We start from the raw sequence: 41,718 nt of genomic DNA on the forward strand, positions 1-41,718 counted from the left end.
CACCCTACACCCCACACCCCACACCCTACTTTAATTGGGTTAATAATTCTTGTGTCACCACATCGGGGTGCTGCGCTTCCATGATGGCCCGGACTACAGCCACCCGCTGCGCTCCTGCCTCTAAAACCTCTTTAATGTTACTACTATCAATACCACCGATCGCAAACCAGGGTAAAGGGCAATTTTCCCGCGCATAACGGACATATTCCAATCCTGCGGGGGTTTTTCCCGCTTTAGTGGGGGTGGCATAAACTGGACCAACTCCCACATAATCGGCCTTTTCTTGGATTGCTTTGGCCATCTCTTGGGGATTAGTGGTGGACCGGCCGATAATTGCCGTCGGGCCGAGAAATTGCCGCGCGAGGGAAATCGGTACATCCTGTTGACCGAGATGAACACCATCGGCATGAACGGCCTTAGCAATATCGACGCGATCGTTCATAATAAATAAAGCATCGTAACGGTGGCATAACTCACACAGTTTAGCGGCCTCTTCTAAACGAATCGTATCAGCGGCGGTTTTATGGCGGTACTGCACCAATTTTAAACCTCCTTTTAGGGCTAATTCAACGATTTCTAAGAGATTTTCGGCGGGAGAAGTGACTAGATAGAGGGGAGATGCTTTTAGTTTTTCCAGAGGTGGCGAGATTAATAGTTTACTCTCTAGCTGATAAACCCGATAGCGCAGCTGTTTACAGGCTATCCCTAGCTCTAGATCATAGAGTTTACCGTATTCTTCTAAAACCCTAAAAGCCTCCTGTACGCGAGCGAGATTTGCCTGCAGCAGTCCCTCGACAGTCTCCCGGATTTCTTCCCTGGGATGGCTTAAATCCCTGCCGATATCGCCGGCTGTGTCCCGATGTCGTTTAAGATCGATCGAGTGCCAACTAGCTAATTGATGGCGCATTTCTTTACATTCTTGGGCTAAATTGGGATTATCTAAGCCAAAACGACACCATTCTTCGATAATTCGCAGTCCTTCTCTAGCGCGGTCAAGGTTAGCATCGAGAATCCGTTTAATCGCCGTGGTTTCTAGTTTCATTTGCCGTCAATGTAGAGTTATGATAGCCGTTAGTCGTCAGCTAAAATATTACTATTCTTGGTCTTTGTTCGGGGAATAGCCGAGTCGGCATCAGACAGGCAACAAAGAGGGAGGAGAAACCCAGTCCAAGGATAATTTTAAGCCGAGGGGAGATTCTTAAGCGCCCCTAGGTATTCCACCAATTGCCGATGATCCGGGTTATGTAGCGGGTAGAGACGATTGTAACAGATGGTGACGAGGGCTTGCAGATCGTCCACTAAATCCTCAGCTGCAATGGATTTCTGGGGTTGATTGAGGAGAATGACTTGGATTTTAAAGAAACTGCACAAACCCAAAATAAAATCATGACAAAAGCGGCCAACACTTTCTGGATGGGTTAAAACTAGACATTCCAATCCACCGTCACAAATCATCTCCACTACACGCGTAAGATTAGGGTGATTATAGCTGACTCCGTTGCCGATATCGGTGAGAATTTCAAAGGGTTGACCCTGCTGACTACAAAATTCTTGTAACGCTTTTATCTGGTGGTCTAATTGTGGTTTTTGTTCAGGTCGATTAACACGAGCATAACCAATGATAAATGGGGTTGATTGAACAGATTGTAATACCAATTCTCCAAAGTCTGACTACAGAAGTTTAATCCCCCCAAATCCCCCTTAAAAAGGGTGACATTCGATGTGTAGTTTTCATTTAGAGAAATGGTATAATATATCTTGCCGTCGGTAGCGCCGATGACCACCGGGGGTACGAATTGAGGAAATTTTCCCCTGTTGTTCCCAGCGCCGGAGGGTTTTAATGCTAACTCCAAGCAAGCCCGAGGCTTCTCTAATCGTGATTAGGTTATCCATACATAGTAACTTGGTTTTAAATTAGAAAAATTTATTGTAGGAGAATCGTTCAAGCTGAGACAGTGTAGTTGTCCACCTTCACCCTGTGATTACCTCGAGTAGGAATAATAGTCATTTCAGATAGGTTTAATATAGTCTAGATCAACAAAACTCTTAGGAAATCTGGTATTGACATTCTCAAGCTTAATTGAAATTACTATATACATAACTCTATCGACAGGACTCGGTTTTAAATCAAAGAAATTCCTGAGGGTAGAATTGTCTAACTTAAGACAGGTGTTTGTCCACTTTCATACTGTGATTAGCTCCCAATGCTGATTGAAGAAGATTTATGATGGCTCATAATACATCTTTCCACAGAGATTTGGAAAAAAATTCTTTGTTCTCCTAAAACCTGAGTTTCCCCGATCATCGCACGGGATAACTTGTTATAGGTGCCAATCCAAAAGACTCTGCTGTAGGGATTAGTTGTATTCTTAACCTTATCCCCATTTTAACGCAGCTGCCTGGTTAGGGAATTGATTGGCTTTGAACTGAAGTTTTGACGTTAAACAATGTTAAGTTTTGTATATGATCCCTCTCTTGATTAAGTTTTATAACAGTTTGAGATATTTCTTAAAACTAGAGCCTGTTTATTTATCCAGCTTTCACCAAAAAGCTTGGGTATAGATCATATTATTGTGGTGGATTCCTTTAGTAATGATCGCACTGTGGAAATTGCCCAACGTTAAGGCTATATAATTAAGCTTTGGGCAATTTGTCCCACCATATTTCTTGACCGCGAAAAACTGATGTCCTCTTTACTCTCCGCTATTCCCCTCGACGCGATCGCTTATAATTCCCAGGGTTTAGTACCAGCGATCGCTCAAGACTATCTTGATGCTACAGTGTTAATGATGGCCTGGATGAATCGGGAATCCCTCGAAAAAACCCTCACCACCGGGGAAGCGTGGTATTGGAGTCGTTCTCGTCAAGAATTATGGCACAAAGGAGCCACCTCGGGCCATATCCAAAAAGTGCGTCAAATTCGCTACGATTGCGATAGTGATGCTATCTTGCTGACTATTGAGCAAATCGGTGATATCGCCTGTCATACCGGCGAAAGAAGCTGTTTTCATCAAGTAAATTGGCAAAAATCACCGCCAGCGGCCGACACCCTCTCGGAATTGTTTAAGGTAATTTGCGATCGCAGAGACGATCCTCATCCGGAATCCTACACCTGTAAACTTTTGGCCGGGGGAAATAACAAAATTCTCAAGAAAATCGGCGAAGAATCGGCAGAAGTGGTCATGGCCTGCAAAGATAATGATGGCGATGCTATTGCTGCAGAAGTGGCCGATCTTTTTTATCATACTCTCGTCGCTCTCGCCTATCATCAAGTTCCTCTGCGAGATGTCTATAAAAAATTGCAAGACCGGCGCCGGTAATCAGTTATCAGTTATCAGTTATCAGATTTGAGTTTTAAGTGTTAAGTTTCGGACTCCTGAATACTGTCTCCTGACTCCTGAATACTGAATACTGTCTCCTGACTCCTGAATACTGACTCCTGATTCCTACTTTATATTTGTGGTTTACGACTTAGTAATTATCGGTGCCACTCCTGCGGGGATAGAAGCGGCTTTGTTGGCTGTTCACCTCAAAAAAAGGGTGGCTTTAGTGCAACAGCCTTCTAGCGACAATTTAGAGGCATCTAAGGACATTTTTAGCAAGGGGTACAGCCAAATTATCCATCTCTATAAACTGCTGAATCATTGGCAAGAAACGGCCATTTATCCCCAATGGCAACGGTTGCGGCAATGGTTAGAGGAAGTGGATAAAACTATTAATAAATATCATTCTTTGGCAAGATTAGCCACGGAAGGAATAGATGTGATCCCGGGTGGGGGGGAATTTGTCCGGCTGCCCCATTTAGGATTCGTGGTTAACGGTCGGCAATTGTTGGCTAAACACTATCTTATCGCCCCGGGTTTTTATCCGCAAGTCCCGAAAATTTTCGGCTTGGATGAAGTTAATTATTTTACCGCTCAAACCCTTTGGCAAGAGCCAAATTTAGACAAGTTGGGACAACATTTAGCGATTATTGGTAACAGCAGCATGGCTGTGAGTTTAGCGCAAATTCTCCGACGTTTGGGGAAAGAAATTAGCTTAATTATCGAGGATAATTATCTACTGCCGGATATTGATCGGGAAATCTGCCATTTAGTTACTGCCATTTTAGAAGCGGAAGGAATTAAGATTTTACCCAGCTATTGTCCTAGTCAAGTGAAAGCGATCGAGGGTCAAAAATGGCTACAATTAGGCAATCGCGTCATCGAAGTTGATGATCTGATTTTTGCTGGTAATTATCAAGTCAATGAACAGGGATTAAATTTGGCCGGGGTGGGAGTTAAACTAGAACAAGGATTAATCAAGGTTAATCAGCAATTACAAACCGATAATTCCCGCATTTATGCCCTAAATTTGCTCAAAAATAATTATCCCGATCCTACTTTAAATCACCGGGCTGCTTTTGGGTTAGTCAAGCATCTGCTCACGGGAGAAAAATTTAACTTTAATCCCCAGCAAATTCCCTCATTTATTGCTTTTGATCCGGCTATTGCTTGGGTGGGTTTAACTGGAAAAGCAGCCCGGGAGAGCTATGGTGAGGAGGTAAAGATGATTAACTATCCCATCAAAAATATAGTGGCACAGCAAATCTGGGGAGAAACCACCGGATTTTGTCAATTAATCTACCGACAAGATGGTAAAATACTGGGAGCGCAAATAGTCGGTAATCAATCGGCAGAAATGATCGGTATCATCAGTTTAGCTTTACAAGAAAATTTAACCATACAATCCCTCAATAAAAATATTTATATTTGGGGAAGTATGGGAGAGATGCTCGGAGAAATGACCCAATTAATCCCCCCCAAAAAATCTTGGTTAACTTGGCTAAAAAAATTATTTAGATAATTAGATATAAAAAAAGAAGATTAAATTATGAAACCGAAATTTATTGTCTTTGAAGGTATTGACGGATCTGGAACAAGTACCCAAGCAAAACTCCTACAAGAATATTTTTTCAAGCGAGGGGAAAAAGCAGTTTTAAGTCCGGAACCTTCCGAGGGAGTCATCGGTCGTTTGATTCGAGAAATAATGCAAACTAATCTTATTTCTATCCAAGAGCAAAATCAATTTGACCGACAAATGGCTTATTTATTTGCAGCCGATCGCCATTATCACTTATATAATGATCACGATGGCGTTTTTAAACTTATTCACCAAGAACAAACCCACGTTATCACTACTCGTTATTATTTTTCTTCCCTGGCCTACAATTGCAATAATCCCGAAGAATTTGCTTTTGTTCGGCAGTTAAATCAACATTTTCCCAATCCAGATATAGTTATTTATATCGATGTTATTCCCGATATTTCTCTAGCGAGAATTAAAAACAGAGCCATCACAGAAGTGTACGAAAAACAAGAAAAATTAATGAAAGTTCGTCAGATGTTTATCGAGATATTTAAAGAATATAAAGATAATTATTTACAACTGGATGGCAATGATACAATAGAACACCTTCACCGAAATATTATTAATTATCTTGAACAATTAATTTAAATCCATGCTCAGTACAGAAACCACCCCTAAATTCATCTACCAACCCCACTATAAACCTAATCAATTAATCTGCGGTCACGGACAAACGGCAATTATCACGGGATGGACAGTAAAACAGTCCCTTGCTAAACATTTAAATCCCGACCAATACGCAGTAATTGGCAATCTTTATAGTCCCACCAGAGGAATTAGTCCCCTGCTGAGAAACTTAATAGCAAATCCCCACGTTAGATATTTAGTTATTCTCAACGCAACTAAGGAAGATAAGAACTCTGGTAGCTGTCAGTGTTTGCTAGATTTTTTTAGTCAAGGATTCCAGTTAGGAAAAAGTGACACAGGTAGAGAATGTTGGCTAATTAATTCTCCTATCACGGGATATATTGACAAGGAAATTGACCGAGAAACTCTCGAAAAATTACGTCAATCAATTCAATATCAACTGGTTAAATCCATCCCAGAAGCGATTGAAATCGTCAAAAGTTATGCAGAACAATCTCCCTTACCAACTTGGGGAGAACCATTAATCTTTCCCCTCTTAGAAAATCTTCCTTCTCTGCTACCCGGGACAAGATACGGTCATCGCATTGAAGGAAAAACGATTGCCGAAACCTGGGTAAAAATTCTCCAAAAGATTAAAACCACCGGCACAATTAGACCCACAGGATATGATGGTAAATGGCAAGAATTAATTGACCTAATGGCCGTCGTCACCGATGAACCTCCAGACTTTTACTTTCCCGAACCTAATTATTTGCCTATAGATAGAGCTTTTCTCACCGAATATATCGGACAAATTCTCGATGATTCCCCTATACACCAAGGAGTTAAATACACCTACGGTCAAAGATTGCGTTCTTGGTTTGGCCGAGACCAAATTGCACAGGTTATCAATAAATTAATCTCAGAAATTGACGCAGCTAGTGCAGTTATGTCCCTCTGGGATGTGAAAGACCACGAAAAAGGAGGTAGTCCCTGTTTAAATCATATTTGGGTGCGAGTGGTAGAAAATGAATTATCTCTCACCGCAATATTTAGAAGTAATGATATGTTTGCCGCTTGGCCAGCAAATGCCATGGGATTGCGTGCTTTACAGCAACATATTAGGGATGAGATTAGCAAGCGCTCCGAATACAATTTATCAATGGGTCCATTAATTACTATTAGTCAATCGGCCCATATATACGATGATACTTGGGAGAATGTCGAACGATTAATCGCTACCCAGTACGATAAAATTGTCAATCAGCGCGATTTTTTTGACCCTAGCGGTAACTTTTTGATTTCCGTGGAAAAAGAACAAATTCTCGTCCAACAAACTACCCCCGGCAGTGGGGAAATTGTCGCCTGTTATCAAGGCAAAAATCCTCTGAAATTAATCCGCGAGCTTGCCGCTACCAATCCCGCAATTATTCCCGAACATATCGGTTATCTAGGAATCGAATTACAAAAGGCATACAACTGTCTCAAGAATAATCAACCGTATATTCAAGACCAGTAGGAAGTGGGAAGTAGGAAGTGGGGCATCTCAATAATATTATTGTAGGGGCGAATTGCATTCGCCCTCTTTTAATAACTTCTGCTGCTCACCAAAATCACAAATATAAGATGCACCCAATCAGTGAACTTAAAACTCAAATCTGATAACTCGACCGAATCTAAGACCTAATTGGTTAAGCCAAAAGCTTTGATGTGCTTAGTTTCTAACCTTCTTTTTAGGTAAGAGAATTGCCAGATTCTTTCTTTTGCCTTTTGCCTTTTGCCTTCAGAAGCTGATAACTGATAACTGATAACTGATTACTGGTCTTTGTTTGCTGAACCAGCACCGCGATATTTGAGAGATGAGGAGCGAATTGGGTTAGCCACCGTGGTATTATTGGTGATTTTAACCTCCGCACCGCGATATTTACCCCCTCGCTCCTTGACAGGAGCCTCGGCGACTGTTGGCTCCATATAGGTGGCCCCACGGTACTTTTTCTCGCCGGCGGTTTCTGGAGTGGGGACGGGGATATTCTTCTGTTCTTCTCGTCCTTGCCATAAAAAGGTGACGACAATCACAACTGTCAAGAGAATTAATAGCTGAATCTGCCAAGGAGCTAAAACCAGACTCAACACTAAACTAATTACCGTGGTGGCACTGGCGAGATAAGCAATTTCATCGCTGGACTTCTGCCAGAAATAGGCAGCCAGAGCAGCGGTGAATAGTGGCAACAAAAACAAATAGGACATTCTGGGTACACCTTGTCATGCTAGTGAACCAATCTCCCTATATATTACCTCCCTAGCTTCGATCGGCGAAAAATATTAACTTAGCTTATACATCCTATAAGTTTTATTTTGTCAATCCTTCTTTACAATTCGTAAAAATATTGTTACATTTATTTACATGAACTAAAAGTTAAAGCAAAACAGCCAAGACAGCAAGCCGGTTTAGATTGTCTCGAAGAGTATAGGACAGAAGATGATTCCTTGAGTCCGAGACAACGGCAAAAAACTTGGCCTACTAGCTTAAAAAAGTTTTCGGGGTTTGGGTTTACCCCATTGACAGATTTGCTTGAGTTCTCCTACATAACTTAGCGCTACCTCGGCTGGACACCGAGGTTTTTTATTTTGTGACAGCGTTTTCGACCATGTAAAACGTAGGCTCTCTTATTCTTTGTGTGATAAGTTTAGATTATCTAGAAGCGATCAATCTTTGTGTTCTTTGTGTCTTTGTGGTTCGTTCCAGTTGATTGCCAGCAAGAATGTATCCTATAATACATTTTACCCACCAAACCCAAGAGAGCCAAACGTAGATAAATTAATTGAGATTACCTACTTAATTAAAAATTAACTTCATTTTGATGCACGGAATCCAAATAAAACTTGATTACATCTTCTGGTGTACCCTGACATTGCAACTGTCCTTTATTTAGCCAAATTGCTTGGTCACAGGACTCTTGAATTAAAGTCAAATCGTGGGAAACTACTAAAATAGTAGCGCTAGAATTCCAGAATTTTTTTAAACGTCGTTTACACTTATTTTTAAAACTTTCATCCCCGACGGAAAGGACTTCATCAAGAATAAGAATATCGGGGTGAACCTCTGTTGCGATCGCAAATCCTAAACGAGCCACCATCCCAGAAGAAAGAGACTTTACCGGCGCTCCCATATATTCTTCTAACTCAGCAAAGTCAAGGATATCTTTGGTTTTTTCCTTCATTTCCTGACGCGAAAATCCCAGCATTACCCCATAGAGAATAATATTATCTTTTACTGGTAAATCTGGATCAAAACCAGCTCCTAATTCAATTAGAGAGGCAATTTGTCCCCTGACTCTCACCTGTCCCTTTGTCGGTTCTAGAATACCACAAATGACTTTTAAAAGAGTAGATTTTCCTGCGCCATTAGCTCCAATGATACCTAATTTTTCTCCAGAATTAATGACTAAATCTATATCATCTAGAACTAATTTTTTGGCTGGTTGACGATATTTACCTTCAAGAAGAGAGAAGATTGTCCTTTTTAGATCGTAGGAAAATTCTTCTTGAGTGCGTCTTTCGAGAGACACTTGATCGAGTCGAATTACTTCTGTCATTTATAATAAATCCATAAATAAATGTCGCCATAGTCGGAAGCAAGTCCAACCAATTCCTAAGATAATGATCCCACCGAGTAGAGATTGAAAAATCAAACTAAAATCCGGTAATCCGGGGGAAAGGGACAATTGGCGAATACTTTCAATTACTGGTAGTAATGGGTTTAATATCAGGAATGGTTGTACGGAGGGAGGAATAATTTCTGGAGGATAGAAAATCGGGCTGCTAATCCAAGCGACAAAACAAACAATTTCGTAAAAATAGGGTAGGTCTCTGAAAAAAACGTAGAGGGTACTAACAAGGAAACCCACTCCCGTACAGACCAGAGAAAGACCGATCACGGGAAAAATCAAAGCAATTACATTAAGTAAACTTTGAGACTTCCAGAGAGTTACTATAGCCAAAAGTGGAAAGATACTAATAGCAAATTGAAAAATATTTGCCACTACCATGGAAACGGGAAAAATGCTAACTGGTAGCCGAATTTTATTTAAAATACTGCCATTACCAACAATACTAGGTAAAGCTTGGTTAGTGGAAGCATTAAAGAAATTTATTACGACTAAACCAGTGAAAGCAGCTAGGACATAGTTAACTAGAGAATTATCAAAATAAGAGGCGAAAACCGTGCCGAAAATTGCCGTGTATAGTGCAGTCATAATCACGGGATTTAACAAGGACCAGTAAACCCCCAGAAAAGAACCCCGATAGCGTCCCTTGAGATTACGTTCCACTAAAACACTAAGCAATTCGTAATATCGCCGCGCTGTTGACCATCTAGTTTTTGCTTGGAGATCGGTCATAGGGATAATTGTCATTTCTTCAGTGTTCAGTGCTTTATTCTAAACGATTACCGTCAATCTTGTCTATCGATCGAGGGAGGACTCTAGTTTTTATCCAGTCCCCGAAGACTCTCCCTCTTCGGAAAAAGTTCCCTTCCAGATTCATTTATCTAGCTCAAAAAGCTTAAAAATTGCTAAAAGCCTCTTTTTTTAGGGTTGAATTCGGTTTTTAGGGACAGCCTCAGCTAATTGACCTAGACTCTAGCAGGTTGACCCATAAAATTGACACCAGATCAAAGCCAAGAAATGCCAATTTAAACAGAGCTAATCTCAGAAAAACTGGAGTCAAAAACCGATAACTTAACAATTTCCTAAGGGCTAAACCAAGAATTTAATCTAATTGATGTCCCGTCAGTTCCACAAAGATATCTTCGAGGTTGGAAGGGCGACACATTACTCCAGTTTTATCGCTCAAAGTGTCGAGATAGGCATTAGCATCAGCCACGGTGGGGAAGAATTTATAATCGATTTTATCGCCAACTTGTTTGATAAATAAACCCTCGCCATACTTACTACGAAAATCCGTTAGAGTTCCTAATTCGATTAATTTGCCCGCATCCATAATGCCAATTCTGCCCGGTTTTCCTGCGGCGTTATCCTGACAGAGAAATTCCACTTCTTCCATGTAGTGAGTGGTTAACAAAATTGTCATTCCTTGCTGGTTTAAATCGCGAATTACTTCCCACAAACGACGACGATTTTGGGGGTCTAAACCGACAGTCGGTTCATCGAGAAAGAGGATTTTTGGTTCGTGAAGAAGAGCGCGAGCAATCTGTAAACGTCGTTTCATCCCACCGGAAAGAGTTTTGGCCAGGGCAGATTTTCGATCGCTTAAACTGACATAATCTAAATAGCGATCAATTAATTCCTGTCTCTGGGGATTGGGGATATGGTGCATCCGGCCGTGAAATTCCATATTTTCCCAGACGGTTAATTCCCCATCAACGCTAATCTGTTGTAAGACTACCCCAATATTTTTCTTCACCTGATCGCGGTATTTTTTCACATCATACCCCGCCACTTCGATTTCTCCCTGACTTGCTTCGGTTAGAGTGATAATCATGCGGATTGTCGTCGATTTTCCCGCACCGTTGGGACCGAGTAAACCAAAGATTTCCCCTTTTTCGATAGCAAAGGAAAGCTCGTTAACTACCGGGAGATTATTATAGATTTTAGAAACGCGATCGAGAGCAATAGCGGCGGTCATAGTTACAAAAGTTAATATTCTAGCTATGGATTAGTGTAACCGAATTAGCCCAACTCGACGGCGATTTTATCCTTCCCCCTCGGGATCGTCCTATCGACTTTGGTTTTATCTCATCACAATCAGATTAGAATGCAGATAAAAAATCTTGACTTTGCTGCTATCAGATGCGAGTTTTTCTGCCAATTCTCTGTTTATGTCTAGGAATAGGGGAATTTTTCCTCAATCCCCCCATTAGTCCCGTCAATTCCTTTCCCGCAACCACGGTAACTCGAACGGAAACCCGTTTGCTGCTGAATTTAAAAAAAAGACGAGTTTTTGTTTACCAAGGACAGAAAATAATCGCTTCTTACCCAGTGGCGATCGGTCGTCCGGGTTGGGAAACCCCGACGGGACAATTTAGGGTGATTCAGATGGTGCGGGAACCAGTCTGGGAACATCCTTTCACTGGTCAACTGGTGCCATCGGGAAAAAACAACCCCTTAGGGGCTCGTTGGATTGGATTTTGGACCGATGGCGCGAATTTTATCGGTTTTCACGGTACACCCCAAGAAAATCTCATCGGCCGGGCCGTCTCCCACGGTTGCGTCAGGATGCGCGATCGAGATATAAAAGCTTTATTTGAAAAGGTAAAAATCGGCACTTCGGTGATAGTAATCGCTCAATAAGTAGGGTCTGCTGAAAAAGTTTCTTGGTCAGGTTAGGAGTCGGTCGTCGGTGGTCAGTCCCGATGAAAAAATTTTCACCCCCACAGATGAAAGAGGTTTCCTTCCCTACACCCTACACCCCACACCCTCTTTCAAGTCGGGAGTAATTTAGATAGTCAACAGTTTAAAATGAGAGAAACTAAGCCAAGAGGATAAGCGGTGAATATTATTGAACTAATCGGGATCGTGGCGGGAATATTAACCACTGTCTCCTTTTTACCCCAAGTGATTAAAACTTGGCGTTATCGTTCGGCTAAGGACTTGTCCCTCACTATGTTTATTTGCTTTTGTCTGGGGGTTTTTCTTTGGCTTATCTACGGGATTTATATGAGCAGTAAACCGATTATTGTCGCTAATTTTGTTACTTTTATCTTAGCGGGGACAATTCTCTATTTTAAGATTAAATATGATTAAAATAACTGACAATCCCTTGCGGCCCTATTGGCTCACGTCATGACAATTCTACAATTTATTGCGCCATCTAGGGGCGCGGATAGGATTTTTAGGTTAATTTATTGTTAAGATGATTATCTTTGACCATTGAGACCAAATTTGGGGTCAAGAAACATGAGCGATCGCATCGAGTGGATTAATGCCCTGTCAACCCGTCCCTCCCTAGAAGCGGCGGTGACGGAAGTAGTGGAAAAAGTGCAAGATAAGTTAGTTGGATCGGCAGATATAGCCATAATTTTTATTTCTTCTGCCTATGCCAGCGACTATCCCCGTTTAGTTCCCTTAATCTTGGATAAACTCCCTGTTCCTGTGCTGATCGGCTGCGGTGGGGCGGGGATTGTCGGTATGGGTGACAGGGAAAAAGCGCGAGAAATCGAAGCGAGTCCGGCTTTAAGTCTCACCGTCGCCCATTTGCCCGATGTGGAAGTGCAGCCCTTCTATATCGAAGCGGCGGAAATGCCCGATCTCGACAGTTCCCCCTCTAGTTGGACAGAATTATTAGGGGTAGAAGCGGCCAAAAATCCCCAATTTATCCTTTTAGCCGATCCTTTTTCCAGTCGCATCAATGATCTGTTAGAGGGTTTGGATTTTGCCTACCCCGGTTCGGCCAAAATCGGCGGTTTAGTCAGTGGTGGCATGATCGAACGTTCTGGGGGTCTATTCTACCACGATCAACAAAAACCGCGTAATAGCTATCTCTATCGTCAGGGAACCGTAGGAATCGCCCTTTCTGGCAATATTATCGTCGAAACTATCGTCGCCCAGGGTTGTCGTCCCATCGGACCGATTTATCAGGTAAGTGAGGGAGAACGCAATATTATCATCTCCATGACCGGTAAAGGGGCCGATGGGACTCCGCAACCACCTTTAAATCTACTGCGGGATTTAATCCCCTCCTTAAGGGAAAAAGACCGGGAATTAGTGCAAAACTCCCTTTTTATCGGTATTGCTAGGGATGAGTTTAAAATGCAGTTGCGGGCCGGGGATTTCTTAATTCGCAGTGTTTTGGGAGTAGATCCTCGTCAAGGTGCGATCGCAATTGGCGATCGAGTTCGTCCGGGGCAGCGGGTACAATTTCACCTGCGCGATGCCGACACTTCCGCCCTAGATTTAGAATTACTTTTGCAAGCTTTTCCCCAAGAAAGACCTAATAGTTCGGAGGTACTAGGGGCTTTAATCTTTTCCTGTCTCGGTCGCGGGGAAAATCTCTACGAAAAACCGGACTTTGATTCGGGTCTTTTTCAGCGTTATTTCGCCAATGTTCCCCTCGCTGGTTTCTTTTGCAACGGAGAAATCGGTCCAGTGGCTGGTCGCACTTTTTTACACGGTTATACCTCGGCCTTTGCCCTCTTTCGTCAGGGAATTTAATGTTATACTAAATAGTTAGTACGCTAGGGAGTAGAACGATGGTAAAAGCCCAATCTTTCTCTGAGTCGGAGATTATCTATCCCGATAGTGATGGTAAACCGATGGCCGATAATACCAAACAATTTCGCTGGATTGTGACGATTAAGGAAAATCTCGAATGTTTATTCGCAGACAATGACCATGTGTTTATCGCCGGCGATCTGTTGTGGTATCCGGTCGAGGGGGATAATAAAACCTGTCAAGCGCCGGATGCTATGGTGGTGTTTGGCAGACCCAAGGGCGATCGAGGTTCCTATAAGCAATGGTTAGAAAACCAGATTGCGCCGCAGGTAGTCTTTGAAATTCTCTCTCCGGGCAACACTAAAACAGAAATGCGCCGAAAATGGCAATTTTATCAGCGTTTTGGCGTAGAAGAATATTATCTCTACGATCCCGATGCTAATGATCTACAGGGTTGGTGGCGCAGGGGTGATCAATTGGAGATGATTGCCGCGATCGATAATTGGCAGAGTCCGCTTCTACAGATTCGTTTTCAACTGGAGAGTCCCCAGTTAGCTATTTTTTATCCCGATGGCTCCCGGTTTTTGACCACCCTAGAAATCAAGCAAAAAGCGGAATTAGCCGAACAAAGGGCCAGGACTGCCGAACAGCAAGCCCAACAGGAACGACAACGGGCCCAGGAAGCTGAGGCAAAATTAGCCCGCTTAGAGGCGCAATTACAGGCCCTGGGGATTAATCTAGGGGAAAGCTAACGAGAGGCGGGAAGGACGGGATTTAACCACTGGAGAATCTCATCTTTGAGACGGGAATTATCCCGGGCAAGTCCCTGTTTTAACCATTGGCCGATCGCATCGAGGGGAGTAAATACTTCTCCGGTTTGCCAACTGACATCTTGACCCAAGGGAGTGAGATGATTACCCGGGAGAGTTCGCAGGGCAATTAGATCATTAAAGCGTTTTTTTAGCAGGGGATTTAATACCAGAGATTGATCGATCGTGTCGTCTTGAAAACGGATTAAAAGATTGCGACGAATGGCATAATCTTGGAAAATTAACTCGTTTGTTTCTTCGGGGGAAGGGGTAAATTCGAGGTTAAAAGTGGTGTCAATTTGCAAAGGTTCGATGAAGGGAATAGCCCGACGAATCGGATAATTATTAAAGGAAATGAGGATATTTCCCTCCCGTTCCACTTCGTAGAGACTACCGATTAATAAGTGTAGTTTACACCCCATACTGTGACCCAATCCGTAGATGGGGAGATAACCTTGGCGCAGACTATGATTCCAGCGCAGACGTTCAATAATATTATCAAAACGGTTTAAAACTGTGCGGGCGATCGATTTGTGATCGAGGGTATTAACAAAGGGAGTAGCGACAATAGCGTATCCTGAATTCCCAATACTTTCTAATAACCAACGATAGGTAATATTCGGTGCCGCCGCCACAAATGCCCCACCTAAAAAGTGAATGATACCCCGGGGACGACGGGGGAGAAAAACCCAATTACCTGCTATTTCTTGCCAATTCATAATTAGTTATCAGTGAATTAATAACTTCTTAGTCACTCACTAAATAAATACCACTTCCTATTATACTAAATCCTGTTGAAAAGGGATAGGAGATTAGCCAGAGATTAGCGACACCGGATAAGGATAACTGCTTACCCAAATCATCAAAGATCGGGATGAATAGTTCTAGGCTAGTTTTTTCTTAATAAAAGCCACTAATTGAGACATTTGTTTTTTGATAGTTTCCATTTCTGTTTGCATTTGGGCAATTTGGCCATGGAGATTCTGAATATCAGTGCTATAATCCCCGGAGAGTTCCTCTAGTTTCGGGTTAGAAACTGTTGGTTTGGCAGAATACTGTTTTGCCTTGGCCATCGCTTCTTTAATCGCCTGTAGCAATTGTTTTTGGTCGAAAGGCTTTTCAATAAAGGCAAAATATTGGAAAGGTTCGGGTATTTTCTCTACTACCTCCTCTTTCCTTCCTGACATTAACACTAGGGGAATACTTTTGAGATTATCTTCGCTTTGGATTCGCTGAAACACCTCCCAACCGCTCATTTTTGGGAGAAGGAAGTCCAAAATAATCAAATTTGGGTTTTCGGTACGAATGAGATTATAGCCCTCTAATCCGTCTTTAGCTTCGAGGAATTCAAAGTTACCCTCCGGTAACATATCGCGAACGCGCATCCTAATCACTTTACTGTCATCGATAACGAGAATTTTATGATTTGACACGATAGACACCTGAGAAAAGAGACAATGGATAAACTCGATGATTCGAGGGGATATTGGCGAAAACTTTCGGCATAGGCATTGAGAATTCCCAAAAAACCCTTAGAAACTAAGATACACCATAAAGAAAAAACCTCGGTTAATGTCCGAGGCTGCTGTTGTAGGAGAACTCAATGCAAAACAAAAGGAAGATACCAAAACCAAAAAGGTTTTGAACGGTAAATCACCTTTGTTGTCCCATTGTAACCCCTGTTTAAGCGTATCGGGATGAACTAGCACTTTTCAGGGCTAAATAACCTAAACCGAGACATAAAAGCGCATTTATGCCCAAAAATGCCTGAGCGATCCTACCAGAACCTAACCAGACCAGAGTAGGATCGATAACGGCACTGATACCTAAACTCACCGCCATGGCTAAAGATACCCCCACCGCTAACCATTTTGCCTGGGGATGACCCAAAAGTAGAGCAATCAGGACAAAGGGCAGGATAAAACTGGCAAAAAGCGGATTAAGGGCAGAACTTCCCTGAATAACGCCTCCTAGGTCGGAAAGAGAACTCCCCATCACTCGGAAAGGCCATTGGGGTAAATCGAAGATATAAAGACCTCTGAGGAAAAATAAGCCAGAACTGCCAAAAATTAGACCAGCATTCAAAAATCCGTTCCAGGGGAAGGGAAAATAATTTCTCAGCCACCAAGCGAGGAGATAAGAACCCAAAACCATAGCCATTTTGGGCAAAACCGCCACCGCACCGCCGTCAATCCAGAAACGGGGATTGAGATAACCGTTATCGCGCAACCAACGCCAAAAATCTTGGAAAGTAATCTGTCCTTTCAGGGCCAATTGTACGGCACTGCCCGCGTCTAATTGTCCGGCCCCAAAATGATTAAAGGGATCATCATTGATCTTACGGGCCGACTGTTGCAAAACCTCTAAAACTGCATTGGGTTCTTTAGTTCCCGCAGCCTTGATTAAAGCTACCACCCCAGCAACGTGAGGGGCTGCCATGCTGGTTCCCTGAAAACCGAGGAACGCCGGTTCCCCTCCCTTAGCCGGATCGATGGTTTCTTGGATAATTTTACCCGTATCGGAGCCGCCGGGGGCAGCAATATCGATTCCAGCCCCGAAATTAGAATAGGGGGCCTTATTTCCGGAGGCATCTAACGCAGAAACGCCGATAACGTGGGGAAAACGGGCAGGATAGGCGGCGGAATTATCATCGGCATTACCGGCAGCGGCGACAATTACCACACCTTTACTATAGGCATATTCGATCGCCTCTTTCATTACTTGGGTTTCGCCTCCACCCCCTAAACTCATATTGATGACATCGGCTTTATTATCGACGGCAAAACGGATCGCTTCGGCAATATCGCCCACGGTTCCCCCACCCGTCCCGGAAAGCACCTTGAGGGGCATAATTTTGGCTTTGTAGGCGATGCCGGCCACCCCGTAGTTATTATTGGTCGATTGGGCAATTGTTCCCGCTACATGGGTTCCGTGACCGTTATCGTCCTCGGCATTGCTGCGATCGTTGACGAAGTCGTAGCCTTCCACAAACTCGGTTTCTCGCAGATCGGGGACTTTTGATACGCCTGTATCAATAACGGCGACGGTTATCCCCTCACCGTGATTTTCTTCCCAAGCGCGTTCGATGTTAATTCCTCGCAGGTTCCACTGTTTGCTATAGTCGGGGTCGTTGGGAGCGACAAAAGCATGATATATATAATCTGGTTCGATCGATTCGGTGTATTTTTTTAGGTCGGAATTGCGGAGAGTTTTAAGAAGTTTGCTATCTCCTGCCACGGTGTAAAGATGTTCATCAATGGAAAAAATACTATTTAAACTGGTGGTTTTTCCCGCTTTTTTATTGACAGTATTTAACTGCTCATCGAGGACGCTGACCGGTATATCGTCGTTAAAGTCGATTAAAATTGATTGATATTCGCCCCGATTTGCTAATCCAGTAAAGTGAAAGAGCGCAAATCCTAGACCGATAATAAATAGGGTTAACAATAAGAGTTTTTTCATAGATTTCCTAAGAATTGATCATTGCCAGCCAAGGTTCTTTTAGTTTCGATGAGAGAATCCGAGGGAAGTTCCCCTATTTTTGTCGCAGTTAAAGATAGGACTAACCAGTTACAAAAAAGTCACCTGTTGTTTATTTTAAGCTCGATCGCCGATCGCTGTTAATTGCCGACTGGCAAAAATAGCTTCGTAGTGGCGATAATGTTTAAATTCGAGGAGATTATAGAAAGGATCCTCTAGAAAAAAGGTTTTATGTTCGGTTATCTCCCCATTAAAGCGAGTTTTTGGTTCTAGATAAAATTTTAGTTGATTGACTCGTGCTTTTTCGAGAAGATTGTCCCAATCGCTGGCATCCGGCAGAATTAGACCAAAATGGCGAGGATAAATGCTATTTTGGGGAGTAAGAGGCATTTCGGTGACGTGAGCGACTACCTGATGACCATAGAAATTTAAGATTATCGCTTTCTCGGTTTCCCTTCCTGCTAAACAACCTAAACCATCACAGTAAAAGCTTTTAGCTGTGGACACATCGGTAATCGGAATAGCGAGATGAAAAATTGCAGGTTGATTCATGGCGATCGAGTTTATCCGCATTCTACTAGGTTCTATTGTAGCGATCGAGGGGCGACCCTTCCGGGAATTTTTTTTGAATTGGCAATTACCTAGAATTGGCCCGATAAATCTCAAGATATCAAAAAGTGCTGGCCTTTGCAGTAATCGGGGGAGAAAATTAGGCACTTTTTCCCTGAAAATTAGGTAATTGACCCCCTGAAAATGGGTAAAACCCCACACCCCACACCCCACCTAAAGACTTTGTGCGATTCTAAAACCAGCGTGTTGATAAAAATTCCGGCGAAACCAATTGCGATAGTAGGGTAGGATTTCTGTGCCGTTAGTCACCCAAGCTCCTCCTAACATCATTTTATGTTGACTATTAAAGAAAGGAGTGGAATTGTCAGCATAGAGGTAATGGGGTTGAAAGTCAGTTAAGGGATTAAAATCATCTTCTAGCCATTCCCAGACGTTACCGCGTAAGTCATAAATTTCTGAGTTATTACCAGCATTTTTTAACATTCCTACGGGAGTGGGAGAACAGAATTTTAAATTGAGGTTATAGTCCTCAAAGTTATCGTTTTCTAGTGTATAACATCGATTTTTTTGACTGCCATAGGTGACTAAATTCCACTCAGCTTCCGTCATTAAACGTATTCCTTGACCTTGAAAACGACAGTAAGCGATCGCTTCATAATAGTTCACTTCTACTGGCCAATCAAGAGGTAAATCGAAAACATCAAACATGGCTCGATATTGATAATTTCCTCCCTCATCTACCAGCCAAAATTTAGGATATTTGACTTGATAGTGATTTTTCCATTGCCAAGCTTCTTCATCCCAATAACTGGGATTTTCGTAGCCACCATTATGGACAAATTCTTTAAATTCTCCGTTGGTAATCATATATTTACTCACTAGAAAATTGTTAACTTGAACTTGCCGATAACCATACTCATTATCCCAACCATAAATAGGAGAATCTTGGGGTTTACCAATTTCTACTATTCCCCCAGAAACCTCCACCATTTGATTAGGACTAGCTTGACCAAAAGAAGGGGCATAATGCCAACCTTGAGGACGTTGCAGACAGTCTAACGGCAGTTGTCTGAGTAACATTGAAGATGTTTCAAAGTGAACACGCTGATGCTCAATTCCCATCATTAATGACCAGAGAGAATGCTGCGGATGAATAGGAAGATTGAGGGGGATATTTTTAATTATTTCGACCACAATTTCATAGACTTGTTGCCGATATTCCCAAACTTTATCCACCCTAGGCCACTGAATCTGAGCGATAGCAGAGTTTAATTCTGCGGGAGTTGCCGGATCTACTCCCACTCCAAACAATGATTCGTAGTCAGAATTAGGGCTTTTTTTTAATAGGTTAACCATCTGCAATTTATTCAGATAAAAAGCGGCAGCATGACCTAAATAAAAGATGAGGGGATTTCTTAAATCGTCAGGGTTACAATAAAAAGCTTCTTCTTTGATGATGCTTTTTAACAGCATATCTTCTAATTGCCAAGCATTTTCAAAATAGTCCAGTATATTTTCTCGACTACAGTTACTTAGAGAGATAGGAGCCTGTGCTTGAATCTTTTCCATGTTTTTGTGCCTCTATTACTGATGATAATGTTTTCGTTAATTACAGGGATAACTGACAGAGAATTAACCCAAATAAATTTTCAGGATCGGTGAAAACCTTGAGCGGGTTTAATCCCTTTGATTCTAGGTCTTTTTGCATAGTTTCTAGGTTGAATTTACGCGAGATTTCTGTTAAAATACTCTCCGATGCTTGAAAATTAACTGTTAAATCGAGTTTTTTGAGATGAACAGGGTGAGTTTTTTGACAAATTAAATACATTTCAATTTGAGATTTATCTTGATTATAGATAGCTTGATGACTAAATAAATCAAGGTTAAAATCAGCTTGAAAACGCCAATTTAAATGGGAAAGCATATTTAAATTAAAAGCGGCTGTCACCCCTTGAGCATCATTATAAGCGGCTTCTAATATTGCCGACGGTTTTTGGAGATCAATCCCCAATAAAAAATAATCTCCAGCTTTTAAGACAGTGCCAATTTTTCCTAAAAATTTATCACATTCAGCCGCAGAAAAATTACCGATCGAACTTCCCAAGAAAAAAATCATTCTAGTATTATCGGAAGCATTTTGATAATAAGCTAAGGCCTGTTCATAGGTTCCAATTAACCCCTGAATAGGTAAATTAGGATATTCTTTTTGTAATTCTATGGCACTAGCTTGGAGAATAGTTTCACTAACATCGATAGGTACATATTTAGAGGATTTTTGTTGCCGATAATAAGCGTCCAATAACAGACGAGTTTTAGTGGAACTACCACTACCTAATTCTATCAATTCGCAGGGACCTGTATAGGCGACAATTTCTTGAGCATATTCTTGGAGAATAGCGGCTTCTGTCCTAGTGGGATAGTATTCTGGCAATTGACAGATTGCTTCAAAAAGTTGGGAACCTTGCCGATCATAAAAATATTTAGATGGTAAACTTTTGGGGGTTTTAGTTAATCCTTCAATCACATCTTTTCCCTGATCTTTAACTATATTTTTACCGGTGGCAGCGGTGGCTAAATACTCAATTTGTAATAGTTCTTGTTTAGATGGTTTAAGCTGCATAGATTCTCCAGATTATTCTCCAGTTTTTTGATTGTTCTCGATCGATGCCGGGGACGAAATCCACTTTGACAGCTTGAATGCTGGCAGAGATTATCGTTCCCCAGTAATTTTACCATAAAACGCCGCAAAATTTACCTCTTGTCTAGATAGACAAGGTTTGTGGAAGGTAAATAAAAGCTGTTAAATCCATCGAGATGGGTGCTGATATTATCCAAGCAAAATTACCCGTTCAATTAATCAGTAAAAATTGCATTTCCTCTAAGCTAAGATTTTCTTGGATATAGCGAGGATTAAGGGGATGATAAGGACTAGCAAGACGATCTATCTTAATAATTGTCGCCGTTTCAGGAATGATCGGAATATCGGGATCGTAGGGGGTGCTGCGAGTAAGAGAACTAGAAAAACCCTTAAAAATAGAGATTTCTTCCTCCTCCCCATCCACAGCAATAGTCACTAATAAAACCTCTTGGGGATTTTTGAGGGTGTATTGTTCGAGTTGTTGACCAATATTCATAGAAAAATGGCTAATCATCGATAGCTAAAAACTTACTGTTGTAAAGCTGAACGTCCCTGTTTGCCAAGACGAATAAGAAGAAAATGGGCAAAATAGAGAGTATAAAAAGAGAAACCAACTAAACCAAAAAAGCCCAAAACATTAGCAGTAGCTTCTGAATGAAAAATCTCGCGAAACTGCCAGGGTGCTTCCTGCCAAACCTGACAATAGGGAGAATTTAGCAATTCCCCTGACATAGCACAGGAGAGAAAAGGTAAGGTAGAAATCGCACCCAAAGGACAATAAATCGTTACTGCCCAACGCCAAGCAGTGGTGACAAATTTAATCGAACTAGCGGGTAAATCTTTAATTTCATCGTTAATATCCACCCAAAACCAGAGGGAAATCGGGATTAAAATCTTAGCTAAAAAACTGGTAACAAAACCAATTGGCCAGGAAGCGATCATTAAATATACAGTAATTAATAAAAGACTAGCCACTCGCCAATAGATAATCAACAATTTCTGTAATGATTCGATTTTTGCAAATAAAGACCAAATCAACAAAATTGCTGGAATAATCACCGTAAATAGGACGGCTAAACGATAATCTATCCAAACGAGAGGACGAAACCAAAGTTGATTCATAAACTATTCAGACATAATTACACTGTCAACATTTTACTGTCTTCCGACGCGGGAGCCAAAATCGGTCACAGCTTGACCAACAAACAAAAAAAACGAGAGGCGATCTCTTTATAGTTGAGATCGCCCTAAAGCTAGGATTCTACTGTGAGGAGAGAAAAAACCGCTGCCCGACTCCATTAATCGTCATAAACGCGACACTCGGCCGCATCGGGATTATCATCACAATACTTTTCGAAGTAGGTTTTTTGGGGGTGGTCTTGACGTTGGTGAGCTGCTTCTGCTTGTAATTCTTCCACCGCATCCCAAGCGGCGGCGCATTCGCCAGAGGCGGCACCTTCCGTACTACAGACGGCTCTGGCATTTTCTAGCTCTTCTTGAATTTTATCTTGGATATTGCTCATGATTCCTCTGGAATTGATCTATTGACACTCTAACAATTATACAGCCACGTTCTCAAACCACAGGATCGGTTATCCCACTCGATCGCCCTTCCTGTGCTATGAAGCCGATCCTAGCGCAATTGTTGGGGAATTTAAGATCAAGATTTCCTGACTAGGCCAATTTTTAGCCCAGATTTCGCACTGGAGAAACGCCACAGGGATTTCTCCCCAGGATAGACAGCGAGCAGAAGCATATACTGACTTATTTAGGCCGTCTTACCAGTCTCGATGCTCCCTTAGACAGGGTGGCGCAGATCGAATAAGTTATTCTAGGGACTAGGGGAAAAAGACTGTTTTGCTGGCAATAGTCAGCATTCCTGTCACCAAAATGCCGACAATGCTAAGGAATCCAATGGTGGTAATGTTGACTCGTGCGTTGAGATCGTCAACCCGCTTTTCTAGTCGCGTAACTTTGGCATCTAAGGCCTTAATATCCCCTTTAATTTCTCCTAAACTGTTTTCGATCGCTTTCTGTCCATTTTCTAGGTTTGTCAGTCGGGATTTGATCGCTGTTAGTCGGGATTCGATCGCTTTCTGTCCGCTAACGATTAAATCTTCTAACCTTTTCAGATCATTCTCGGTAACTGCTGTCATCAGTGACAATCCTCTTAAAGTTGAATTTTTCCCCAGTCTCCTATCAATACTCTATCAATATTTTCTCGGTCGAGCATTTCTACTCTAGAATAAAAGATATTGCAATCCCTGTTAGGGAATTTATTAGAAACTTGAGGTATGTAAATGTGACATAATCACAGTTTCGCATTTAACCTTCATAAGATGGAATATGAATATCATTGACGCTTTAAATCTCAAAAACCCCCAAGATTACCCTTCTAGAGAAGCCTATCAGCAAGACGTTGTCAAAGCGGTACAGGTCTTAATGCGTTTAGGTATTATGGATAGTCCCTCGGCCGATTTAACCGGTTCCCTAGACTCTATCCTTGAGAAATTACAAGAGGATGAACTGGCTATCTACGGTAGAAAACGCAGTAAACAAGAAATTATCGCCGATTTAAAGCAAGTTAATAGTGAAATTGTTGAACTCGATCGAGAAATAGCTGACTTAGAATGGCAAATTGCCCTCAAAAAAGCTGAAATAGCCGTTAATGAAGCATCTTAGGGTTTTTTATCTTGATTCTGGTTCGTTTTCTCCAAACTGAGCGCAATAATCATCAAGACGGTTTTCCAGAAGCATCCTTAAGAGTTTAATAATAATTAGGGCTACGATCGCTAAGGGGGTATTGCTGCCAAAGGTAATTCCGATTACCCCTTCCACTATATCTGCTGTCGTTCTCGTCGCTCTTCGATGATAAAAATGACAAAATTTTGCCTTAAAAGTCGGTGATTCAGTGGCTGTCTCGGCAATTTCTGCCAGTCCTTTCAGTTTTTCTGGTGTATCGTAGGAAGTATATTCATTCTCCAGTTGTCTGCGCTGCTCTTCCAACTGACGACGACGCAGACGAGCAGACTCTAAACGGCGCTGAAAAGCTTCCAGTTCTTCTAATTCATTAAAAGTGTTCATGGGTGATAACATTTTTGGGTAAGAGCAGGGCTTTCGTTGTGTAGCAATTCATTCTTCATATTCTGATTTGACAACGCCTGGTTTTAGTTAATTCGCATAATTCCGCCGTTTGTTGAGCATTGAGGGGAAGGGGAGAGATACCTAATTTCGCTCGGTCGGCAACGTGCTGATGATACGCTTCTAACATAGGTCTATTGTCTCCTAGTCTTCACTTGTGACGGTTTCTTCCTAGGTTACTGGATTTTTGCTAGTCTCTGAATTTCTAGGTTAACGAGACATGACTTTGCTGTGCGATTTCCATAAAATGAGAAAATAGCGATCGATTGACTATATTAAGGCGTAGATAATGGCTATCACCGATTCTGATCTAGATTTAGCACAATATATCGACCATGGTTCCCAATAAGCTAACCGCACCCTGGGGGGAGATAACGATCGAACCTATAATGGAGAGAAGTATTCTCCAGAGTCAACAATATGTCACTCAGTCAACTGTTGCCCACAGTTAATCAGTTATCTCACCAAGATAAGCTTCGACTCATTCACTTTCTGCTCCTAGCAGTCGCCAAAGAAGAGGGATGCAGCCTAGAACCAACTAGAGAACCTGATCGAGAAAATGTACTGCTTGAGCAACTTGCATCCACTGAAGCCGTGCTATGGTCGCCTCAAACCGATAGCGCAGCAGTGCAAGCATTGTCGGAGCTTCTGATTGCGGCAAAGGGAACATCCAATGCTTGATGGACAACGCTATTCATTTACTGAACGAAGAGACAATCTAGGGCGATCGGTAATCATGCCATATATCCCTTTAATGCTCACACTGGGCGATCGTTCTCTAGAAGTGACAGCATTGCTGGACACTGGTGCCAGTGTCAATGTTCTACCCTACGAGATTGGCCTACAGCTAGGAGCAGTCTGGGAAAATCAAACAGTATCCATTCCCTTGAGCGGAAACTTGGCTCAAAGCAATTCACGAGGTTTGGTTGTATCTGGTGCAATTGCACAATTCCCTTCTGTTCTGCTTGGATTCGCTTGGACTGAGATGAGAGATATACCTGTAATTCTTGGACACATGAACTTCTTTGCAGAGTTCAATGTGTGTTTTTATCGACACGAGTTGGCTTTTGAGGTTTGCCCGAAAGACGGATGAAGTTGATAGCCGCCGCTCATCTTAGCCGTTACAATGCTTGAAGATAATCGGCTTTGCAGCGATCCAGATATGAATGCTAATTGTGCAAAGTATCCACAAATTAACTTGGTTCGGAGTTTTAAGAATTGCCTAGGAGACAATTCATACTAAATCCGTTGAGTATAGGCTATATATCAGGACGGGCAAAAGGCAAGAGGCAAGGGGCAAAAGGGGGAATAAATAATCAGTTTTTAATAACCGGATTTAGTATCATACTCTTTCAAGTCAGGAGATAGGAGATGGGGGAATGGGGAGATAGGGAAGTGGGGAAATTTCAACTAATACTCCAAAACCCCAAAACCCCAAAACCTCAACTATCTGTTTTTGGCTCTTCGGTTTGTGTTATGCAATGGACTGGGTTTATAGGGGATGGAATCCTTATGTAGAAAGGCATTTGGCGATTTTTGTCAATTGTTTTTAACCTAAAGCGAACTCATCAATTAAGTCTCTTGCCAGATAAGGATTTAGTCAATTTATGCCCCCCTATCGAACCATACCAAGTAACGAAGAGCCCTGTTTTTTTACTTTATTACTTCCCTCAAATGTCCTTGTTCAATTTTCCAGTGACGGTCAGCAATAGGCAATAATTCCCCAGCATCGTGACTAACTACTAATAAAGTCCAGTGTTGTTTGAGACTAGCGAGAAGTTTAGCCAATTGACGACGCATAGACCAATCTAAACCGGCCGTAGGTTCATCGAGAAGTAACAGATTAGGCTGCCGGATTAACTGGACAGCGAGGGATAAACGACGCTGTTGACCACCACTAAGATTGTGGGGAGAAGTATCCAGGGGAATGTTTTCTAATCCTACCTCCTTTAAGGCCGCCGTCAGGCGATCGCTTGTAATCTCCGGATGACCGAGACGCAACTCCTCAAGGATGGTTTTACCGCAAAAATGACGTTCAGGAAACTGAAAAACGATTCCTCCTAATTGTTGCAGGTGCAGCACCGTTAATTCTTGGTCGCGCCAGTGAATTGTCCCTCCTGTTTTATCGGCAAAGCCTGCTAAAATTTCCAAAAGAGTCGTTTTTCCGGAACCACTGGGGCCAACAATCAGACCTAATTCCTGGGATGCTAATTCGAGATTAATCCCCTGTAAAATGGGATTGAGAGCAGCGGGAGGATGATAAACCACATCTTTGAGATAAAGCATTGACAGGAAAATAACTGGAAATTAAGTCTAGAAACCCGTTTCTATTGTGACAGATTTTTTCATTCGCTCAAGGAGACTTTTGACCATGGTGCTGAGGTTAGGTTTAACGAAAAAAATGGCGATCGGTGCTTCGCTGGCTGTTATGGTAGTGGTTAACTGGATTGGTCCCGGGTTGGCCGGAGATCCTTTCCGCAAAACCAATCCCCGAGCGATTGGTGATAAGACCGAGGCCGCTTTTAACGCTATTTTTAAACAAGGTAATTATCTAGAGGCAAAAAAATTAATTGTTGAGGCCACAGAAAAGGAACCCCAAGAACCTTTGTCCCATGCTATGCGTGCCTCTCTTGCTTTTACCGACCAGGATTGGAACACCCTCAAAACCTACTCCGAGAAAACTAAGGAAGCGGCCAAACAAATGCAGGACAGCGACCCTTTAAGGGGAAATTTGTATCTCGCGGTGGGGAGTTTTTTGGAGGGAACCTACGTTTTTCAAACCGAAGGAGCAGTATCGGCCATCCCCAGATTACAACAGGTGTTTCAGTATTTGGAAACCGCAGAAAAGGTTAGTCCTACGGATCCGGAATTGAACCTATTAAAGGGTTATATGGATTTGATTTTAGCGGTTAATTTGCCCTTTTCTAGTCCTCAAGAGGCAATTCAACGGCTAGAAACCTATGGAAGTCCTGATTACTTGGTCGATCGAGGTATAGCTCTAGCTTACCGGGATTTAAAGCAGTATGATCAGGCTTTGCAATTTATAGATAACGCGCTGAAAGCGACCCCCGATAATCCAGAATTAATGTATCTGAAGGGTCAAATCCTGAGAATTCAAGGCAATACGGATAAAAATACTGGCTCTTTGAAACTGGCATTAGATTACTTTAATAATGCCCTGAAAAAACAGGAACAACTCCCCGAATCGGTCAAAAAACAGTTAAATCGCGAACACCGTAAGGTACAGGAGGAGATTAAATCCCTAGAAAGCACCGCTAATCGTTAAAAAACGCCTAAAAATAGTCAATATTTCTTTTTTTTATCAGTTATCAGCTTCTGAAGGCAAAAGGCAATAGACAATAGGCAATAGGCAATAGGCAAATTGGCTCTTCTAGGTTGTGTGTGATAAGTTTAACTTACATAGGATTGATCGATCTTTGTGTCCTTTGTGTCTTTGTGGTTCGTTCCACCCCCTCTCTAGGAGGAATGTATCTTAGAATACATTTTACCCACCAAATCCAATAGAGCCGCAAATTTTGCCAAAACAGAAAATCCCCTCTTATGTTATATAAAGTAAAGGATTATTAAGCTTCGCGGAAGTTTATTAATTAAAGTTAAAAATATATTGACAAAAAAATTGGCTTGTGGTATAGAGCAGAATTTGGCTAAACCTCCTAGCTGATTTATTGTCAAGGGTTCACCTAAGTGTAATTGGAGATTTCATGACGGCAACGACGGATAAATTGCATGGGGAGTTGATCACCTCGATCGAGCCAGACTTTAAACTGAAAGATATTATTCAAAGCATTCCCAAAGAATATTTCCAGAAAGACCCAGTTAAAGCTTGGTTTGGTGTAATTACGAATATTTTGGCGGTCATTGCCGGTTATGCAATGCTAGTTTATTCTCCCTGGTATTTACTGCCTTTAGCTTGGATTTTCACTGGTACAGCTTTAACGGGATTCTTTGTGATCGCCCATGATTGCGGTCATCGGTCTTTTTCTAATCGACCCTGGGTTAATGATCTTGTCGGTCATATTTTCCTCTTACCCCTTATCTATCCCTTCCACTGCTGGCGTTTCCTCCATGATCGCCATCATGCTAAAACTAACATGGTAACGATAGATAATGCTTGGGATCCGTGGGAATTAGAAGCTTTTAACTCGGCCAATCCCCTAGTGCGTCTCTTTTATCGCGGCATTCGCGGACGTTTCTGGTGGCTCGGTTCGATCGCCCACTGGGCTATTCTACACTTCAACATCGAACAATTCAAAGAGAACGAACGGGAAAAAGCGCGCTTTTCGATGATTGTCGTCCTAGTTTTTGCCACTATTTTTTTCCCAACCCTAATTTTCTACACTGGTGTTTGGGGATTGGTTAAATTTTGGGTGGTGCCTTGGTTTGTCTATCATTTTTGGATGAGTACCTTTACCCTTGTCCATCACACAGACCCCGATATTCAATTTTCCTATCCCGAAGAATGGAATCAAGCTTTAGCGCAACTAGAAGGAACGGTTCACTGTAGCTATCCCCGTTGGGTAGAAATTCTCTGTCACGATATTAATGTCCATATCCCCCATCATATCTCGACGGCGATTCCTTCCTATAACCTCCGCAAAGTTCACGCTAGTCTCCAAGAAAATTGGGGTAGTCACCTGAAAGAAACCCAGTTTTCTTGGGCATTAATGAAGCGAATCGTTGATTATTGCCATATTTTCGACTCCGAAACCGCCTACAAAACCTTTAAGGAAAGCCGCGGTTAAATCAGTGATCAGTGATCAGTGATCAGTTATCAGTGGGTAAGTTATCAGCTATCAGATTTGAGTTTTAAGTGACAGTATTAAATTGAAGTTTCCTACTGTCTTTTTACTGATTGCTGATTATTGATCACTGAAAAAAGATTACCAGCAACCGCGTTTACCATTGGGCATAACTGTTAACCAATTGGTTTTTGCCATAGCGATTTGTTCTCGAGTTACTTGGGCATCAGAGAGATTAGCCCCGCAAAGATTAGCATCTTTGAGATTAGCGTGGCGAAGACGGGCGCAGGTGAGATTAGCCCCGCGTAAATCGGACTCTTCCAGGTCTGCATAACCGAGATAGGCATTATCTAAATTGGTATTTTTGAGAATCGCTTGACTGAGATTGGCCCGGCCCAGATCCGCATGGGACAGATCCGCCCCTTGTAAATTAGTTCCTGTTAATTTGCATTGAAAGAAATTTACTCGCAAAAGTTGTACTTTAGACAGATTGAGATTCGATAATTCCTCTTGGGCAAAATTGCGCCGGCCGTTATTGTAAGCATCGAGAATCGCTTTTTCATCTAAGCGGCGTTTTCTCTTCGGTAAGGTTATATCTGGGCTGCTGTGGTCTTTGTTTCTAGACAGTACGTTTGTACTGGTTGTTGAAAAGGCCATCTGCGCCCCCGGCAGATTATCTGGAGAGGTCTCTGGATTTTTATTTTTGGAGCGAAATTTAGAGTTGAGAGGGCTAGAAACGGAAGAAGTGGCTATTTGACCTGAATCTTGTGGTGGTTTCGGGGAAGTAACCATTGGGGCCGCGATTAGACTTTGGGCTAGACTATCGGCATAAGCGGTCATGTCTAAAGCATCCATTACCTCTTGGGCGGATTTGTAGCGATGACGGATGGAGACTTGCAGCATTGTTTTCAGGACTTTAGCAAACTGAGGACTCACCTTGACTAATTTTTCCCAGAGTAATTCACCTGTATTGACATCAACTTCGATAGTCTTAGGAGATATGCCCGTGAGTAGATAGATACAGGTAACTCCCACGGCATAGATATCACTGGCATAGACCGGACGCATGGCCATCTGTTCGGGAGGGGCATAACCTTGGGTACCCACGGCAAAATTAGTCAAAGCGTTTTGAGAATTGACATTGGCAATAACAGTGTTAACTTGATTTTTGACAGCCCCAAAGTCAATCAGAACCAATTTTCGATCCGTGTGCCGAAGAATTAGGTTAGCGGGTTTGATATCCCGATGAATTACCCTTTGTTTGTGGATATATTTCAAAATCGGCAAAAGTTCACTTAAAAACTGTTTGACTCCCGCTTCGCTAAACGGGCCACGTTTTTTTACCTCTTGGTAGAGGTTATGACCTTTAACGTATTCCTGAACTAGATAAAACTGTTGATTATCTTCAAAATAGTCCAATAATCGGGGAACCTGCGGATGAACCCCCAGTTTTCCTAGCGTTTCCGCTTCTCGCTCAAAAAGTTTCTTGGACATCTTAAAAACATTAGCATCATCAGAGCAAGGTCGCAGTTGTTTGATCACACAGATGGGGGTACCTGGTAGGGACAAATCCGATGAAACAAAGGTCGCCCCAAACCCTCCTTTCCCTAAAATTCCTAGAATTCGATAGCGGTTGTGCAGAAGAAGTTTTGAACCGCAACTCTCGCAGATTAACGCTGTTGCGGCGTTTTTCGGTTGAGGACAGTCGGGATTAAGGCAGTAGGTCATATAGAGTCACCAGTTGACCGATACTTTTTTGCTAAGACAGTTCAACAATGCACCCTCAGAGATTCTCCTCAAGAGGAGGTATCTCCGAAAGTCCAAAACCAGAGATCTGAGACATTCAAAGCGCCTGTAACGCTTTTTTGTGTCATTGCTTAGTTAACGCAGGGGCAACTTATCAAGATGGCGTTTGCTTGTTAACTGGGATTTTTTCCTTAACTCTTTTAGCTTACCACAGATTTTAAAATTGGCTACTTGTGCCAATTGTCAACTAATGTTAGCTTTTCTTGATAATTCAACACCCCTAATCACTTTTTCCCTTTCATCAAAGCAGCCCGGGCCTGTTCGCGGTCATCGAAATGGATTTTTTCCGTCCCCAAAATTTGATAATCTTCGTGACCTTTACCCGCAATAATTACTCCGTCTCCCGGTTGTGCTGTTTGAATAGCGGTGTCAATGGCCAAAGCGCGATCGCTAATTACCTGTACGGTAATTTCTGGGGGAATGCCAGCGATAATATCCTCAAGGATTCGTTCGGGAGCTTCTGTGCGGGGATTATCGGAGGTAACTATGGCTAAATCTGCTAATTCTGCCGCTATTTTCCCCATTAACGGCCGTTTTGTCCGATCTCGATCGCCGCCGCAACCAAAAACACAAATCATCCGACCAGAAATAAAGGGACGTGTTGCTTTTAAAACATTCTCTAAACTGTCGGGAGTATGGGCATAATCGACAATGACGCTGATATCTTGGTCGGGAGCGATGCTAACCCGTTCCATCCGCCCCGGTACTCCTGAAAACTGGGGAATTTGACCGATTACTGTCTCTAAATCTACACCACATTCTAACACTGCCGCCACCGCCGCTAAGAGGTTAGCTAGATTATATTGACCCACCAGAGGAGAAGCAAAGGCTATTTCCCCTTGGGGAGTCACCATCACCCCTTCCACTCCCGTGGATTGATAGTGTAAATCTTTAGTATAAAAATCGGCACGAGCATCGCACACACTATAGGTTAAAACCTGTTGAGGAGAGAGGGAGGCCGCTAAACGTTGACCATAGGCATCATCAAGGTTAATAATCGCCTTACCTTGCAGATAATCGGGACTAAATAATTTAGCTTTAGCGGCAAAATAATCCTCCATATCGAGGTGATAATCGAGATGGTCCCGGGTGAGATTGGTAAACACCGTCACAGGAAAAGTACAACCCTGTACCCGTCCCTGGGCCAGTGCATGGGAACTAACTTCCATGACGGCGATTTCATTGCCGGCGCTCACCGCTTTAGCTAAACTGGCTTGTAACTCGTTAGCGAAAGGGGTGGTATGATTAGCGGTTTCTTGGAATCCTTGCCAACGGGTGTAAAGAGTCCCGAATAACGCGGTGGGAATCCCTGCTTGGCTGAGAAAATATTCAATTAAATGGGTGGTGGTGGTTTTGCCGTTGGTTCCCGTCACACCGATTAATTTTAGGGTAAGGGCCGGATAATGATAGAATTTAGCAGCGATCGCGGCAGTGGCAGTAACTAAATCTGCCACAACGATTACGCAAGCATCCTCCGGGGGGGGAAATTTAGCTGCGGCTGCTGGGGAGATAAGCGCCGCTAGGGCCCCGGTTTCCAGAGCGGAACGCCAAAATTCCCCCCCATCGACGCGAGTACCGGGTAAACCGATAAATAAATCTCCCGGTTGACAAGCATGGGAGTTGGTGGAAATTCCTGTAATCTCGGTAATAGAAGCGATAGGAGAAGAAATCGGGGAAACCGGGGTAATATTGGCTAAAAGTTCTTGTAGTTTCATAGTCAGGATTGAATCTAGGGATTGCTGCTTTTAGATTAGCCGATAATCAAAGAGGTTCCTAGGCCGAAGTGGGGGTGTGGGGAGATGGAAATTATAAATTATGAATTATGAATTATGAATTGGGGAGTGGAGAAGCTGTCTCATCACCCTATCACCCTATCACCCCAAAACCCTATCACCCCAAAACCCTATCTCCTACCTTTTGCCTATTGCCTTTTGCCTCCTGATATCTGCGATAAGCTAAAAAAACAAGGCTATAACTTGTCAACTATTGAAGATTTTCTGCTGACTATTTTCGGGATATTTATATGCAATTCGTCGATTTTCTGACTCTCATTCATCCTGTCCTAGCGATAGTGCTTGTTTTCCCTATTATCGGCCTCGTAGTTAACTTTGCTTGGCAAACCCGTCAACGTCGTCTAGAAACCGCTGCAGGAAATAAAAGTAAAATTCCGCCAGTGGTCGGGCCAGAACATCTACGCTTAGGCCGCTGGTTAACGGGTACAGTGGTAGGGGTGAACCTGTTAGCACTAGCTTACTCGGTCGTTTACGGTTTTAATGGTTTTGTCGATAAACAAAAAGACGGAAAATTAGACCCCTTTCAGGTCATTTTTGTGATTTTGATGTTTTTTGTCACCATTGCCTCTTTGGTCTGTCTCTACCGCGCTAGACAAGCTCTCTGGCGCGGAATTTTTGCCACCTTGACTGGCATCGGTTTAATTATTATCGGTTCTCAGGATGGGGTCTGGCGACTCTCGGCCCAATGGTACTGGTCCCACTACTATATCGGCATGGCCGCATCATTACTGATGATTTTCTCTCTGGCCATTGTTGAAGATATCTATAAAGACCGTTCCCATCGTTGGCGCATCGCCCATACAATTCTCAATTGTATCGCTCTGGCTCTCTTTCTGGGACAAGCCATGACCGGTTCGAGGGATTTGCTGGAAATTCCCCTCAGTTGGCAAAAACCGGCAATTTATCGCTGTGATTTCACCAATAAAACCTGTCCTGAACCGAAATCCTCAACCCCCCTCATCAACCCGATAAGTTAAACTTTTTTAGGGACTGGGAGAGGGAGAGGGTGAAGGAGTTGGGAAAGTGGGTACACACTTAGATGGCTCCGTGGGGGTATCACCATCGTCCGGTATGGGTTCCTCACACCAATTGGCAATCTTACCAAGTTGGGGCAAATACCTCGCCGCTTCATCTAAGTCACTGTCATCGGGTTTCAGGTTTGTGATTAATTCAGTCCATTCTACCCCTTGGGTTACAGCAACAGCATTGTTACCTGAGACACAGCCTGAATTTTTGCCCCAATTTTTACCCCAGGCAGCACCGACGAAAGCACCGTTACCGCTTTTACCGAGGGAATAGTCAGGAGCAAAGATAAACGCTTCTAGTCTTTGGTTTTGACCGACTCTTAGACAAATTTGCGGCGCGGTGGAAGCTAATTCATTATTGGCATAAATTTGTAGATTGCCCGGTTTACAAACCGTAGGTGGGATAACGCCGCTGCAGTCGTGTTCGATCGCACCATCAATATTACCTTTAACATAGAAAACTACCCGTTGCCCTGGAGTAATGGTAATCCTCTGGCTACTACCCAATTCGATCTTATCAACGATATACTCGTACACCTGTACGCTTTCACCGTTAATCGTGCGGGTAGAATAGGTATCAGTAATCGCGCCACCCTCATCTGTTCTGGGAAAAGTTTCAGAACTGTCAAGTATCACGTCTTGCTGCTCATCGCGAAGGTCGTTGGGAGGCTCTGGTAAATTGGGGAAAGGCACAATAGTGTTATCGATAAATTGTGCTTTGTAGGGGGGATTGAGTGCAGGGGTGGGCTGTTTAATATCATTCCTGTTAATATCACATTCTAGGTTCACCACATCCCCTTGAAAGTCAGCACTATCTTCGCCACTTACCATGGCTCCCTCGCTCACCCACAAAGCGGGAACCGTGGTACGAGTGAATGCGAGGGGACGGGAGGGAAAAATAGGGATAGTTACCACCACACGGTTACGCGAGGCGGCATTGTCGCCATCGATGTTATTTAGGTCTCCTGTTGGACTGAGGGAAAGTCCTTCGAGGGTGAGAACTCCCCAACCCAAACCGTCAGGGGGGGGATTGGTATCATCGAAATTGTATCCAACCACGCGATCCACGCGATAATAACGATTATTACCGAGATCAAACCATTGACCCCCGCTCAAACCTCTTAATTGATCGATTTTTGCGCTCAGGGTAGCAGCATCGTCAGGATTGCTACAGTAGGCAGCAGTGTATAATTTTTTTAAATGTTTTTGTAAATAGGTGGGATCAGTAACCACATCATATCTGGCGTTCTGCCAACAATCGCCAGAATCACAATTACTATCAACCGTTGCCATAACTCGAACGCTATTAAGTAAATCCTGCACCCGCGTTACCCCAGCTTCGGAACTTCTTAAAGCATCAGCCCGGGCTTTTTGGGCAATTACTTTCGATTGGTCCCCTTGGACGCGCATCATCATAGTCATTCCTGTCACCATCAGGATAAGTCCAATTAACAGGACAAGAGGCAAGGCAAACCCTTTTACCTTATTAGCCATCAGGTGAAGGTATAAACGATTGTTCATAAGCCAGTCCATCTAAGAATGGTTACTTCTATTATAATACTGTCAAGTTTTGGTCAAGTGACAACTGTGAGAATACAGGGATAGCACTGTGAGTACAATCACAGACAAAAGCCAGTTAATAGAATAGTCAGCCAGTAATTTTTCGATAAGTAGGTAGGCGTTAAAAATTATCAGACACTCCCCTTATCAAGGGGGATCGGCACCCCCCTTATCAAGGGGGGCAGGGGGGATCGAACCTAAAATCTATTTTTAATTTAATTATAACCAGCTACTTAATTATTTTCGACTTTTGACTTAACTAAACGGCTGTTTTTCGATTCAAAAATGCTCGCCAAATCAAGCCTATCCCCCGAAAAAAGCTGATAATTAACAACCCAAAAGATTGTAATTCTCCCGCCGTATTTTTCGGTTGCCAGCGCTGGGGACGACAGAATAAAAAAGTAATTAGTTTTCTCTGCTCTGATAGGGTAAGTGGCTGGAATTTAAGGGTTGCTTGCCAGATTTTGCCTCGTTTTTCTAGATTGACTAGATGAGCAGATAGGCGCAAATCTTCGCCTAAAATATCTAGGAGTAACTTTTCTGAGTAGATGGGTTCCCCTAGGTTAATTTCTGCTCCTATTTCCGAAAGTTTTTTTAGATTGCCCTGTATAATTATATCCGATTCTGTGATCAAGTTAACAGGAGATTCCAGCACTTGATATTGAGTTTCTAGGGTGAGGGGAGCTTCCAATAAAGCCACCAGAGCAGTCATGATAATAACCACGTTATATACAGCCAAAATTAAACCAAAATTTAGGGGACTTTCTTGATGATTATGATGGTGTAAATTAAAGAAAATACTAATTAAGGTAATGGTGAGAAAAAACAGCAATGGGTAGGATAAGTGCCAATTATATTGATAATTTTGGCGAGCAATTCCCTTCGGTGTCACCTGAAATCCTTTGTCAAAGGGTTTCCAAAGAATATGGAGAACTGTTAGGGCTGTAGGTACACAAATAATCATCGATAGTACCTCAGAAAAAATAATCGAGCGCGAGCGACAATTTAACCAGTGATAAGTGGCTAACTGCAGCATCATGTAGGGTAAAAAGATATATATTGTCTCATCAATGGTAATGTTCAAAGGTACTATATAACCAAAGGTATAAAGGAGAGGAATCAGCAGAGAAAATAAACGAGCTAAGGGAGAAAACCAAAATAATATTCCTTCTAAGTGTGCCAATCTTTGGGGTAGGGTTAGTCCCGCAATTTTTAGGGGATTAGCTTTGATAAAAAAGGCCTGTAACGTTCCCCTTGCCCAGCGCAATCTTTGCCGTAAATAAGCTGATAAACTTTCAGCAGATAAACCAGCACTGAGTTTTTCATTTAAGTAAATAACTTCATAACCTTTGGCAGAGATAGCAATCCCAGTAAAATAGTCTTCACTAATAGATTCTATATTAAAATATCCCACTTCCTCTAAGGCTTTTCTTCTGACAATAAAAGAAGTGCCAGCACAAACAGGACTACCCACACCATCTTTAGCTGGTTGGATATGACGATAAAATAATTCTTCGTCGGGAGTAACGATATTTTCTAAACCTAAGTTATGGGCAATAGGATCGGCATTATAAAAGCTTTGCGGTGTTTGCACTAGGGCAATTTTGGGGTTTTGAAACCAGCCAACAGTTCTTTCTAGAAAGTTCTGACAAGGAATAAAATCTGCATCAAAAACCACCACTAATTCCCCTTGGGTTTGTCTGAGAGCATGGTTTAAATTACCTGCTTTAGCATTTTTTATATCCTCACGAGTCAGATAATGACAATTTAATTTTTCTGCTAATTCATAAATTTCTGATCTCTGGGTATCATCGAGAATATAAATATTTTTATGAGGATAATTAAGGGCTTGACAACCGATAATAGTTCTTTTTAAGATAAAGGCTGGCTCATTATAGGTGGGAATCAGAATATCTACCGTGGGCAAATACTGTTTATTGATCACTGCTTGGCTATAAAAATCAGCTTCTTTGCGTCTATCTTTCGTGGTTAAGACTAAAACTAACTGAATTATGCTACTACTTAAAACTATCATCTCAATGCCTAAAAGCAGTAAACTAAAAAAGCCATTGAGAGGAGTAGAAAGATTTAAGGTTTCCAGAATCCTCCAGATTAGATAGCGCAGGGTGATAGCGAGAGTGATAGAAATAATGACTAATCTTGACCAAACTTGCGGATGCGGAGACAAGAACATGATTAACTGCGTAAAAATTAGCAGAATAACCGTGGGTAATAATAATTGATAGCTATGAGCAACCGTGGGAACTTTAATCCAAGCAAGGGGGTTAAAAAAATCTTCTACTAAACCAAGGAGTAATCGATAAATATTGTCTTCCGGCCAACATAATGATAAACTGACCATCATTAACCCGCCGATCACTGCTAACATAATTAAGATAACTGATATTATCGCTAAAATCGACTTGAATAGGGAGGAATACACTGGTTTTTGAGGGAATGGAAAAATCGATTCTTGGTTAGACATGAATCCCCTTATGAGTAAATAAATCTAACTACATTTTACAATTCTTAACAAAAACCTGTGCATTTTTGGCAATGACAGGAGCGCTCTCCACCAAAATGCTAAATTTTGTATCAAACCCAAGATGAAACTAGCCAGAAAAAGTCTGGAAATAGTATAATTCGGTTAACCGTGAGGAAAAATTAGTCTATGATAGCCGTCAAAATCGCCATTGTTAGCGCTCTCGTTTTAGTTGTGGTCAAATTCGTCGCTTCTGTTCTAGGCAAAGGCAATATACCCCTACTTAATCAGGCTGTCACTGTGATTTTAAGCCTTTTTATCGGTTTTGAGTTGATTCAACTAGGACAAGCGGTGATTGAAAAGATTAATTAAGGTTTGTTGAATAAATCTAAAAACCTTGTTGGGCAAAACTTTTAGACTTTTTTTCCCTCAAAAAGTGCCAACCATTGGAGTGATCGGGGGTAGAATTCAGGTACTTTTCCCTGAAAATTAGGTAATTGACCCCGGCTCGACTGAGATCGCCGAACGTCCTCAAAATCGGTAAAACCCTACACCCTACACCCTACACCCCACACCCTACCCCCACGAAAAACTTTTTGCTGCAAACCCTAATTAAGGGCTAAACGGGCCAGATAGAAGCTAGTAATAGTTTTAGCATCGATCGATTCTCCTCTGGCGATCGCTGATTCCATTTCCTCAAAACTCATAAAAACCACTTCTATATCTTCATCGGCATCTTGAGCGGGGGGCAAGCTTAATTTTTCCAGATCTTGCGCCAGAAAAGCATAGATATATTCATCGGAATAACCCGGTGCCAGGGCAAATTTACCCAAAGATTGCCAATTATGCGCCCGATAGCCCGCTTCCTCTTCTAATTCTCGTTTTACCGTCGTAGCAGGGTCTTCTCCTTCATCAATCGTTCCAGCGGGAAATTCCAAAATTCGAGCTTGCAAACTAAATCGATACTGACGTACTAAAACCAATTGACCTTCCTTGGTGATTGGAACTGCTAAAGCACCCCCCGGATGACGCACACATTCCCATTCTCCCTCGACACCGTTAGGTAAACGCAGTTTCGAGACTTCAAATTGAAAGACCCGACCTTGATAAAAAAGACGTTGTTGGAGCAATTGAGGCGATTCAGACATAGAAAATTTTCAACTAGGACTTTCAGAATTAATATCAACAAATGTCACCTTTGTCACCGGTGTTTCAGGTTATAATGGGAAATGCTGTCTTTACAGGTTAAATCTTTTTCGAGAAACCCCATGGCAAAAAAATCGATGGTAGAACGCGAGAAAAAACGCGCTCGTCTCAGACAAAAATACGAAGCTAAAAGAGCGGAACTAAAAGAACAATTCCGCACCGCCGAAGATTTTGAAGAAAAACTGGCAATTCACCAAAAATTACAAGAATTACCCCGCAATAGCGCCCCCAGTCGTCACCGCAACCGTTGTTTAACGACCGGCAGACCGAGAGGATACTATCGCGATTTTGGTTTATCCCGCAACGTTTTACGCGAATGGGCCCACCAAGGTCTTTTACCCGGTGTGGTCAAGTCTAGCTGGTAGTCAGAAACAATATCTAGGGAAAATACCGGGATAGAGGCGTTTTTTTTACGTCTCTATTGCTGTTTTTAGTCAATTTTAGCGATAAAAAAACTCTCGATCGAGCGATCGAGAGTTAACCATGAACAAAAAATTCACCTAGACTACAGTAGCAGCCTTACGGGCAGCGGCGGCCTCGTCGGGATGAATACCGAGACGGGTGAGATTGAGACGACCTTTACTATCGATCTCGCGTACCTTAACTAACACCTCATCCCCCACGGCCACTTCATCTTCGACCTTACCGACGCGTCCCTCGGCCAATTGGGAAATATGGATCATTCCCTCTTTCCCCGGCAAAACTTCCACAAAAGCGCCGATTTGGATAATGCGAGTCACGCGACCGAGATAGACCTCACCCTCATTGAGTTTGCGGGTCATATTGTAGATCAGTCGTTTAGCTTTTTCGGCCTGTTCCCCATCGGTAGAGGAAATAGTCACAGTCCCATCGTCATCGATATCGATTTTTGTGCCGGTCTGTTCAGTAATCCCTTTAACCGTCTTACCACCTGGCCCAATGACTAACCCGATCAGATCCGGATCGATCTTGATCGTCAATAACCGGGGTGCGTGGGGAGATAATTCCGTGCGCGGTTTTTCTAGGGTCGCTAACATCTTCTCGAGGATATGTTTGCGGGCCGGTAAAGCTTGTTCGATCGCCTTGGCCACCACTTCCATGGTTAAACCGGGGATTTTCATATCCATCTGGAGAGCGGTGATGCCAGAATCAGTACCAGCCACCTTAAAGTCCATATCTCCCAGAAAATCCTCTATACCCTGGATATCGGTTAAAATCCGCACTTCTTCCCCTTCTTTAATTAAACCCATGGCCGCACCGCTAACGGGTTTTTTCAGGGGAACACCGGCATCCATCAGCGCTAGGGTAGAACCGCACACGGAACCCATGGAGGTGGAACCATTAGAAGAGAGGACTTCCGACACCACCCGCAGCACATAGGGAAATTCCTCCTGGGGGGGAAGGACAGGCACGATCGCCCTTTCCGCTAAAGCACCGTGACCGATTTCTCGACGGCCGGGAGAACGCATCGGACGGGTTTCACCGACGGAAAAGGGTGGGAAATTATAGTGATGAAGATAGCGTTTTTCATCTTCGGGATGGAGATCGTCCCCCAAATCCTGAGCATCCCCGGGGGTACCTAGGGTGGCGATCGAAAGCACCTGGGTTAAACCGCGATTAAACAAACCGCTGCCGTGAACCCGACGGGGTAAAACTCCCACCAGGCAAGAAATCGGCCGTACTTCGTCCAGTTTGCGACCATCAACCCGCACCCCATCCTCGATAATTTGGGCACGCATCAGTTTTTTGGTCAGATCCTTGAAGAGATTACCGATTAACTTCGGCTCTTCCAGGGTTGGAGCTTTTAAGGGATCTTCATCGGGGAGAGCGGTTATAGTTTCCTTGATCCGATTTTCGATCGCCTCTAATTTCTCATCCCGTTCGGTTTTGCTGAGGGTAAACTGACAGAGAATCTGTTTAATTTCCTCTTTAGCTTGTTCTTTCAGGAAATTCTGCACGGTTTCGTTTACTACCGGCGCTTCTCGGGTGACGAGGGGAATACCCAACTGATCGATCAATTCCCGTTGAGCGGTGATCAGGTCGCGGACCGCTTCATAACCAAAATCGATCGCCTCAATAATATCCCGTTCCGGTAACTGATTGGCTCCCGCTTCGATCATCACCACCCCTTCAGGACTACCGGCCACCACTAGATCCAATTCTCCGTTATGGATTTCCTTGTAGGTGGGATTGATGATAAATTCATCCCCCAGTAATCCGACGCGCACCGCTGCCATCGGTCCTTGGAAGGGAATTCCTGCCAACAAAACCGCCACGGAGGCTCCGGTAACGGCCAAAACATCCGGGGGGACCTCCTCATCCATCGAGAGGGTTGTAGCGACCACCTGAATATCATCCCGCATCCAACTGGGAAATAGGGGCCGCAGGGGGCGATCGATCAAACGACCGGTCAGAATTGCTTTTTCCGGGGGACGACCTTCACGACGCAAAAATCCTCCCGGGATGCGCCCGGCGGCGTATAATCTTTCTTCGTAATCAACGGTTAAGGGCAGGAAATCTACTCCTTCTCTGGCTTTGGCGGTGGTTGCTGTCACTAAAACTGCCGTTTCTCCCGATTGGATCAGAACACTACCGCCAGCTTGGGGGGCTAAAAGCCCTATTTTTAGTCGAATATCCCTGCCATCAAAGGATATTGACTTGTCAAACTCTTCCATGTAAAGTTATATTCCTTTCTTTCACTTTTCTCTGTGCTGTGGCAATCCTAGCATTTTTTGTCCCCCTTTCCGACAGGTTTAGTATTCAGTGATCAGTTATCAGCTTTTTTCTCCCTGCTCCCATCTCCCATCTCCCCACTTCCCCAAT

At 42.9% G+C, this 41,718-nt stretch carries 38 protein-coding genes and 2 pseudogenes; 15 read left to right on the plus strand and 25 right to left on the minus strand.

Annotated features, from left to right (window positions below):
* Nucleotides 1-25 precede the first annotated feature (25 nt).
* Both IQ224_RS04035 and IQ224_RS04040 read right to left on the minus strand, forming a co-directional pair.
* Complete coding sequence (locus IQ224_RS04035; RefSeq protein ID WP_194032593.1) at nucleotides 26-1,042, minus strand: thiamine phosphate synthase; 1,017 nt, start codon at nucleotides 1,040-1,042, stop codon at nucleotides 26-28.
* 137 nt (nucleotides 1,043-1,179) lie between these two features.
* Nucleotides 1,180-1,893, minus strand: a pseudogene (locus IQ224_RS04040) (recombinase family protein).
* Nucleotides 1,894-2,684: 791 nt separating this feature from the next.
* Here IQ224_RS04040 and hisIE point away from each other — a divergent pair.
* From hisIE to IQ224_RS04065, 4 genes are all read left to right on the plus strand, one after another.
* Entirely contained in the window at nucleotides 2,685-3,320 is a 636-nt protein-coding gene (gene hisIE / locus IQ224_RS04050; protein ID WP_002793015.1) for a bifunctional phosphoribosyl-AMP cyclohydrolase/phosphoribosyl-ATP diphosphatase HisIE, read from the plus strand.
* Between the two features lie 139 nt (nucleotides 3,321-3,459).
* Complete coding sequence (locus IQ224_RS04055; protein WP_002743896.1) at nucleotides 3,460-4,845, plus strand: NAD(P)/FAD-dependent oxidoreductase; 1,386 nt, start codon at nucleotides 3,460-3,462, stop codon at nucleotides 4,843-4,845.
* A 27-nt stretch (nucleotides 4,846-4,872) separates the two neighbouring features.
* Nucleotides 4,873-5,496: a dTMP kinase gene (tmk, locus tag IQ224_RS04060; protein ID WP_002743897.1), complete on the plus strand. Its 624-nt coding sequence runs from the start codon at nucleotides 4,873-4,875 to the stop codon at nucleotides 5,494-5,496.
* A gap of 4 nt (nucleotides 5,497-5,500) precedes the next feature.
* The gene (locus tag IQ224_RS04065; protein ID WP_002743898.1) at nucleotides 5,501-6,994 is read left to right on the plus strand and encodes a thymidylate synthase; all 1,494 of its coding nucleotides are present in this window, start codon (nucleotides 5,501-5,503) and stop codon (nucleotides 6,992-6,994) included.
* Nucleotides 6,995-7,290: 296 nt separating this feature from the next.
* Here IQ224_RS04065 and IQ224_RS04070 read toward each other — a convergent pair whose 3' ends face one another.
* From IQ224_RS04070 to IQ224_RS04085, 4 genes are all read right to left on the minus strand, one after another.
* Nucleotides 7,291-7,722 carry a DUF4278 domain-containing protein gene (locus tag IQ224_RS04070; RefSeq protein ID WP_002743899.1) on the minus strand — a complete coding sequence of 144 codons (432 nt, stop codon included), beginning with the start codon at nucleotides 7,720-7,722 and terminating at the stop codon, nucleotides 7,291-7,293.
* Between the two features lie 593 nt (nucleotides 7,723-8,315).
* Nucleotides 8,316-9,071 (minus strand): ABC transporter ATP-binding protein, encoded by a 756-nt coding sequence (locus IQ224_RS04075; protein WP_002743900.1) that lies wholly within the window; start codon nucleotides 9,069-9,071, stop codon nucleotides 8,316-8,318.
* On the minus strand, nucleotides 9,072-9,875 hold the full coding sequence (locus IQ224_RS04080; protein WP_194032597.1) for an ABC transporter permease: 804 nt from the start codon (nucleotides 9,873-9,875) through the stop codon (nucleotides 9,072-9,074).
* Between the two features lie 370 nt (nucleotides 9,876-10,245).
* Nucleotides 10,246-11,121 carry an ABC transporter ATP-binding protein gene (locus tag IQ224_RS04085; RefSeq protein WP_002743902.1) on the minus strand — a complete coding sequence of 292 codons (876 nt, stop codon included), beginning with the start codon at nucleotides 11,119-11,121 and terminating at the stop codon, nucleotides 10,246-10,248.
* Nucleotides 11,122-11,285: 164 nt separating this feature from the next.
* On the opposite strand from IQ224_RS04085, the gene IQ224_RS04090 reads away from it, so the two are divergent.
* From IQ224_RS04090 to IQ224_RS04105, 4 genes are all read left to right on the plus strand, one after another.
* The gene (locus IQ224_RS04090; RefSeq protein WP_002740021.1) at nucleotides 11,286-11,786 is read left to right on the plus strand and encodes a L,D-transpeptidase; all 501 of its coding nucleotides are present in this window, start codon (nucleotides 11,286-11,288) and stop codon (nucleotides 11,784-11,786) included.
* 198 nt (nucleotides 11,787-11,984) lie between these two features.
* Nucleotides 11,985-12,239 (plus strand): SemiSWEET transporter, encoded by a 255-nt coding sequence (locus IQ224_RS04095; protein ID WP_002743903.1) that lies wholly within the window; start codon nucleotides 11,985-11,987, stop codon nucleotides 12,237-12,239.
* A 153-nt stretch (nucleotides 12,240-12,392) separates the two neighbouring features.
* Nucleotides 12,393-13,646: an FIST N-terminal domain-containing protein gene (locus IQ224_RS04100; protein WP_002743904.1), complete on the plus strand. Its 1,254-nt coding sequence runs from the start codon at nucleotides 12,393-12,395 to the stop codon at nucleotides 13,644-13,646.
* 38 nt (nucleotides 13,647-13,684) lie between these two features.
* A complete protein-coding gene (locus tag IQ224_RS04105) occupies nucleotides 13,685-14,398 on the plus strand; it encodes a Uma2 family endonuclease (protein ID WP_002743905.1) in 714 nt (237 codons plus the stop codon).
* Here IQ224_RS04105 and IQ224_RS04110 read toward each other — a convergent pair.
* The 10 genes from IQ224_RS04110 to IQ224_RS04155 all read right to left on the minus strand — a co-directional run bounded on the left by IQ224_RS04110 (nucleotide 14,395) and on the right by IQ224_RS04155 (nucleotide 23,299).
* Nucleotides 14,395-15,174: a DUF1350 family protein gene (locus tag IQ224_RS04110; protein WP_002743906.1), complete on the minus strand. Its 780-nt coding sequence runs from the start codon at nucleotides 15,172-15,174 to the stop codon at nucleotides 14,395-14,397. The two genes, IQ224_RS04105 and IQ224_RS04110, sit on opposite strands and share 4 nt — an antisense overlap.
* Before the next feature lie 165 nt (nucleotides 15,175-15,339).
* Nucleotides 15,340-15,888 (minus strand): response regulator, encoded by a 549-nt coding sequence (locus IQ224_RS04115; RefSeq protein WP_036400891.1) that lies wholly within the window; start codon nucleotides 15,886-15,888, stop codon nucleotides 15,340-15,342.
* Between the two features lie 250 nt (nucleotides 15,889-16,138).
* A complete protein-coding gene (locus IQ224_RS04120; protein WP_036400878.1) occupies nucleotides 16,139-17,917 on the minus strand; it encodes a S8 family peptidase in 1,779 nt (592 codons plus the stop codon).
* Between the two features lie 135 nt (nucleotides 17,918-18,052).
* Nucleotides 18,053-18,487: a VOC family protein gene (locus IQ224_RS04125; RefSeq protein ID WP_002743912.1), complete on the minus strand. Its 435-nt coding sequence runs from the start codon at nucleotides 18,485-18,487 to the stop codon at nucleotides 18,053-18,055.
* Nucleotides 18,488-18,718: 231 nt separating this feature from the next.
* Entirely contained in the window at nucleotides 18,719-20,074 is a 1,356-nt protein-coding gene (gene ovoA / locus IQ224_RS04130; protein WP_002743913.1) for a 5-histidylcysteine sulfoxide synthase, read from the minus strand.
* Nucleotides 20,075-20,114: 40 nt separating this feature from the next.
* Complete coding sequence (gene egtD, locus IQ224_RS04135) at nucleotides 20,115-21,125, minus strand: L-histidine N(alpha)-methyltransferase (protein WP_002743914.1); 1,011 nt, start codon at nucleotides 21,123-21,125, stop codon at nucleotides 20,115-20,117.
* 229 nt (nucleotides 21,126-21,354) lie between these two features.
* Nucleotides 21,355-21,639, minus strand: coding sequence for a hypothetical protein (locus IQ224_RS04140; protein WP_002743915.1), 285 nt, complete (start codon nucleotides 21,637-21,639; stop codon nucleotides 21,355-21,357).
* Nucleotides 21,640-21,671: 32 nt separating this feature from the next.
* Entirely contained in the window at nucleotides 21,672-22,265 is a 594-nt protein-coding gene (locus tag IQ224_RS04145; protein ID WP_002743916.1) for a DUF3177 family protein, read from the minus strand.
* A gap of 176 nt (nucleotides 22,266-22,441) precedes the next feature.
* Nucleotides 22,442-22,666, minus strand: a complete 225-nt coding sequence (locus IQ224_RS04150; protein ID WP_002743917.1) for a Calvin cycle protein CP12 — start codon at nucleotides 22,664-22,666, stop codon at nucleotides 22,442-22,444.
* Between the two features lie 315 nt (nucleotides 22,667-22,981).
* Nucleotides 22,982-23,299: a DUF4164 domain-containing protein gene (locus IQ224_RS04155; RefSeq protein ID WP_194032594.1), complete on the minus strand. Its 318-nt coding sequence runs from the start codon at nucleotides 23,297-23,299 to the stop codon at nucleotides 22,982-22,984.
* Nucleotides 23,300-23,489: 190 nt separating this feature from the next.
* On the opposite strand from IQ224_RS04155, the gene IQ224_RS04160 reads away from it, so the two are divergent.
* The gene (locus tag IQ224_RS04160) at nucleotides 23,490-23,825 is read left to right on the plus strand and encodes a hypothetical protein (protein ID WP_002743919.1); all 336 of its coding nucleotides are present in this window, start codon (nucleotides 23,490-23,492) and stop codon (nucleotides 23,823-23,825) included.
* A gap of 6 nt (nucleotides 23,826-23,831) precedes the next feature.
* On the opposite strand, the gene IQ224_RS04165 is transcribed toward IQ224_RS04160, so the two are convergent.
* Nucleotides 23,832-24,227 (minus strand): hypothetical protein, encoded by a 396-nt coding sequence (locus IQ224_RS04165; protein WP_194032595.1) that lies wholly within the window; start codon nucleotides 24,225-24,227, stop codon nucleotides 23,832-23,834.
* A gap of 82 nt (nucleotides 24,228-24,309) precedes the next feature.
* Nucleotides 24,310-24,414 (minus strand): annotated as a pseudogene (locus IQ224_RS04170) (hypothetical protein); the annotation flags it as partial.
* 543 nt (nucleotides 24,415-24,957) lie between these two features.
* On the opposite strand from IQ224_RS04170, the gene IQ224_RS04175 reads away from it, so the two are divergent.
* The gene (locus IQ224_RS04175; protein WP_024970959.1) at nucleotides 24,958-25,377 is read left to right on the plus strand and encodes a hypothetical protein; all 420 of its coding nucleotides are present in this window, start codon (nucleotides 24,958-24,960) and stop codon (nucleotides 25,375-25,377) included.
* A 560-nt stretch (nucleotides 25,378-25,937) separates the two neighbouring features.
* Here IQ224_RS04175 and IQ224_RS04180 read toward each other — a convergent pair.
* Nucleotides 25,938-26,570: an ABC transporter ATP-binding protein gene (locus IQ224_RS04180; RefSeq protein WP_002743939.1), complete on the minus strand. Its 633-nt coding sequence runs from the start codon at nucleotides 26,568-26,570 to the stop codon at nucleotides 25,938-25,940.
* Between the two features lie 85 nt (nucleotides 26,571-26,655).
* Here IQ224_RS04180 and IQ224_RS04185 point away from each other — a divergent pair, with 85 nt between their 5' ends.
* Both IQ224_RS04185 and IQ224_RS04190 read left to right on the plus strand, forming a co-directional pair.
* Nucleotides 26,656-27,570, plus strand: coding sequence for a Sll0314/Alr1548 family TPR repeat-containing protein (locus IQ224_RS04185; RefSeq protein ID WP_002743940.1), 915 nt, complete (start codon nucleotides 26,656-26,658; stop codon nucleotides 27,568-27,570).
* Nucleotides 27,571-28,006: 436 nt separating this feature from the next.
* The gene (locus IQ224_RS04190; RefSeq protein ID WP_002743944.1) at nucleotides 28,007-29,047 is read left to right on the plus strand and encodes a fatty acid desaturase; all 1,041 of its coding nucleotides are present in this window, start codon (nucleotides 28,007-28,009) and stop codon (nucleotides 29,045-29,047) included.
* A gap of 138 nt (nucleotides 29,048-29,185) precedes the next feature.
* On the opposite strand, the gene IQ224_RS04195 is transcribed toward IQ224_RS04190, so the two are convergent.
* Nucleotides 29,186-30,772: a serine/threonine-protein kinase gene (locus IQ224_RS04195; protein ID WP_002743945.1), complete on the minus strand. Its 1,587-nt coding sequence runs from the start codon at nucleotides 30,770-30,772 to the stop codon at nucleotides 29,186-29,188.
* Nucleotides 30,773-31,074: 302 nt separating this feature from the next.
* Complete coding sequence (locus IQ224_RS04200; RefSeq protein ID WP_002743946.1) at nucleotides 31,075-32,565, minus strand: UDP-N-acetylmuramoyl-L-alanyl-D-glutamate--2,6-diaminopimelate ligase; 1,491 nt, start codon at nucleotides 32,563-32,565, stop codon at nucleotides 31,075-31,077.
* Between the two features lie 308 nt (nucleotides 32,566-32,873).
* On the opposite strand from IQ224_RS04200, the gene IQ224_RS04205 reads away from it, so the two are divergent.
* The gene (locus tag IQ224_RS04205; protein ID WP_002743948.1) at nucleotides 32,874-33,620 is read left to right on the plus strand and encodes a DUF4079 domain-containing protein; all 747 of its coding nucleotides are present in this window, start codon (nucleotides 32,874-32,876) and stop codon (nucleotides 33,618-33,620) included.
* Between the two features lie 6 nt (nucleotides 33,621-33,626).
* Here IQ224_RS04205 and IQ224_RS04210 read toward each other — a convergent pair whose 3' ends face one another.
* Together IQ224_RS04210 and IQ224_RS04215 are read right to left on the minus strand one after the other, a co-directional pair.
* A complete protein-coding gene (locus IQ224_RS04210) occupies nucleotides 33,627-35,189 on the minus strand; it encodes a hypothetical protein (RefSeq protein ID WP_036400904.1) in 1,563 nt (520 codons plus the stop codon).
* 298 nt (nucleotides 35,190-35,487) lie between these two features.
* Nucleotides 35,488-37,713 carry a glycosyltransferase gene (locus IQ224_RS04215; RefSeq protein ID WP_084989905.1) on the minus strand — a complete coding sequence of 742 codons (2,226 nt, stop codon included), beginning with the start codon at nucleotides 37,711-37,713 and terminating at the stop codon, nucleotides 35,488-35,490.
* A 186-nt stretch (nucleotides 37,714-37,899) separates the two neighbouring features.
* On the opposite strand from IQ224_RS04215, the gene IQ224_RS04220 reads away from it, so the two are divergent.
* Nucleotides 37,900-38,082, plus strand: coding sequence for a hypothetical protein (locus IQ224_RS04220; RefSeq protein ID WP_002743955.1), 183 nt, complete (start codon nucleotides 37,900-37,902; stop codon nucleotides 38,080-38,082).
* A gap of 236 nt (nucleotides 38,083-38,318) precedes the next feature.
* Here the strand turns inward: IQ224_RS04220 and IQ224_RS04225 are convergent, their stop codons facing one another.
* Nucleotides 38,319-38,858, minus strand: coding sequence for an NUDIX hydrolase (locus tag IQ224_RS04225; protein WP_002743961.1), 540 nt, complete (start codon nucleotides 38,856-38,858; stop codon nucleotides 38,319-38,321).
* Nucleotides 38,859-38,978: 120 nt separating this feature from the next.
* On the opposite strand from IQ224_RS04225, the gene rpsN reads away from it, so the two are divergent.
* The gene (gene rpsN, locus IQ224_RS04230) at nucleotides 38,979-39,281 is read left to right on the plus strand and encodes a 30S ribosomal protein S14 (protein WP_002740009.1); all 303 of its coding nucleotides are present in this window, start codon (nucleotides 38,979-38,981) and stop codon (nucleotides 39,279-39,281) included.
* 135 nt (nucleotides 39,282-39,416) lie between these two features.
* Here the strand turns inward: rpsN and IQ224_RS04235 are convergent, their stop codons facing one another.
* The gene (locus IQ224_RS04235) at nucleotides 39,417-41,570 is read right to left on the minus strand and encodes a polyribonucleotide nucleotidyltransferase (protein WP_194032596.1); all 2,154 of its coding nucleotides are present in this window, start codon (nucleotides 41,568-41,570) and stop codon (nucleotides 39,417-39,419) included.
* Nucleotides 41,571-41,718: the final 148 nt, after the last annotated feature.

This window comes from Microcystis sp. LEGE 00066 (assembly GCF_015207925.1).
Taxonomy (GTDB): domain Bacteria; phylum Cyanobacteriota; class Cyanobacteriia; order Cyanobacteriales; family Microcystaceae; genus Microcystis; species Microcystis ichthyoblabe_A.

Excerpts from the sequence above, each read along its gene's own strand:
- IQ224_RS04035 (WP_194032593.1), bottom strand. The coding sequence starts at position 1,042 with ATGAAACTAGAAACCACGGCGATTAAACGGATTCTCGATGCTAACCTT.
- hisIE (WP_002793015.1), top strand. The coding sequence starts at position 2,685 with ATGTCCTCTTTACTCTCCGCTATTCCCCTCGACGCGATCGCTTATAAT.
- tmk (WP_002743897.1), top strand. The coding sequence starts at position 4,873 with ATGAAACCGAAATTTATTGTCTTTGAAGGTATTGACGGATCTGGAACA.
- IQ224_RS04065 (WP_002743898.1), top strand. The coding sequence starts at position 5,501 with ATGCTCAGTACAGAAACCACCCCTAAATTCATCTACCAACCCCACTAT.
- IQ224_RS04070 (WP_002743899.1), bottom strand. The coding sequence starts at position 7,722 with ATGTCCTATTTGTTTTTGTTGCCACTATTCACCGCTGCTCTGGCTGCC.
- IQ224_RS04075 (WP_002743900.1), bottom strand. The coding sequence starts at position 9,071 with ATGACAGAAGTAATTCGACTCGATCAAGTGTCTCTCGAAAGACGCACT.
- IQ224_RS04080 (WP_194032597.1), bottom strand. The coding sequence starts at position 9,875 with ATGACCGATCTCCAAGCAAAAACTAGATGGTCAACAGCGCGGCGATAT.
- IQ224_RS04085 (WP_002743902.1), bottom strand. The coding sequence starts at position 11,121 with ATGACCGCCGCTATTGCTCTCGATCGCGTTTCTAAAATCTATAATAAT.
- IQ224_RS04090 (WP_002740021.1), top strand. The coding sequence starts at position 11,286 with ATGCGAGTTTTTCTGCCAATTCTCTGTTTATGTCTAGGAATAGGGGAA.
- IQ224_RS04100 (WP_002743904.1), top strand. The coding sequence starts at position 12,393 with ATGAGCGATCGCATCGAGTGGATTAATGCCCTGTCAACCCGTCCCTCC.
- IQ224_RS04105 (WP_002743905.1), top strand. The coding sequence starts at position 13,685 with ATGGTAAAAGCCCAATCTTTCTCTGAGTCGGAGATTATCTATCCCGAT.
- IQ224_RS04110 (WP_002743906.1), bottom strand. The coding sequence starts at position 15,174 with ATGAATTGGCAAGAAATAGCAGGTAATTGGGTTTTTCTCCCCCGTCGT.
- IQ224_RS04120 (WP_036400878.1), bottom strand. The coding sequence starts at position 17,917 with ATGAAAAAACTCTTATTGTTAACCCTATTTATTATCGGTCTAGGATTT.
- IQ224_RS04125 (WP_002743912.1), bottom strand. The coding sequence starts at position 18,487 with ATGAATCAACCTGCAATTTTTCATCTCGCTATTCCGATTACCGATGTG.
- ovoA (WP_002743913.1), bottom strand. The coding sequence starts at position 20,074 with ATGGAAAAGATTCAAGCACAGGCTCCTATCTCTCTAAGTAACTGTAGT.
- egtD (WP_002743914.1), bottom strand. The coding sequence starts at position 21,125 with ATGCAGCTTAAACCATCTAAACAAGAACTATTACAAATTGAGTATTTA.
- IQ224_RS04140 (WP_002743915.1), bottom strand. The coding sequence starts at position 21,639 with ATGAATATTGGTCAACAACTCGAACAATACACCCTCAAAAATCCCCAA.
- IQ224_RS04145 (WP_002743916.1), bottom strand. The coding sequence starts at position 22,265 with ATGAATCAACTTTGGTTTCGTCCTCTCGTTTGGATAGATTATCGTTTA.
- IQ224_RS04150 (WP_002743917.1), bottom strand. The coding sequence starts at position 22,666 with ATGAGCAATATCCAAGATAAAATTCAAGAAGAGCTAGAAAATGCCAGA.
- IQ224_RS04155 (WP_194032594.1), bottom strand. The coding sequence starts at position 23,299 with ATGACAGCAGTTACCGAGAATGATCTGAAAAGGTTAGAAGATTTAATC.
- IQ224_RS04160 (WP_002743919.1), top strand. The coding sequence starts at position 23,490 with ATGAATATCATTGACGCTTTAAATCTCAAAAACCCCCAAGATTACCCT.
- IQ224_RS04165 (WP_194032595.1), bottom strand. The coding sequence starts at position 24,227 with ATGAACACTTTTAATGAATTAGAAGAACTGGAAGCTTTTCAGCGCCGT.
- IQ224_RS04175 (WP_024970959.1), top strand. The coding sequence starts at position 24,958 with ATGCTTGATGGACAACGCTATTCATTTACTGAACGAAGAGACAATCTA.
- IQ224_RS04180 (WP_002743939.1), bottom strand. The coding sequence starts at position 26,570 with ATGCTTTATCTCAAAGATGTGGTTTATCATCCTCCCGCTGCTCTCAAT.
- IQ224_RS04185 (WP_002743940.1), top strand. The coding sequence starts at position 26,656 with ATGGTGCTGAGGTTAGGTTTAACGAAAAAAATGGCGATCGGTGCTTCG.
- IQ224_RS04190 (WP_002743944.1), top strand. The coding sequence starts at position 28,007 with ATGACGGCAACGACGGATAAATTGCATGGGGAGTTGATCACCTCGATC.
- IQ224_RS04195 (WP_002743945.1), bottom strand. The coding sequence starts at position 30,772 with ATGACCTACTGCCTTAATCCCGACTGTCCTCAACCGAAAAACGCCGCA.
- IQ224_RS04200 (WP_002743946.1), bottom strand. The coding sequence starts at position 32,565 with ATGAAACTACAAGAACTTTTAGCCAATATTACCCCGGTTTCCCCGATT.
- IQ224_RS04205 (WP_002743948.1), top strand. The coding sequence starts at position 32,874 with ATGCAATTCGTCGATTTTCTGACTCTCATTCATCCTGTCCTAGCGATA.
- IQ224_RS04210 (WP_036400904.1), bottom strand. The coding sequence starts at position 35,189 with ATGAACAATCGTTTATACCTTCACCTGATGGCTAATAAGGTAAAAGGG.
- IQ224_RS04215 (WP_084989905.1), bottom strand. The coding sequence starts at position 37,713 with ATGTCTAACCAAGAATCGATTTTTCCATTCCCTCAAAAACCAGTGTAT.
- IQ224_RS04220 (WP_002743955.1), top strand. The coding sequence starts at position 37,900 with ATGATAGCCGTCAAAATCGCCATTGTTAGCGCTCTCGTTTTAGTTGTG.
- IQ224_RS04225 (WP_002743961.1), bottom strand. The coding sequence starts at position 38,858 with ATGTCTGAATCGCCTCAATTGCTCCAACAACGTCTTTTTTATCAAGGT.
- rpsN (WP_002740009.1), top strand. The coding sequence starts at position 38,979 with ATGGCAAAAAAATCGATGGTAGAACGCGAGAAAAAACGCGCTCGTCTC.
- IQ224_RS04235 (WP_194032596.1), bottom strand. The coding sequence starts at position 41,570 with ATGGAAGAGTTTGACAAGTCAATATCCTTTGATGGCAGGGATATTCGA.